Annotated in this window: 61 protein-coding genes and 1 tRNA gene (1 of these 62 cut by a window edge); 44 read left to right on the top strand and 18 right to left on the bottom strand. The window is 67.8% G+C overall.

The window, feature by feature from the left end; genetic code table 11:
• The 5 genes in view from eno to H7J06_RS30035 are tightly spaced (at most 40 nt apart) and all read left to right on the top strand, a layout consistent with a single transcriptional unit that may run on beyond the window.
• On the top strand, positions 1 to 623 hold the 3' end of the coding sequence (gene eno / locus H7J06_RS30055) for a phosphopyruvate hydratase (protein WP_264043338.1). The gene continues 667 nt to the left of window position 1, outside the view; the window shows 623 of its 1,290 coding nt (coding positions 668-1,290); the start codon falls outside the window, past its left edge; the stop codon is at positions 621 to 623.
• 18 nt (positions 624 to 641) lie between these two features.
• Positions 642 to 1,358, top strand: a complete 717-nt coding sequence (locus H7J06_RS30050) for an FtsB family cell division protein (protein ID WP_264043336.1) — start codon at positions 642 to 644, stop codon at positions 1,356 to 1,358.
• Entirely contained in the window at positions 1,351 to 1,845 is a 495-nt protein-coding gene (locus H7J06_RS30045) for a DUF501 domain-containing protein (RefSeq protein ID WP_264043333.1), read from the top strand. Before H7J06_RS30050 ends, H7J06_RS30045 begins: the two co-directional genes overlap by 8 nt.
• Entirely contained in the window at positions 1,842 to 2,783 is a 942-nt protein-coding gene (locus H7J06_RS30040) for a Ppx/GppA phosphatase family protein (RefSeq protein ID WP_264043331.1), read from the top strand. Before H7J06_RS30045 ends, H7J06_RS30040 begins: the two co-directional genes overlap by 4 nt.
• Positions 2,784 to 2,823: 40 nt before the next feature.
• Complete coding sequence (locus H7J06_RS30035; protein ID WP_264043329.1) at positions 2,824 to 3,108, top strand: hypothetical protein; 285 nt, start codon at positions 2,824 to 2,826, stop codon at positions 3,106 to 3,108.
• A 178-nt stretch (positions 3,109 to 3,286) separates the two neighbouring features.
• On the opposite strand, the gene H7J06_RS30030 is transcribed toward H7J06_RS30035, so the two are convergent.
• Entirely contained in the window at positions 3,287 to 5,158 is a 1,872-nt protein-coding gene (locus H7J06_RS30030; RefSeq protein WP_264043327.1) for a propionyl-CoA synthetase, read from the bottom strand.
• Positions 5,159 to 5,200: 42 nt separating this feature from the next.
• Between H7J06_RS30030 and H7J06_RS30025 the strand changes: the two genes are divergently transcribed.
• The 3 genes from H7J06_RS30025 (at position 5,201) to H7J06_RS30015 (ending at position 7,717) form a co-directional block, all read left to right on the top strand.
• Complete coding sequence (locus tag H7J06_RS30025; protein ID WP_264043325.1) at positions 5,201 to 6,073, top strand: alpha/beta fold hydrolase; 873 nt, start codon at positions 5,201 to 5,203, stop codon at positions 6,071 to 6,073.
• Between the two features lie 40 nt (positions 6,074 to 6,113).
• Entirely contained in the window at positions 6,114 to 6,962 is an 849-nt protein-coding gene (locus tag H7J06_RS30020) for a class I SAM-dependent methyltransferase (RefSeq protein WP_264043324.1), read from the top strand.
• Between the two features lie 146 nt (positions 6,963 to 7,108).
• Positions 7,109 to 7,717 (top strand): TetR/AcrR family transcriptional regulator, encoded by a 609-nt coding sequence (locus tag H7J06_RS30015; protein WP_264043322.1) that lies wholly within the window; start codon positions 7,109 to 7,111, stop codon positions 7,715 to 7,717.
• 7 nt (positions 7,718 to 7,724) lie between these two features.
• Here H7J06_RS30015 and H7J06_RS30010 read toward each other — a convergent pair whose 3' ends face one another.
• Positions 7,725 to 8,405 carry a response regulator gene (locus tag H7J06_RS30010; RefSeq protein ID WP_264043320.1) on the bottom strand — a complete coding sequence of 227 codons (681 nt, stop codon included), beginning with the start codon at positions 8,403 to 8,405 and terminating at the stop codon, positions 7,725 to 7,727.
• A complete protein-coding gene (locus tag H7J06_RS30005; protein WP_372515436.1) occupies positions 8,402 to 10,927 on the bottom strand; it encodes a sensor histidine kinase in 2,526 nt (841 codons plus the stop codon). The genes H7J06_RS30010 and H7J06_RS30005 overlap by 4 nt, the downstream gene beginning before the upstream one ends.
• A gap of 183 nt (positions 10,928 to 11,110) precedes the next feature.
• On the opposite strand from H7J06_RS30005, the gene H7J06_RS30000 reads away from it, so the two are divergent.
• Positions 11,111 to 12,334: a hypothetical protein gene (locus H7J06_RS30000; protein WP_264043315.1), complete on the top strand. Its 1,224-nt coding sequence runs from the start codon at positions 11,111 to 11,113 to the stop codon at positions 12,332 to 12,334.
• 13 nt (positions 12,335 to 12,347) lie between these two features.
• Here H7J06_RS30000 and H7J06_RS29995 read toward each other — a convergent pair whose 3' ends face one another.
• The gene (locus H7J06_RS29995) at positions 12,348 to 13,352 is read right to left on the bottom strand and encodes a LacI family DNA-binding transcriptional regulator (protein WP_264043313.1); all 1,005 of its coding nucleotides are present in this window, start codon (positions 13,350 to 13,352) and stop codon (positions 12,348 to 12,350) included.
• 107 nt (positions 13,353 to 13,459) lie between these two features.
• Between H7J06_RS29995 and H7J06_RS29990 the strand changes: the two genes are divergently transcribed.
• From H7J06_RS29990 to H7J06_RS29970, 5 genes are all read left to right on the top strand, one after another.
• The gene (locus tag H7J06_RS29990; protein WP_264043311.1) at positions 13,460 to 13,669 is read left to right on the top strand and encodes a hypothetical protein; all 210 of its coding nucleotides are present in this window, start codon (positions 13,460 to 13,462) and stop codon (positions 13,667 to 13,669) included.
• Between the two features lies 1 nt (position 13,670).
• Positions 13,671 to 15,158 carry a sodium:solute symporter family protein gene (locus H7J06_RS29985; protein WP_264043309.1) on the top strand — a complete coding sequence of 496 codons (1,488 nt, stop codon included), beginning with the start codon at positions 13,671 to 13,673 and terminating at the stop codon, positions 15,156 to 15,158.
• Positions 15,155 to 16,264 (top strand): histone deacetylase-like amidohydrolase, encoded by a 1,110-nt coding sequence (locus tag H7J06_RS29980; protein WP_264043307.1) that lies wholly within the window; start codon positions 15,155 to 15,157, stop codon positions 16,262 to 16,264. The genes H7J06_RS29985 and H7J06_RS29980 overlap by 4 nt, the downstream gene beginning before the upstream one ends.
• 164 nt (positions 16,265 to 16,428) lie before the next feature.
• Positions 16,429 to 17,133, top strand: a complete 705-nt coding sequence (locus H7J06_RS29975) for a hypothetical protein (protein WP_264043306.1) — start codon at positions 16,429 to 16,431, stop codon at positions 17,131 to 17,133.
• Complete coding sequence (locus tag H7J06_RS29970) at positions 17,130 to 18,401, top strand: MFS transporter (protein WP_264043304.1); 1,272 nt, start codon at positions 17,130 to 17,132, stop codon at positions 18,399 to 18,401. The genes H7J06_RS29975 and H7J06_RS29970 overlap by 4 nt, the downstream gene beginning before the upstream one ends.
• On the opposite strand, the gene H7J06_RS29965 is transcribed toward H7J06_RS29970, so the two are convergent.
• The 5 genes from H7J06_RS29965 to H7J06_RS29945 are packed head-to-tail and all read right to left on the bottom strand — an operon-like array spanning position 18,398 to position 25,466.
• Positions 18,398 to 19,906: an NAD-dependent succinate-semialdehyde dehydrogenase gene (locus tag H7J06_RS29965; RefSeq protein WP_264043302.1), complete on the bottom strand. Its 1,509-nt coding sequence runs from the start codon at positions 19,904 to 19,906 to the stop codon at positions 18,398 to 18,400. The two genes, H7J06_RS29970 and H7J06_RS29965, sit on opposite strands and share 4 nt — an antisense overlap.
• Positions 19,903 to 22,812, bottom strand: coding sequence for an FAD-binding and (Fe-S)-binding domain-containing protein (locus H7J06_RS29960; protein ID WP_264043300.1), 2,910 nt, complete (start codon positions 22,810 to 22,812; stop codon positions 19,903 to 19,905). The genes H7J06_RS29965 and H7J06_RS29960 overlap by 4 nt, the downstream gene beginning before the upstream one ends.
• Before the next feature lie 43 nt (positions 22,813 to 22,855).
• A complete protein-coding gene (locus H7J06_RS29955) occupies positions 22,856 to 24,175 on the bottom strand; it encodes an aspartate aminotransferase family protein (protein ID WP_372515446.1) in 1,320 nt (439 codons plus the stop codon).
• Between the two features lie 38 nt (positions 24,176 to 24,213).
• Positions 24,214 to 25,290 carry a phosphotransferase gene (locus H7J06_RS29950; protein ID WP_264043296.1) on the bottom strand — a complete coding sequence of 359 codons (1,077 nt, stop codon included), beginning with the start codon at positions 25,288 to 25,290 and terminating at the stop codon, positions 24,214 to 24,216.
• A complete protein-coding gene (locus H7J06_RS29945; RefSeq protein WP_264043294.1) occupies positions 25,287 to 25,466 on the bottom strand; it encodes a hypothetical protein in 180 nt (59 codons plus the stop codon). The genes H7J06_RS29950 and H7J06_RS29945 overlap by 4 nt, the downstream gene beginning before the upstream one ends.
• A 78-nt stretch (positions 25,467 to 25,544) precedes the next feature.
• On the opposite strand from H7J06_RS29945, the gene H7J06_RS29940 reads away from it, so the two are divergent.
• The 10 genes from H7J06_RS29940 (at position 25,545) to H7J06_RS29895 (ending at position 35,513) form a co-directional block, all read left to right on the top strand.
• Positions 25,545 to 26,222, top strand: coding sequence for a GntR family transcriptional regulator (locus tag H7J06_RS29940; protein ID WP_264043293.1), 678 nt, complete (start codon positions 25,545 to 25,547; stop codon positions 26,220 to 26,222).
• Between the two features lie 273 nt (positions 26,223 to 26,495).
• Positions 26,496 to 27,929, top strand: a complete 1,434-nt coding sequence (locus H7J06_RS29935; protein ID WP_264043290.1) for a gamma-aminobutyraldehyde dehydrogenase — start codon at positions 26,496 to 26,498, stop codon at positions 27,927 to 27,929.
• A gap of 27 nt (positions 27,930 to 27,956) precedes the next feature.
• Entirely contained in the window at positions 27,957 to 28,301 is a 345-nt protein-coding gene (locus H7J06_RS29930) for a RedY/HapK family protein (RefSeq protein WP_264043289.1), read from the top strand.
• On the top strand, positions 28,298 to 30,034 hold the full coding sequence (locus H7J06_RS29925; RefSeq protein ID WP_264043287.1) for a phytoene desaturase family protein: 1,737 nt from the start codon (positions 28,298 to 28,300) through the stop codon (positions 30,032 to 30,034). The genes H7J06_RS29930 and H7J06_RS29925 overlap by 4 nt, the downstream gene beginning before the upstream one ends.
• Positions 30,035 to 30,063: 29 nt before the next feature.
• The gene (locus tag H7J06_RS29920; protein ID WP_264043285.1) at positions 30,064 to 31,548 is read left to right on the top strand and encodes an APC family permease; all 1,485 of its coding nucleotides are present in this window, start codon (positions 30,064 to 30,066) and stop codon (positions 31,546 to 31,548) included.
• A 77-nt stretch (positions 31,549 to 31,625) separates the two neighbouring features.
• Positions 31,626 to 32,588 carry a D-2-hydroxyacid dehydrogenase family protein gene (locus H7J06_RS29915; RefSeq protein ID WP_264043283.1) on the top strand — a complete coding sequence of 321 codons (963 nt, stop codon included), beginning with the start codon at positions 31,626 to 31,628 and terminating at the stop codon, positions 32,586 to 32,588.
• A gap of 289 nt (positions 32,589 to 32,877) precedes the next feature.
• Positions 32,878 to 33,351, top strand: a complete 474-nt coding sequence (locus H7J06_RS29910; protein ID WP_264043281.1) for an SseB family protein — start codon at positions 32,878 to 32,880, stop codon at positions 33,349 to 33,351.
• Entirely contained in the window at positions 33,348 to 33,632 is a 285-nt protein-coding gene (locus H7J06_RS29905) for a hypothetical protein (protein WP_264043279.1), read from the top strand. The genes H7J06_RS29910 and H7J06_RS29905 overlap by 4 nt, the downstream gene beginning before the upstream one ends.
• Positions 33,633 to 33,634: 2 nt before the next feature.
• A complete protein-coding gene (locus H7J06_RS29900) occupies positions 33,635 to 34,702 on the top strand; it encodes a WXG100 family type VII secretion target (protein WP_264043277.1) in 1,068 nt (355 codons plus the stop codon).
• A 109-nt stretch (positions 34,703 to 34,811) separates the two neighbouring features.
• Positions 34,812 to 35,513 (top strand): hypothetical protein, encoded by a 702-nt coding sequence (locus H7J06_RS29895; protein WP_264043275.1) that lies wholly within the window; start codon positions 34,812 to 34,814, stop codon positions 35,511 to 35,513.
• Positions 35,514 to 36,109: 596 nt separating this feature from the next.
• Here the strand turns inward: H7J06_RS29895 and H7J06_RS29890 are convergent.
• Positions 36,110 to 36,961: a helix-turn-helix domain-containing protein gene (locus H7J06_RS29890; protein ID WP_264043273.1), complete on the bottom strand. Its 852-nt coding sequence runs from the start codon at positions 36,959 to 36,961 to the stop codon at positions 36,110 to 36,112.
• A gap of 120 nt (positions 36,962 to 37,081) precedes the next feature.
• Between H7J06_RS29890 and H7J06_RS29885 the strand changes: the two genes are divergently transcribed.
• Positions 37,082 to 37,513 carry a limonene-1,2-epoxide hydrolase family protein gene (locus H7J06_RS29885; RefSeq protein ID WP_264043271.1) on the top strand — a complete coding sequence of 144 codons (432 nt, stop codon included), beginning with the start codon at positions 37,082 to 37,084 and terminating at the stop codon, positions 37,511 to 37,513.
• Between the two features lie 287 nt (positions 37,514 to 37,800).
• Here the strand turns inward: H7J06_RS29885 and H7J06_RS29880 are convergent, their stop codons facing one another.
• The gene (locus H7J06_RS29880; protein WP_264043269.1) at positions 37,801 to 38,388 is read right to left on the bottom strand and encodes a hypothetical protein; all 588 of its coding nucleotides are present in this window, start codon (positions 38,386 to 38,388) and stop codon (positions 37,801 to 37,803) included.
• Between the two features lie 321 nt (positions 38,389 to 38,709).
• On the opposite strand from H7J06_RS29880, the gene H7J06_RS29875 reads away from it, so the two are divergent.
• A tRNA-Leu gene (locus H7J06_RS29875) sits at positions 38,710 to 38,783 on the top strand.
• A 109-nt stretch (positions 38,784 to 38,892) separates the two neighbouring features.
• Here H7J06_RS29875 and H7J06_RS29870 read toward each other — a convergent pair.
• Positions 38,893 to 39,216: a hypothetical protein gene (locus H7J06_RS29870; protein WP_264043267.1), complete on the bottom strand. Its 324-nt coding sequence runs from the start codon at positions 39,214 to 39,216 to the stop codon at positions 38,893 to 38,895.
• Positions 39,217 to 39,341: 125 nt separating this feature from the next.
• Positions 39,342 to 40,142, bottom strand: coding sequence for an aldo/keto reductase (locus H7J06_RS29865; RefSeq protein WP_264043860.1), 801 nt, complete (start codon positions 40,140 to 40,142; stop codon positions 39,342 to 39,344).
• A gap of 431 nt (positions 40,143 to 40,573) precedes the next feature.
• On the opposite strand from H7J06_RS29865, the gene H7J06_RS29860 reads away from it, so the two are divergent.
• From H7J06_RS29860 to H7J06_RS29845, 4 genes are all read left to right on the top strand, one after another.
• Complete coding sequence (locus H7J06_RS29860; protein WP_264043265.1) at positions 40,574 to 41,809, top strand: condensation domain-containing protein; 1,236 nt, start codon at positions 40,574 to 40,576, stop codon at positions 41,807 to 41,809.
• Positions 41,810 to 41,917: 108 nt separating this feature from the next.
• Positions 41,918 to 43,438: an alpha/beta hydrolase gene (locus H7J06_RS29855; protein ID WP_264043263.1), complete on the top strand. Its 1,521-nt coding sequence runs from the start codon at positions 41,918 to 41,920 to the stop codon at positions 43,436 to 43,438.
• Positions 43,439 to 43,486: 48 nt separating this feature from the next.
• Positions 43,487 to 44,848 (top strand): MFS transporter, encoded by a 1,362-nt coding sequence (locus H7J06_RS29850; RefSeq protein ID WP_264043261.1) that lies wholly within the window; start codon positions 43,487 to 43,489, stop codon positions 44,846 to 44,848.
• 137 nt (positions 44,849 to 44,985) lie between these two features.
• Positions 44,986 to 45,207: a hypothetical protein gene (locus tag H7J06_RS29845; RefSeq protein WP_264043859.1), complete on the top strand. Its 222-nt coding sequence runs from the start codon at positions 44,986 to 44,988 to the stop codon at positions 45,205 to 45,207.
• A gap of 106 nt (positions 45,208 to 45,313) precedes the next feature.
• Here H7J06_RS29845 and H7J06_RS29840 read toward each other — a convergent pair whose 3' ends face one another.
• From H7J06_RS29840 to H7J06_RS29830, 3 genes are all read right to left on the bottom strand, one after another.
• Positions 45,314 to 45,682 (bottom strand): ANTAR domain-containing protein, encoded by a 369-nt coding sequence (locus H7J06_RS29840; protein WP_264043260.1) that lies wholly within the window; start codon positions 45,680 to 45,682, stop codon positions 45,314 to 45,316.
• 157 nt (positions 45,683 to 45,839) lie between these two features.
• On the bottom strand, positions 45,840 to 46,313 hold the full coding sequence (locus H7J06_RS29835) for a hypothetical protein (protein ID WP_264043258.1): 474 nt from the start codon (positions 46,311 to 46,313) through the stop codon (positions 45,840 to 45,842).
• Entirely contained in the window at positions 46,310 to 46,882 is a 573-nt protein-coding gene (locus H7J06_RS29830; RefSeq protein WP_264043256.1) for an RNA polymerase sigma factor, read from the bottom strand. Before H7J06_RS29830 ends, H7J06_RS29835 begins: the two co-directional genes overlap by 4 nt.
• Positions 46,883 to 47,142: 260 nt before the next feature.
• On the opposite strand from H7J06_RS29830, the gene H7J06_RS32520 reads away from it, so the two are divergent.
• The 12 genes from H7J06_RS32520 (at position 47,143) to H7J06_RS29770 (ending at position 51,983) form a co-directional block, all read left to right on the top strand.
• Positions 47,143 to 47,568, top strand: a complete 426-nt coding sequence (locus H7J06_RS32520) for a CsbD family protein (RefSeq protein ID WP_308205844.1) — start codon at positions 47,143 to 47,145, stop codon at positions 47,566 to 47,568.
• Between the two features lie 57 nt (positions 47,569 to 47,625).
• Entirely contained in the window at positions 47,626 to 47,796 is a 171-nt protein-coding gene (locus H7J06_RS29820) for a CsbD family protein (protein ID WP_264043253.1), read from the top strand.
• Between the two features lie 187 nt (positions 47,797 to 47,983).
• Positions 47,984 to 48,457 (top strand): Asp23/Gls24 family envelope stress response protein, encoded by a 474-nt coding sequence (locus tag H7J06_RS29815; protein ID WP_264043249.1) that lies wholly within the window; start codon positions 47,984 to 47,986, stop codon positions 48,455 to 48,457.
• Between the two features lie 11 nt (positions 48,458 to 48,468).
• Positions 48,469 to 48,768, top strand: a complete 300-nt coding sequence (locus H7J06_RS29810; protein ID WP_264043857.1) for an Asp23/Gls24 family envelope stress response protein — start codon at positions 48,469 to 48,471, stop codon at positions 48,766 to 48,768.
• On the top strand, positions 48,765 to 49,004 hold the full coding sequence (locus H7J06_RS29805; RefSeq protein ID WP_264043247.1) for a hypothetical protein: 240 nt from the start codon (positions 48,765 to 48,767) through the stop codon (positions 49,002 to 49,004). The genes H7J06_RS29810 and H7J06_RS29805 overlap by 4 nt, the downstream gene beginning before the upstream one ends.
• 54 nt (positions 49,005 to 49,058) lie before the next feature.
• Positions 49,059 to 49,238, top strand: a complete 180-nt coding sequence (locus H7J06_RS29800; RefSeq protein ID WP_264043245.1) for a hypothetical protein — start codon at positions 49,059 to 49,061, stop codon at positions 49,236 to 49,238.
• A complete protein-coding gene (locus H7J06_RS29795; RefSeq protein WP_264043243.1) occupies positions 49,231 to 49,611 on the top strand; it encodes an Asp23/Gls24 family envelope stress response protein in 381 nt (126 codons plus the stop codon). Before H7J06_RS29800 ends, H7J06_RS29795 begins: the two co-directional genes overlap by 8 nt.
• A complete protein-coding gene (locus tag H7J06_RS29790; RefSeq protein WP_264043241.1) occupies positions 49,608 to 50,174 on the top strand; it encodes a DUF6286 domain-containing protein in 567 nt (188 codons plus the stop codon). Before H7J06_RS29795 ends, H7J06_RS29790 begins: the two co-directional genes overlap by 4 nt.
• 1 nt (position 50,175) lies before the next feature.
• Positions 50,176 to 50,736, top strand: coding sequence for an alkaline shock response membrane anchor protein AmaP (locus H7J06_RS29785; RefSeq protein WP_264043238.1), 561 nt, complete (start codon positions 50,176 to 50,178; stop codon positions 50,734 to 50,736).
• Between the two features lie 34 nt (positions 50,737 to 50,770).
• Positions 50,771 to 51,019 carry a hypothetical protein gene (locus tag H7J06_RS29780; RefSeq protein WP_264043236.1) on the top strand — a complete coding sequence of 83 codons (249 nt, stop codon included), beginning with the start codon at positions 50,771 to 50,773 and terminating at the stop codon, positions 51,017 to 51,019.
• Positions 51,020 to 51,054: 35 nt separating this feature from the next.
• On the top strand, positions 51,055 to 51,501 hold the full coding sequence (locus tag H7J06_RS29775) for a PAS domain-containing protein (protein ID WP_264043234.1): 447 nt from the start codon (positions 51,055 to 51,057) through the stop codon (positions 51,499 to 51,501).
• Between the two features lie 62 nt (positions 51,502 to 51,563).
• Positions 51,564 to 51,983, top strand: a complete 420-nt coding sequence (locus H7J06_RS29770; protein ID WP_264043233.1) for an ATP-binding protein — start codon at positions 51,564 to 51,566, stop codon at positions 51,981 to 51,983.
• Between the two features lie 74 nt (positions 51,984 to 52,057).
• Here the strand turns inward: H7J06_RS29770 and mbp1 are convergent, their stop codons facing one another.
• Entirely contained in the window at positions 52,058 to 52,288 is a 231-nt protein-coding gene (gene mbp1 / locus H7J06_RS29765) for a microaggregate-binding protein 1 (RefSeq protein ID WP_264043231.1), read from the bottom strand.
• A 316-nt stretch (positions 52,289 to 52,604) separates the two neighbouring features.
• Here mbp1 and H7J06_RS29760 point away from each other — a divergent pair, with 316 nt between their 5' ends.
• Positions 52,605 to 53,012, top strand: coding sequence for a J domain-containing protein (locus H7J06_RS29760; RefSeq protein ID WP_264043229.1), 408 nt, complete (start codon positions 52,605 to 52,607; stop codon positions 53,010 to 53,012).
• A gap of 4 nt (positions 53,013 to 53,016) precedes the next feature.
• Entirely contained in the window at positions 53,017 to 54,291 is a 1,275-nt protein-coding gene (locus H7J06_RS29755; RefSeq protein WP_264043227.1) for an SLC13 family permease, read from the top strand.
• Here H7J06_RS29755 and H7J06_RS29750 read toward each other — a convergent pair.
• Positions 54,284 to 54,487 (bottom strand): hypothetical protein (locus H7J06_RS29750; protein ID WP_264043225.1); only part of this gene is annotated, 204 nt, incomplete at its 5' end. The genes H7J06_RS29755 and H7J06_RS29750 overlap by 8 nt on opposite strands.

Genomic DNA, 54,487 nt, shown 5'->3' with positions numbered 1-54,487 from the left:
CGGCCATCGAGGGTGCCGGCTTCACGCTGGGGTCCGACGTGGCGCTGGCGCTCGACGTCGCCGCGACCGAGTTCTACACCGAGGGCACGGGCTACGCCTTCGAAAAGCAGAACCGCACCGCCGCGCAGATGACGGAGTTCTACGCCGGACTCCTGGACGCGTACCCGCTGGTGTCGATCGAGGATCCGCTCTCGGAGGACGACTGGGAGGGCTGGGTGTCGTTGACCACCGCCATCGGCGACCGCATCCAGATCGTCGGCGACGACCTCTTCGTCACCAATCCGGAGCGCCTCGAGGAGGGCATCGAGAAGGGTGCGGCCAACGCACTCTTGGTCAAGGTCAACCAGATCGGCACGCTGACCGAGACGTTGGACGCGGTGTCCCTGGCGCACAGCAGCGGCTACCGCACCATGATGAGCCACCGGTCCGGCGAGACCGAGGACACCACGATCGCCGACCTGGCCGTGGCCGTGGGCAGCGGGCAGATCAAGACCGGTGCGCCCGCCCGCAGTGAGCGCGTCGCCAAGTACAACCAGCTGCTGCGCATCGAAGAGGAACTCGGCGACGCCGCACGGTACGCCGGCGACCTCGCGTTCCCGCGTTTCTCGGTCGACACCAAGTAGTTTCGGTCTGACTCGGTCATGCCCGACGCCAAGCGGCCCGACCCCAGGCGACGCGCCCCAGCGTCGCGACCGGGGAAGGGTGGCGGGCGACCGCGTGGGGCGTCCCCGATCCGGCGCGAGCCGCGTGCCATCGAGGCGCGTCCCGCTCCGGAGGCGGCCGACGAGGTCGCCGACCTCGACGTCGACGAGCCGACCGGTGTCATCGAACCGATCCGCAAGGCCATCGCCGAGGCGGCCGAGCAGCAGTCCGAGCAGCGGCTGGGGTCGGCTGCCCGGCGCGCGGCAATCCTCGCGGTCGTGGTGTGCGTGTTGACGCTGACGATCGCCGGGCCGGTGCGCACGTACTTCGCCCAGCGCACCGAGATGAAGCAGCTCGTCGAAGCCGAGGCGCAATTGCGTTCGCAGATCGCCGATCTCCAGCAACAGAAGCTCAAGTTGGGTGATCCGGTGTACATCGCGGCGCAGGCACGCGAGCGGCTGGGCTTCGTGATGCCCGGCGACATCCCGTATCAGGTTCAGCTGCCGCCGGGGGCCGAGCCGGTCGAGGCGCCGGGCGTGGATCCGGCCAAGCCGCCGAGCAATCAGCCGTGGTACACCTCGCTGTGGCACACGATTGCCGATGCGCCACACGGCGTTTCGCAGATTCCGGTGGCTCCCGACGCGCCCGGGCCCGGGGCGCCCCCCGCCGACGTGCCGCCACCGCCCGCTCCGGCCCCGCCGGGTCCCGGTGGTTGACGCGGAAGATCTCGACGCCGTCGCGCAGCAGTTGGGCCGCGAACCGCGAGGTGTCCTGGAGATCGCCTACCGCTGTCCCAACGGTCAACCCGCCGTGGTGAAGACGGCACCGAAACTGCCTGACGGAACGCCCTTTCCGACGCTGTACTACCTGACGCATCCGGCGCTCACCGCGGCGGCCAGCCGGCTGGAGTCCTCGGGCATGATGCGCGAGATGACCGAGCGGCTGGCCGACGATCCGGAGTTGGCCGCCGCGTATCGCCGCGCCCACGAGTCCTTCTTGGCCGAACGTGACGCCGTCGAGTCTCTGGGTACGACGTTCTCCGGTGGCGGGATGCCGGACCGCGTCAAGTGTCTGCACGTCGTCATCGCGCACTCGCTCGCCAAGGGCCCTGGGGTCAACCCCTTCGGCGACGAGGCGCTGGCCGTCTTGGCCGCCGAGCCCGCGATGGCGGGAATCCTGGACCGAGAGGTGTGGAGCACGTGACGAGGGTGGCGGCAATCGACTGCGGCACCAACTCCATTCGGCTGTTGATCGCCGACGTGACCGACGGGCGCGTGGCCGACGTGCACCGCGAGATGCGCATCGTGCGGCTCGGCGAGGGCGTCGACGCGACGGGCAGCTTCGCCGAGCCGGCGTTGGCGCGGACCCGCGCGGCACTGACCGACTACGCCGCGCTGCTCGTGGAGCATTCGGTGCCGACGGTGCGGATGGTCGCCACCTCGGCGACCCGTGACGCGGCCAACCGCGACGAGTTCTTCGCGATGACCGCCGAGGTGCTGGGTGCCGCGGTGCCGGGCGCGGTGGCCGAGGTGATCACGGGGACCGAGGAAGCCGAGCTGTCGTTCCGCGGCGCCGTCGGTGAACTCGATTCCGAGGGAGCGCCGTTCGTGGTCGTCGACCTCGGCGGTGGGTCGACCGAAGTGGTGGTGGGCACCCCGGCCGGCGTCGACGCCAGCTATTCGGCGAACATCGGCTGCGTGCGGTTGACGGAGCGCTGCCTGACGTCCGACCCGCCGACCGCGACCGAGATCGCCGACGCCCGCGCCGTCGTCCGCGACGCGCTCGACGCCGCCTTCGAGGCGGTGCCCGTCGAGCGGGCCAAGACCTGGGTGGGGGTCGCCGGCACGATGACCACGCTGTCTGCGCTCGCGATGAATCTGGCCACCTACGATTCCGAGGCCATTCACCTGTCGCGGGTGAGCTTCGGGGATCTGTTGACGGTGTGCGAGGCGTTGCTGGGCATGACGCGTCGCCAACGCGCCGCGTTGGGCCCCATGCACGAGGGCCGGGTGGACGTCATCGGCGGCGGCGCGATCGTCGTCGAGGAACTGGCCCGCGCGCTCGGCGGCCGGGCCGGCATCGACGAGCTGGTGGTCAGCGAGCACGACATTCTCGACGGCATCGCGTTGTCGATTGCCTGAGGGAGTTTTGAACGGATCGGCCCGGGGTAGTAACCGATTCGTGACCGATCAAAAGACCTCTTACAGCGACGATCCGAGCGCCGAGATCCTGGCCACCGGCGGATTGGTCACCATGCTCGGTGCCGTCCTCGCCGCCGTGATCGCCGTCGTCACCCTCGGTGGCGGCAACCTGATGATGGCGGGCGTGCTCGGCACGGTCGCGCTGGTCAGCTTCGCGGTGAGCTTGGTGCTCTTCAGCGCCGACAGCAAGCGCTCCGAGGGCGCCCCGCTGCCGTTCCCGAGCTGGCTCAGGGCCGAGCCGGAAACGGCAGCAGAGATCGCCTAGCGCCGGACGTTGCAGTTGGGCGGGTTACCGCAGTGATGGCCGCCGTCGCACGCATTGCAATGGCAGTTGCATCCACCGGCTTTTTGGTCGGGAACACTCATGGCTGTTCACCTCTGTCGACTCGGTCGATCTATCACCTATGACGATTCGACAATAGTTCGAATCACGCTGATGGGGATCAAGACTTCAGGATGGGTGTCAGTGCGTCGAGCACGCTGGCGTCCTCGATGGTCGACGGCACCGGTTCGTCCCGGCCGTCGGCGATGCCCCGCATGGTCTTGCGCAGGATCTTCCCGGAGCGCGTCTTCGGCAGGGCCGCCACGACGTCGACCCTCTTGAGTGCTGCGACCGCGCCGATGTTCTCGCGGACCGCCAGAATCAGTTCCTCGACCAGACCGTCGGCCGACGCACCCGACTTGAGCACGACGAAACCGCGTGGCACCTGACCCTTGAGCTCGTCGGCCGCCCCGATCACCGCGCACTCCGCGACGGCCGGATGCGTCGCGAGGACGGCTTCGATGGAACCGGTCGACAGTCGATGCCCCGCGACGTTGATGACGTCGTCGGTGCGGCCCATCACGAACAGGTAGCCGTCCTCGTCGAGGTAGCCGCCGTCCCCTGACAGGTAGTAGCCGGGAAACGCCGACAGGTAGGAGGCGACGTAGCGGTCGTCGTCGCCCCACAGCGTCGGCAGCGTGCCGGGCGGCAGCGGCAGCTTCACGCAAATCGAACCCTCTTCGCCCGGTTCGCATTCCGAGCCGTCGGGACGCAGGACATGAACGTCGTAGCCGGGCATCGGCACCGTCGCCGAGCCGGGTTTGACCGTCATCGCCTCGACGCCCATCGGCGCGGCGGCGATGGACCATCCCGTCTCGGTCTGCCACCAGTGGTCGACGACCGGGATGCCCAGCTTGTCGGCGGCCCAGTGGTACGTGCTGGGATCCAGCCGCTCGCCGGCCTGGAACAGGTACTGCAACTTGGAGAGGTCGTGGCCCGCGAGCTGGGTGGCGTCCGGGTCGACCTTCTTGATCGCCCTGATGGCCGTCGGCGCCGAGAACAGCGCCCTCACACCGTGTTCGGCGGCCACCCGCCAGAACGCACCCGCGTCGGGGGTGCCCACCGGCTTGCCTTCGTAGAGCACGGTGGTCGCGCCCAGCAGGAGCGGTCCGTACACGATGTAGGAGTGGCCGACGACCCAGCCGACGTCCGAGGCGGCCCAGAACACGTCGCCGGGTGCGGTGTCGTAGATGTGCTTCATGGTCCACAGCAGCGCAACGGCGTGGCCGCCGTTGTCGCGGACGATGCCCTTGGGCTTGCCGGTGGTGCCGGAGGTGTAGAGCACGTAGAGCGGGTCGGTCGCGGCGACGGGCACGGGGTCGACGGGTTCCGCGTCGGCCATGGCCTCGGTCCACGACACGTCGCGGCCCGGCGTCAGATGGCAGGGGTGCTGCTCGCGTTGCAGGACGACGCAGGCCGGGGTGTCGTGCTCGGCGAGGTGCAGCGCGCCGTCGACGATCATCTTGTAGTCGACGATGCGGGTGGGCTCGATGCCGCACGACGCCGTCACCAGCACCGCCGGCCGGGCGTCGTCGATGCGGGCGGCGAGTTCGTGGGCCGCGAAGCCGCCGAACACCACCGAGTGCACCGCCCCGAGGCGGGCCGACGCCAGCATCGCGATGAGGGCCTCGGGCACCATCGGCATGTAGATGACGACGCGGTCGCCCTTCTCGACGCCCAGGCCGCGCAGCCCGCCGGCGAAACGCGCGGTCTCGTCGAGCAGCTCGCGATAGGTGTAGGTGCGCTTGGTGCCGGTCAGCGGTGAGTCGTAGATCAGCGCGGCCTGGTCTCCGCGGCCGCCGTCGACGTGCCGGTCGAGCGCGTTGGCGCAGGTGTTGAGCTCACCGTCCGGGAACCACCGGTAGAACGGGGGATGGGAGTCGTCGAGGATGCGTCGCGGCGTGCGGGTCCACGTGACGGCGTCGGCCGCCTGCGCCCAGAATGCGCATGGGTCGTCGATACTTGCGTCGAACATTTCGCGGTAGCCCGGCATACCGGGAGCGTACTGGCTTCACGGGTCCCATAACCTGGACTTATGACTAGTCTTGTTCCGCCGATCGACGGCGTTCGCAGATCGTTCGTGCAGGCGCGTGGCGTGCGGTTCCACGTCACGGAGTCGGGCCCGCAGGACGGCCGCCCGGTGCTCGCTCTACACGGGTGGCCGCAGCATCACTGGGTGTACCGGGATCTGCTCGCCGACCCGCCGCCCGGGTTGCGCATCATCGCGCCCGATCTGCCCGGGTACGGCTGGTCCGGACCGGCGTCGCACCGCTGGGCCAAGGACGACGTCGCCGACGACGTGCTGGCGCTGATGGACGCTCTTGGGCTGGACCGGGTGTTGCTGGTCGGCCACGACTGGGGCGGTTTCGTGGGCTATCGCATGGTGCTGGCCGCGCCGGAGCGCTTCGACGGCTACCTGGTGATGAACATGGCGCACCCCTGGCAGACGCCGAGGACGATATTGCCGCACTTCTGGCGGTTCCTGGCCTACCAACCGTTCGTCGCGTCGATCGGGAAGTTCCTGCAGCAGCGCACGCCGTACCTCGAACGCGTCATCTTCGCGTTCGGCCCGAAGGCGCACCGGGTGGACCCCGCGGCCGCTCGAATCTACGCCGAGCGCTTCCGCGACCCGGTGGTGGCGCGCACCGCCACCGACACCTACCGCACCTTCTTGCTGCGGGAATTGCCAACGGCGGCAAGGAATCCCGAGGATCGTCGGGCGACGGTTCCCATTCGGGCGCTGTTCGGCATGGCCGACTTCGCCGTGCACCATTCGCTGGCCGCCCCCGAGACGGCCAACGCCGACGACTACACCTTCGAGCCCGTCGAGTCCGGGCACTTCGTCGTCGACGAGCGCCCGGACCTGGTGCGCGCGCGGCTGATCGCCCTCGCCGAGGAGACCTCCTAGGCTCCCCGCTTGCGGACTGCTCGCGAGGGAGGATGGGGGCATGACCGACGACTGGCGCACCGTCAACCTCGCCAACTGGGAGTCTCGGGTGCCGATGCACACCGGCCCGGGTGGGTACGACCTCGCGAGCTTCGAGGACCCCGAGTACCTCTCGGGTGTGGTGAGCTACGACCTTCCCCGGCTGGGGCGGCTCGACGGACTCGACGTCGTGCACCTGCAATGCCACATCGGCACCGACACGGTGTCCCTGGCTCGGCTGGGCGCGAAATCGGTGACCGGCCTTGACTTCTCGCCGTCGGCGGTGAAGGCGGGTCGAGCCCTGGCCGCCCGGGCCGGTGCCGAGGTGACCTTCGTCGAATCCGACGTCGCCACCGCCGTGGACGCACTCGGGGTGGAGTGCGCCGACCTGGTCTACACGGGTATCGGCGCGCTGTGCTGGTTGCCCGACATCCGCGAATGGGCGGGCGTGGTCGCGGAGCTGCTGCGGCCCGGCGGCCGCCTGTTCGTCCGGGAGGGCCACCCGATCCTGTGGGCGATGAGCGATTCCCGTCCGGACGGACTGCTCGTCGTCGAGTACCCCTACTTCGAGACGCCGGGGACGCGTTTCGTCTACGAGGACTCCTATGCGGGAACGGGCGTCGTCTCGTCGCCGGAGTCGATCTCGTTCAACCACGGGCTGGGGGAGATCTTCACGGCGCTGCTCGACGCCGGTTTCCGAATCACCGGATTCGAGGAGCACCGGGAGGTGGCGTGGCGGTTCTTCGACGACGCGATGGTCGAGAGTCCGGACTTCGAGGGCGAGTTCCTCTTGGCCGAGGGTGGCGAGCGCCTGCCGCTGACCTACACCCTGCAGGCGGTCAAGGAGCCAGACCGCCGACCTAGTTCGTAGTCGGGCGGATCCAGTCCCCTCCTCTGGACCCGCCCGTCGGGGCAAATATAAACGCTCCTGTTCATAATTCGCAATCGCTGGAATCGGCCCGTCGGACGCCTACACTCAGGACGCACACAGCAAACCCCTCCATTGGTGGCCATGGCATGAGTATCAGCAAACGGCTCAGACCCGGCCGGCATCAGCTGAGCCGTGACGAGGTACGAAGTCACCAGCGCGAGCGAATCTTCACCGCGCTGGAGGCCGAGATGTCGGTCAACGGCTACGGCGACACGAGCGTCGCCGACATCGTCAAGAGCGCCGGGGTGTCGCGGCAGACCTTCTACGAATTGTTCGACTCCAAGCGCGCGTGTTTCATCGCGAGTTACGAAAGACGGCAGGGCGCGGTGATCGACACGATCTTCGAGACGACCCCGACGGAAGCCCCGCTGATTCAGTTCGCCTCGCTGCTCAAGGCCTACCTGGCGGTCATGTCCCGGCAGCCGGAGATCTCGCTGCTGTACCTCAGTGGCATCAGCGCCGCGGGTCCGGAGGCCGCGGCAATCCGCGTGAAGAAGCAGCAGGAGTTCGTCCAGGGAGTCGCGGCCGTGTTCGACGCACGGACCGATCGGGATCTGTTCGCGTGCCGGACCCTGGTGGCGGCGATCTCGGCGCTGGTGATCAACGCCTTGGTCGACGAGGATCCCGGGGCGGCGCTGCAGAACCTGCACGGGCCGCTGGTCGACGTCGCCGCGCGGCTGCTGAACGTCGACTGAGCGGTCGTCACTGCGCGAAGCGGTAGCCCATGCCGGTCTCGGTGATCAAGTGGCGCGGGTGGGACGGGTCGTCCTCCAGCTTGCGGCGCAGTTGGGCGAGGTACACCCGCAAGTAGTGGGTCTCCTTGGCGTAGGCCGGCCCCCACACCTCCTTGAGCAGCTCCTCGCGGCCGACGAGCTTGCCGCGGTTGCGCACCAGCATCTCCAGCATGCCCCACTCGGTGGGAGTGAGGTGAACCTCGACGCCGTGCCTGGTCACCATCTTGGCGGCGAGATCGACTGTGAAGGAATCGGTTTCGACCACGGGCTGATCGGTGTCCACCGAGGCCGCGGTGCGCCGGACCGCCGCACGCAGGCGGGCGAGGAACTCGTCCATGCCGAAGGGCTTGGTCACGTAGTCGTCGGCGCCCGCGTCGAGGGCCTCCACCTTGTCCGAGGAGTCGGTGCGGGCCGAGAGGACGATGACGGGAGCGGTCAGCCAGCCCCGAAGGCCTTCGAGCACCTCGATGCCGGAGATGTCGGGCAGCCCGAGGTCCAGGACGACGACGTCCGGCTTGTGTTCCGCGGCGAGCTTCAGTGCCTGCGCCCCGGTCTCGGCCGTGTGCACCTCGTAACCGCGCACCGAGAGGTTGATGCGCAGGGCGCGAAGGATCTGCGGCTCGTCGTCGATCACCAGGACCCGGGTCATGCCGCGGCCAGGTCGATCTCGACGGTGAGTCCGCCGCCCGGGGTGTCGGTCGCGGAGATGGTGCCGCCCATGGCGTCGACGAAACCCCTTGCCACCGAGAGGCCCAACCCGACGCCGGTGGTGTTGTCGTGGTCGCCGAGCCGCTGGAAGGGGGCGAAGAGTTCGTCGACGAGGTCGCGCCGCACTCCCGGTCCCTCGTCGACGACGTTGACGAGGACCCGGTCGCCGACCCGGCCGGCGTTGACGCGCACGATGCCGTCGGGGGCGTAGCGCATCGCGTTGTCGACGACGTTGACCAAAACGCGTTCCAGCAGGCCGGCGTCGGCCATCACGGCGGTGTTGCCGACTTCGACCTTGATGCGGTCCAATCCGGCGGTGGCCCTGGGTATTCCGAGGATGGCGCGGTGCACGATCTCGTCGAGGTAGACGCACTGCAGCGTGGGTCGCACCACGCCCGCCGCCAGGCGTGACGAGTCGAGCAGGTTGCCCACCAGTGAGGTCAGCTGGTCGACGGACTCCTCGACGGTGGCCAGCAGCTCCGCGGTGTCCTCGGGGGAGAACCCGACGTCGTCGGCGCGCAGGCTCGACACCGCTGCCTTGGCTCCCGCCAACGGGGTCCTGAGGTCGTGGCTGACCGCCGAGAGCAGCGAGCGGCGCAGTTCGTCGGCTCGGGCGATCGCCTCCGCCTGCCCGGCCTCGGCGATCAGTTCGCGCTGGCGCACCAACCCCGCGGCCTGGGTGGCGACGGCGGTCAGCACGCGTCGGTCGCGGGCGGCGAGCTGCCGCCCGCTCATCAACATCCAGAACTCGTCGTCGCCGACTTCGATCGCGGTGTCGGCGGATTCCACGTCGACGCACGGGTCGGTGCCGACGCAGGCGATGATTTCCGGCTGGCCGTCGCGTTCACGCAGAATGCTCACCGCGCGTTGGGAATAGGTCTCGCGGACCCGCTCGAGGAGCGCGTCGAGGTCCGCTCCGCGGAGCACCGATCCGGCGAACAGCGCCAGCAGCTCGGCCTCCTGGGACGCGCGGCGGGCCTCGCGGGCCCGCTTGGCGGCGTTGTCCACCAGCGCGGCGACGGCCACCGCGACGAGGATCAGCACCACGACGGTCACGGCGCTGTCCGGTTGGGCGATGGTGAAGCTGTAGCGGGGGGCGACGAGGAAGTAGTTGAGCAACAGACCCGACAGCAGTGCCGAGACGGTGGCGGGACCGACACCGCCGAGCAGGGCCACCACCACGACGCCGACGAAGAACAGCACGCTCTCCCCGGCGATGCCGAGGACCCGGTCGAGCAGCAGCGCGATCACCGCGCACAGCGCCGACGGCACGATCACCGCGGCCACCCACGACGCCAGCCGGCGCTTGCGGGGTGAGGGCTCCCACGTCGGCCCGCTCTTGGCCTGCTCGTGGGTGACCATGTGGATGTCGATCTTCCCGGATCGCTGCACGGTCTCCGCGCCGATGCCCTCGTCGACGATGCGGGCCCACCGGGAGCGTCGCGACGTGCCGAGGACCAGCTGGGTGGCGTTCATCTCGCGGGCGAAGTCCAGCAGCGACGCCGACACGTCGTCGCCGGCGACGGTGTGCAGCGTCGCACCGAGGCTGGCGGCGAGCTCGCGGATCTTGCCCATCTGCGGCGCCGAGACGCCGGACAGGCCGTCGCCGCGCACCACGTGCACGACCATCAGTTCGGCGCTGGACCGCGACGCGATGCGAGAAGCCCTGCGCACCAACGTCTCCGACTCCTCGCCGCCGGTGACGGCGACGGCGACCCGTTCGCGGGCCTCCCAGGTGTCGCTGATCTCGTGGTCGGCGCGGTACTTCGCCAGTGCCGCGTCGACCTGGTCGGCGAGCCACAACAGTGCCAGCTCGCGCAGAGCGGTCAGGTTGCCCTGGCGGAAGTAGTTGCTCAGCGCGGCGTCGACGCGTTCCGGCGCGTAGACGTTGCCGTGGGACAGCCTGCGCCGCAACGCCTCCGGGGTGATGTCGACGAGCTCGATCTGGTTGGCCCTCCGCACCACCTCGTCGGGGACGGTTTCCTTCTGCTCGATGCCGGTGATCTGCGCGACGACGTCGTTGAGGCTCTCCAGGTGCTGCACGTTGACGGTGGAGACCACCGTGATGCCCGCGTCGAGCAGCTCGCCGACGTCCTGCCACCGCTTCGCGTTCTTCGATCCGGGGGTGTTGGTGTGGGCCAGCTCGTCGACCAGCACCACCTCGGGACGACGCTCGAGCACCGCCTCGACGTTCAGCTCGGCGAAGTCGGTTCCGCGGTAGGTGACGAAGTGCGGTGGCACCAGTTCGATGCCGTCGAGCAGTTCGGCGGTTCGCTTGCGGCCGTGGGTCTCCACGACCGCGGCGACGACGTCGGTGCCGCGTTCGAGTCTGCGGTGCGCCTCGCCCAGCATGGCGAAGGTCTTGCCGACGCCCGGCGCCGCGCCCAGGTAGATCCGCAGCTCACCCCGCTTGGGGCGGTGCGTGGGCGCGGGCGCGTCAGGACTCACCTGCCCATCATCCACCTACCCGCTGCCCGTCCAGCGCACGGTTGACGGCCAGGACGAGCGCCGACGATTCGGTCGGACGCGACCGCCGAAGCGCCTGTCGGTCGTGCCGGGGGGTGTTCGTGGTCGATCGGCCAACCCGAGTGCCCACCGAGGGTTACTGTCACAGTCGTCAATATCGCTCGGGGGTTTGGAGTAAGCATGGACGTTTCCGTTCGACCGTGGTTCACCACGGGGGTCGCGCTCGTCGGGGCCGGCGCGATCGCGCTGACGCCCATCAGTCCGATGGCGCCGGTGCGACCGGTGGCGGACGTGGCGCAGGTGTCCGCGGCGGTGGCGCGAGACGTCCACCTCACCGCGCTCGACTGGCCGTACATCCTCTCGCTGCCAATCGTGCGTCAGAACATCCTCAACACCATCGAGAACTGGGCGGTCTATCTCGGCGGATTCGCCAAGGCGGGCGTTGGCCTCACGCAGTCGCTGCTGGCCATCCCGGGCGTGACCGTGGAGGCGATCCAGCAGGTCTTGGCGCTCGACTTCGTCGGTGCCTTCGACACCGTGACGACCGCGATCCGCGACTCGGTGATCGCCGTCGGGCAGCCCCTGCTGGACTCCATCATCTGGCGCAACCAACGAGCCGCCTTGGTACAGGCCGCACTGAGCCAGGCGGTGCCGCTGGCCTACCTCAGCGTGGCCAACGGCTTCCTGACTGCGGCCAACGGAGTGACGACGGCGGCGATCGTCGGCGTGCAGGACTTCGTCGCCGCCGTGCTGACCCTGAATCTCTCCAACATCGTCAACGCCGCCCTGGACGGGACGAGGAACTTCGTCGTGTCCCTGGGCGCCGGAGCCGGAGCCATCGTCGACGGCATCGAGGCCGCGCAGTTCGGCATCGCGACGGCGCTCGCGACCACGCCGCCGCCCCCGCCGGCGTTCGCCGTGTCGGACGTCTCGACGATGAGCACGTTCTCCGCCGACAACACCCTGACGCTGTCGCGGTCCGCGCGTAGCGCGGGTGCCGAGGTAGTCGCGCCTGCGGTGACGCCGGACGTTCCCGATGTCCCGGCCGCCGAACCGGTGGTGGTCAAGGACGAGACCCCCGTGGTCGACACCCCGGTCGACGTCGTACCCGAGAAGACGCCCGTGGCTCCCAGCCCGGATCCGACTCCGGTCAAGGACGTCGACCCGACGCCCGATCCGGTCACCCCGGCGAAGACCCCACCCGTCACGTCGGTCAAGGACACGGTCAAGGAGACGGGCGCGTCGGTCAAGGACACGGTGAAGGACACCGTCAAGGAACCGGAGAAGGTCACGGCCGGCGCTTCCGCCCCCGGCAACGACAAGCCCGCCGGGCCGAAGAAGGACGACGACGGTGCCGGCGCCGGTGCGAAGGCGGCGTCGGGTGGCGACGGCGGGGAGTCGTAACGGGCTGCGGTGACTAGGTGTCGGTGGTCCGCTCGCCGGCCGGGCGGACGCTGACGTCTTCGAACCGGTTCAGGTAGGCGCACGGCTCACCGGCGGTCACCGACGCGAGCAGGGTGATCGCCGCGCGGCCGAACGTCCACGGGGCCAGGTCGACGACCGTCACGAGTGGATTGGTCAGTTCCGTCGTCGGGTCGCTGCTCAACGACGCCAGCCCGAACGCGGGGCCGACGTGGCGCCCAAGGGATTCCAGGATGGCCTGGGATCGTCCGGCGAATCCCTGTGGCGCGCACACCAAGGCGTCGACGTCCGCCGGTGTCACCGCCGACCGGACGGCGGCGCTCAACTCCTCGGTAGTGGCGCCCAGCGGGCAGTCGAACGCCGACGGCTCGACGTCGTGTTCCCCGCACCAGTCCAGGTAGCTCTGCCGCACGTCGTCGGCCCACGACGAGTAGAACTGCTGATCGGATCCCACGAAGGCGGGTCTGCGAAAACCGCTGTCGCACAGGTGGTTGAGGACGGTGCGGGCGAGGTCGGCGTGCGGGGCTTCGATCACGGCGGCCACCGCGTCGGCGAGGGCTGCTGGCGGTCGCCCGGCGGTCACCATGGGGATGCCGGCCTCGACCAACCGCTCGAGCATGGGGTCGCCGGGCAGGGGGTCGACGGCGATGACGCCGTCGACCTGGAAGTGTCGCGGGCCGACGTCGGCGTCCCGTGCGAAGAGGGTCAGATCGGCGTCGTGCTCGGCTGAACCGTGAGCGGCGCCGAACGCAAACTCCATGTAGAAGTTGAAGTTTCGCGCGATGGGCGGGATGTAGATGCCGAACGCGCCGACGCTGCGTCCGCGGAGCTGGCGGGCGGCGCGGTTGGTGACGTAGCCGAGCTCGCGAGCCGCGGCGGCCACCCGGGCCGCAGTCGGAGGGGATACCCGGCCACCGCCGTGCAGCGCGTCGGACACCGTCGTCTTGGACAGGCCGACGTGCTGGGCGATCTCCACGATCGTCACCCGTCGCGCCGCCATTGCGCCATCGTAGCCAGCGGGCGATTCGCCGTCGGCCCCTTGACAACGCGCGGCTGTGGCGCGAGTCTCAGTCATGCCGGAACGTTCCGGCACGAATGGAGACGCTGATGGCCCAGCCGGCCCCACGCCCACCGAGGACCCGCGCCGCACGCATCGTGCTCGCGATCGCGGTCCTCAACTTCGTGATCCTGCTGTTCCCACCGCTGACGTGGATCGTCGGTCAGGGTGGAGTCTGGTTCTTTCTGATCACCGGCGTCATCGGGGTGCTATCGCTTCTGGTGATGTACCGAGTCGACGCCTCCGCCGGGGAGGACTGACGTGGACGTCCTCATCGGTTACGGCGGCGTCGCGGTCTTCCTGGTCGTGTTGTTCGTGGTGCTGCAGCGCACCAAGGGCAGCGCCGACTTCAGCGAATATGCCACCGCCGGAAGGTCTTTCGGCCCGGTTTTCTCTGCCATGGCCTTCGTCAACACCTGGTTGCCCGGCACCATCTTCATTGCCTTTGCCGGCTACGCCGCCAGCGCGGGTGCCATCGGCTTCTACTTCGTCGCGTACTCGATCCTCGCCGTCGTGCTGATGTTCCTCCTGGCCAGGCCGGTGCACGAATGGGGACGCAGCTTCGACCTGCGCACCCAGGCCGACCTGCTGGGTCTGCGCTACGGGTGCACCAAGGTGCGGGTGATCGCCGCCGTCATCGGCACCATCGCGTCGTTCCCGTGGGTCGTGCTCGGCATGCAGTCCCTGACGCTGGTGTTCGAATACCTGTCCTTTGGAACGGTTCCCGCGGCGTGGGCCGCGCTGATCGGCATCGGCGTCCTGGTCGTCCGGCAGTGGTGGACCGTGCGCCTCGGCGCCCGCGGGCTGGTCATCGGCGACTTCGTCCAGGGCGTCGTCGCCTACTTCTTCGGCACGGTGCTGATCCTCGGTCTGCTCACCTGGCTGCTCACCAACGGGCACGGCTTCGGTGAGGTGGATCCCGCGTTCTTCACCCTGCCCGGGCCGGGCAGCGTCGACGGGCCGTTTTACCTGTTCTCCCTGATCGCCACCGGGGCGCTCGGCGGCTGGTGCTGGCCGGACATCTTCGTGCGGCTGTTCGCCTCCAACAGCACCCAGTCCATCAAGCGGGCCGCGGTGATGGCCACCCCGCTGCTGGTGATCTTCGGCTCGTCACTGTGCCTGTTGGCCATGGCCGCATCCACGCTGCCCGGTGTCGCCGACGCGCCCGACGAGGTGTGGTTCCTGACCGCCTCGGTGGGCGGGCCGATCGTCTTGACGGTGGCGGGGGTGTGCGTGCTCGCGGCGACGATGGGGAACGTGGGGGCCAACCTGCAGGCCCTTGGCGCTCAGATCGCCAACGACGTCGTGGGCGTGGCCCGGGGCACCCGGGTCGAGGATCCCCGCTGGGGCAAGGTCGCCGTCGGGGTGCTGACGCTGCTGGCGGGTGCCGTCGCGGTCGCGACGACAGATGTGTTGTCCTCGGGCATGGTGGCCCTGGCGCAGGTGTCCTATCAGGGCATCGTGCAGCTGGCGCCGACGGTGTTCCTCGGCATCTTCTGGCGGCGGGGCAACGCCACCGCGGCGTGCGCGGCGATGGTGCTCGGCTTCGCGACCGCCTGTGTGCTGCAGGTGTTGTTCCCCATCGCGATCCCGGTGCTCGGCGGCATGACCTCCGGGGTGGCCGCACTGACGGTCAACGTCGTCGTCTACGTCGCGGTGTCCTACCTCAAGCCCGCCGGCGCGGACGAACGACGCCGCGTGGACGAGCTCTTCGACTCATTGCACACACCAGAACGGATCACACGATGACGGCAACACGGCGCACCGGCTACGTCTGGCACGAGCGATACGCCTGGCACGACACCGGCACGCACGTCGGCGTCTTCCCGGCGGGCGGCTTCAACCAGCCGCACATGACGTTCGAGAGCGCCGAGTCGAAGTCGAGAATGGCTGGGCTGATCGAAGTTTCGGGCATGATCGACGAACTCGTCCGGGTGAAGCCTCGGTTGGCGTCGCGGGACGACCTGCTCCGCGTGCACGACGCCGCCCACGTCGACCGCATCGAACGCGAGAGCGCCGACCGCGGCGGTGACGGCGGCGACGGCTTCACCCCCTTCGGGCGCGGGTCTTACGACATCGCCCGGCTGGCTGCCGGTGGCACCATGGCCGCCGCCGAAGCCGTGCTGAGCGGCGCCGTCGACAACGCGTATGCCCTGGTGCGCCCACCGGGCCACCACGCCCGCCGCGACATGGGCATGGGCTACTGCCTCTTCTCGAACGTCTGTGTCGCAATCGAATACGTGCGGGCGACGTTCGGGGTTCGGCGGGTCGCGATCGTCGACTACGACGTGCACCACGGCAACGGCGCCGAGTCGATCTACGCCGACGACGCCGACGTCCTCACCATCTCGCTGCATCAGGACCGGCTGTTCCCGCAGGACACCGGCAGCGTCACCGAGACCGGCGCGCAAGGCACCAACCTCAACGTGCCGCTGCCAGCCGGGTCCGGCAACGGCGCCTACCGCGCGGCCATCGAACGCGTTGCGGTCCCGGCCGTCACCGCCTTCCGACCCGAGATCGTCTTCGTCTCCAGCGGTTTCGACCCCAGCCCCGTCGACCCGCTGGGCTGCATGACCGTCACCTCCGGGGGCTTCAAGGACATGGCCGCCATGCTGGTGGACCTGGCCGAGGACGTCTGCGGCGGGAGGATCGTCTTCTCCCACGAAGGCGGGTATTCGCCTGTGCACGTGCCGTTTTGCGGGCTCGCGGTCCTCGAGGCCTTGTCCGGGCACGAGACGGGGGTGCCGGATCCGTTCGGGCAGAGCTTCGACGTCTCACCGGCCCACGTGCTGCAGCCGTGGCAGGACGCGGTCATCGCGCAGGCGGCGCTGATCGCCGACGCATTGCGGTTGTAGCCGCGGGACCGGCGAATGCATTGAGAGACAATGCATTCAGCTAGTTGCCAGGTTCGAAATCTTCAGTTTCGATTCAGGTTCATCGGTCAACATCACCCGCAGCAATACACCGCCGTGGTGTTTGCCGCCCGGACCACCGGGTCTCTTCTTGAGAGAGAAGCGCAATGACCCTGGTGACACTCGACGTCGTCTTCGTCCTCCCGCGACGGTTGCGTCAATTGGCCGTCACGTGCAGCAACCAGCTGGCCGACGCCATGGAGGCGCACGGCGGCGCGTGCTTCCGCCTCGGTGCGGACTTCCCCGGGCAGTCCGACGGGCCGTGTGAGCCGCACGTGTCGATCTTCATGGTGGCCGTCGAGGACCACGAGGTGCCCGAGGTCGGCGCGGCGCTGGCCGAGGCGGCACAAACGTGCGGACCGGTGCCGGCCACGGCGACGGAGTACCGGCACAACCACGAGGGCGCTCCCGAGGTGTTCTTCGACCCCACCGACGGGTTTCGGGGCGTTCAGCGGGCCGTGGTCGCCGCGGTGGAACCGCTGCGCCGCGGCCGGCTCAGGGAGCGCGGGCCAGGCGGGGAACCACTGGCGGCGATCGTCGACGACCCCCATCCCGACGACCCGGCGCGGGTGCGTCAACTCCGGCGCTACGGCTTCGACGACGTCTCCGACGACGAGGACGACCGGTTCCGCCCGCACGTCACCCTCACCTGGCCGCGCGACGAGACCAGCCGCACCGACCTGTTCGTCCTGCCCGCGGTCGACGAATTCAGTGGCGAGCTGGGCGATCTGGCCCTCTACGGGATGAGCCCGAACGGAACCTGCACCACCCGGTACGGCTCGTGGACCCTAACCGGACGGGCCCTCCGATGACGACGGACAGCCCGGAGCTCAAGCGGTCCCTCTGGGCGCTGGACGGGGTCAACTTCTTCCTCGCCGACGTGCAGGCCGGCCTCGGGCCGTTCCTCGGCGTTTACCTCATCAACAAGGAAACGTGGAACCCCGCCAACATCGGGCTGATCCTCACCCTCGGCGGGGCGGTCGGGCTGCTGCTCAACGCGCCGGCGGGGGCGCTGATCGACGCCACCCGGCACAAGCGTGCACTGCTGGCCGCCGCGGCCGCCCTCACGTCGTTCGGCACCTTCATCGTCACGCTCAAGCCGACCTTCGCGATCGTCACCGCCGCGCAATTGATCACCGGCGTCGCGGGTGTGGTGCTTGGCCCGGTGATCGCCGCCATCGCACTGGGCATGGTCGGCCCCAAGCGCTACGCCGCCCAGACCGGGCGCATGCAGGCGTTCAACCACGCGGGCAACGTGATGGGCTCTGCGGTCGCCGGTCTCGCGGGGTATCTCATCAGCCTGAAGATGGGATTCTGGCTGGCCAGTCTCTTCGGCATCTTCGTAGTGGTGACCACCTTGATGATCAAGGGGAACTTGATCAACGACGACCTCGCCCGCGGCCTGAAGCCGAAGGACGACGACGGCGACGACGACAAGCCCTCGGGGCTTCGGATGCTGCTGCGCAACCGCCCGCTGTTGCTGCTGGCGGCCGTGGTCGGATTGTGGCAGTTGGCCAACGGCGCGATGCTGCCCATCACCGGGCAGAAGCTGGCCGTCGGCAACACCGGCGACGGTGCGCTATACCAGGCGGCGCTCATCATCGTGGCGCAGGTCGTGATGATTCCGATGGCGCTCCTGGTCTCCAAGCGGGGAGACCAGTGGGGCCGAAAACCGTTGATGGTGGCGGCATTCGTGGTGCTGCCCGTCCGCGGCCTCCTGTTCGTCCTGGCGTCCAACCCCGGCGAGGTCATCGCCGTCCAGGCCCTCGACGGCATCGGCGCCGGCCTGCAGGGTGCGCTGTTCGCCATCATGGTGGCCGATCTGACCCGGGGGAGCGGCCGCTTCAACGTCGCGTTCGGCGCCGCGACGATGGTGCAGGGCATCGGGGGAACCCTCAGCCCGGCGCTGGCCGGCGCGATCGACCAGGCCGCGGGATACACCACCGCCATGCTCGCGTTGACCGCCATCGCGGTCGTCGCCTTGGTGCTGCTGGTCTTCACCGTTCCCGAGACCCGCTCGTCGGTCGACGAGCCGCCAAAGCCCGCCGACGCCGAGCCCTCGCCGAGCCCGGTCGGTTAGGCGGGGTCTCGGCGGCCCTGGCGCCGGGGCACCGCAAGGTACTTGTACTCCAGGAATTCGTCGATGCCGACCTTGCCGCCTTCGCGTCCCAGACCGGACTGCTTCACCCCGCCGAACGGTGCGGCCGGGTTGGACACCACGCCGGTGTTCACCCCCACCATGCCGACTTCGAGTCGCTCACTGAGGTCGAAGGCACGGTCGACGTCCTGGGTGAACACGTATCCCACCAAACCCCAGTCGGTGTCGTTGGCGCGGTCGATCACCTCGTCTTCGTCGTCGAAGGGAATGACGGGAGCCACGGGTCCGAACACCTCGGTGGTCATCAACTCGGATTCGGCGGACACGTCCGCCAGGACGGTGGGCGGGTAGAAGTAGCCCGGTCCCTCCGGCAGCCGCCCGCCCGTCAGCGCCGTCGCGCCACGCGCCAACGCGTCGTCGACCAGTCGCTGCACCTTCGCGCGCGCCGCCGAGTCGATCAACGGCCCCACCTCGGTGCCGTCGTCGAGTCCGTCGCCCACCGTCAACGCGGCCATCCGCGCCGCGAGCCGTTCGGAGAACGTCGCCGCGAGGTCACGGTGGACGTACATGCGGTTGGCTGCGGTGCACGCCTCACCCATGTTGCGCATCTTGGCCGCCATGGCACCGTCGACGGCGACGTCGACGTCGGCGTCCGCGCAGACGACGAACGGGGCGTTGCCGCCCAGTTCCATCGAGGAGCGCATCACCGTCTCCGCGGCTTGGCGCAGCAGAAGCTTGCCCACGCCGGTGGAGCCGGTGAAACTCACCTTGCGGGCCGTGCCGCTGGTCATCCAGCGCTGCACCACGGTGCTCGCATCGGTGGTGTTCACGACGTTGAGCACTCCCGCGGGCAAGCCGCTCTCCTGCAGAATCGCGGCCAGCGCAAGCGAACTCAGCGGCGTCTGGGGCGCAGGCTTGAGCACCATGGTGCAACCGGCGGCGACCGCGGGCGCAATCTTGCGTGTCCCCATGGCCAGGGGAAAGTTCCAGGGGGTGATGAGCACGCACGGGCCGACCGGTTCACGGGTCACGATGATTCGGTTGGCTCCGTCGCCGGTCGTGGTGTGGTCACCGGAGACCCGTACTGCCTCCTCGGAGAACCACCGCAGGAACTCGGCGGCGTAGGCCACTTCACCCATGGCCTCGGCGAGCGGCTTGCCCATCTCCAACGTCATGACCTCGGCCAGCCACTCCTGCCGGGCCATCACCAAATCGTATGCGTTACGCAATATTTCGCTGCGGTACCGCGGTGCGGTCCGCGCCCATGACGTCTTCGCCCGCACCGCCGCCGCGAGCGCGGCGTCTCCGTCGGCCGGGCTGGCGTCGGCGACGGCTGTGAGCACCTCACCCGTGGCCGGGTTCTCGACGTCGAAGACCCTTCCGCCGGCGGCCTCCCGCCACTGCCCGTCGATCAGCAGCCCGGTGGGAATCGAGGCGATCGCGGGGCGGGGCGCGGTCGGGTCGAGATTGGTCGTCGGCGCGGTCATCGGGGAGACTCCTGTCGGTTGAGGGGGTCGAGCAGTTGCGCGAGGTGCACGGATGCACTCGGTGTCGGATCGTCCTTGAGTTGCCGGGCCTGCATGTGGCAGCTGAACCCGTCGGTGAGCACGACGGCGTCCGGGTCGGCCCTCAACGCCGGTGCGAGCGCTTGTTCGGCAACGGCCATGCTGACGTCATGGTGCTGCCGCTCGAAACCGAAGTTGCCGGCGACGCCGCAGCATCCGGTGGCCTCGCGAACGTCGTCGATTCCGACGGCTCTGAGCGCCTGAAGCTGTGTGGTGGCACCGAATACGGCGTACTCGTGACAATGGGTTTGCACGGTGACCGACGAGGGGAGCGTCGCACTCGGGGTCCAGCCGCCGGCGCGTTGTGCGCTGACGTGTTCGGCGAAGCTACGGACGCGTCGCGCCACCCGGTGCGCGGCGGGCGAGTCGACGAGCTCGGGCAGGTCCTTGCGCAGTGCTGCCGCGCAACTCGGCTCGGTGACGACGATCGGACGGTCGGTCCCGTCGTCGAGCGCAGCGGCGCTGCGAGACAAGCGCTTTCGTGCCTGCCGTAGTTGCCCGGTGGATATCCAGGTCAACCCGCAACAGACGTCGGTGCGCACCTCCGCGCACTGCCCGGCGTCCTCGACGACCCGGAGCGCCGCCCCGGCGACCTCGGGCCGGAAGCCCTTGGTGAAGGAGTCCACGACGAGCACCACGTCGCGAACCCCGGCGCGGCGGGGTGAGAGTTCTTGGCGCAGTTGGCGTGTGGACGCGAACCTTGGCAGCGACCGCTCGGTGGTCAAGCCGCCCAGGCGCAGTCCCGCCGACCGCAACGGACTGGCCAAGGCGGCGTTGACGAGCGGCGCCACCCGTGCGGTCACGGTGAGCCAGCGGGGGAGCCACCCCAGCGAATAGTGCGCCACCGGGCGGATCCGCCCGCGGTAGTAGTGGTCGAAGAACTCGGCCTTGTAGGTGGCCATGTCCACACCGGTCGGGCAGTCCGACGAACACGCCTTGCACGACAGGCACAAGTCCAGTGCCTCCCGCACGTCCTCGGATGCCCACCCCTCCTCGACGCTGCGTGCCCCGCGAACCATGTCCTGCAGCACGCGGGCGCGGCCGCGGGTGGAGTCCTTCTCGTCGCCGGTGGCCCGGAAGCTGGGGCACATCACCCCGCTGCCGTGGGAGCGGCACCGTCCCACGCCGATACAGCGCTGGACGGCGTCGGCGAACCCTCCGCTTCCCGAACCGGTTTCGTCGTGAAGTACGAACGTCGTCCGCCATGGCAGCGCCGGGACGTCGGCCAGTGCGAGTTGCTCGGTCACCGGCTCGGGATCGACGATCATGCCGGGGTTGAGGACGTTGGTGGGGTCGAAGAGACGCTTGAACCTCGCGAAGGCCTCCATGACGGCCGGGGAGTACATCTCGGGCAGGAGCTGCGAGCGGGCCCTGCCGTCGCCGTGTTCTCCGGACAGGGTGCCGCCGTGCTGGACCACCAGGCGTGCGGCGGCGGTGAGGAACGCCGACATCACTTGCCGGCCCTCGGCGGTCCGCTGGTCGAACGTTATTCGGATGTGCATGCAGCCTGCCCCGAAGTGGCCGTACATCACGCCGACGAGGTGATACCGCTCGAGAAGGAGCCGAAAGTCGGCAAGGTAGTCGGCCAGGTCCTCTGGGGCGACGGCGGAGTCCTCCCAGCCCGGCCACGAGGTGACGCTCGACCCGTCGGGTAACTCAAGCCGCGACGACAGGCCGGCCCCGTCCTCTCGGACGCGCCACAACTTCCTGCGCTCGACGGGGTCGCGGACCTCGCGGCAGTCGAGCGCCCGCCCGTTGGTTCGAAGCTCGCCTTGGAGCCTCCTTGCTTGCGCTTCGACGGCGACGTCGTCCTCCCCGTCGAGGTCGACGTAGAGCCACGCGCGCCCGGCGGGCAGCTCGGACACCGAGTCCGGACCGCGCCGAGCCCTCATGGTCGCCACGATCTGTTCGTCGATGCCCTCGATCGCGGCGGGCGAGTACTTCAGGATCGTCGTCACGTCCCGCGCGGCGTCCACGACGTCGTCGTAGGCCACGATCAGCAGCAGGGCCGACGACGGCACGTCCACCAGGCGCATGGTGGCACCCACCACGATCGCGCAGGTTCCCTCGCTGCCGACGAGGGCGCGGGCAACGTCGAAGCCGTTCTCCGGCAGGAGATTCGCCAAGTGGAAGCCGGACACCTGCCGCGGAATGCGGCCCAGTTCGAGACGGAACTGGGCCATGTAACCGGCGGCGAGGGCTTTGAGATCGGCGGTCAGCTGACTGGCCCGCTCGACCGCGGCCACGTCGTCGGAGTCGGTGGCTTGCAGCGCGGTGCGGGTGGCGGTGAGCCGGGTGCCGTCGGCGAGAACCACGTCGAGGGACACCACGTGGTCGCCGGTGCGGCCGTACCGGACGGAGTGGTTGCCGCACGCGTCGTTGCCGATCGCTCCTCCGACGGTGGCGCGGTTCCTGCTCGAGGGATCGGGCGCGAAGGTCAGCAGGTTGCCCGTGCGGTGCTGGACGGCCTCGGCGAGATCGGCCAGGACGACCCCCGGCTCGACCACCGTGGTCCGGTTGGCGGCGTCGACGGACACGATGGCATTCATGTAGCGCGACGTGTCGATCACCACTCCGCGACCAATCGCGTTGCCCGCCATCGACGTTCCGCCACCTCGCGCGACGACGGGGACTCCCGCGCGGTGGCACGTGGCCACGAGGCGGCTGACGTCACCGGCGTCGCGAGGAAACGCGACGGCCAGCGGCGCGACGCGGTAATTCGAGGCGTCGTAGCTGTATTCGGCCAGGCGCCTACTGCTGACGTCGACCTCGACCCCACTGGTGCCCAGCAGTTCGACGACGTCGACGCCGCGGCCTACCGTCGTCATCGACGCCGCCCGGACGCGGGGGGCCGGGCTCGGCGAAAACTGCTCAATGAAGTTCCTCGGCGAGGACGACGGCCAGATTCTCCAACATCCGGTCCGCGTCGGCGATCGAGAAGGGCAGCGGCGGGCGAATCTTGAGGACGCTGCCCCGAGGTCCCGATGCGGAGATCAACACACGGCGACGGCGCATGTGGTTGACCACGCGCAGCGTCGCCTCCCCGTCCGGGGTGTTGGACTCACGGTCGGTCACGATGTCCACGCCGACGAACAATCCCGCACCGCGCACCTCGGCGATCTGGTCGTAGCCGGCGGCGAGCGTGGCGATCTCGGACTTGACGTAGTCGCCGACCTGCCCGGCGTTGGCGATCAGGCCCTCGTCGTTGATCACGTCCAGTACCGCCTGGGCGGCGGCGATGGATACCGAATTGCCGCCGAAGGTGTTGAAGTAGCGGATGTTGCGACCGAACTCCTCGAGCAGTTCGGGCCGGAAGGCGGCGGCGGCGATGGGAATGCCGTTGCCCATCGGCTTGCCGGTCGTCACGATGTCGGGTATCACGCCGTGGCGCTGAAAGCCCCACCAGTGCCGGCCGGTGCGCCCGAAGCCTGGCTGAACTTCGTCGGCGACGAACAAGCCGCCGGCGGCGTGGACTTCGTCGACGACCGGTTGGAGGAACCCCGCGGGGTCGGCGTAGATGCCGTCGGAGGAGAAGATCGTGTCGGCGATGAACGCCGCGACTCCGAAGCCGTGACGTTCCAGATCGGAGATGGCCTCTCGAATCTCACGGCGCATGACGTCGGCCACGGCGCCGTCTCCGCCATGCCGCAGGCGGTCGGGGGCGCTGATCGTGCGTACGTGCGGCCCCAGCGGGACGCCCACGCCCAGGGACGGCGAGAAGGACGACACGTCGGCGGTGAGTCCGTGGTAGGCGCCGGAGGTGACGATGACGCCCTGCCTTCCGGTGTAATACCGGGCCACACGCATGGCCAAGTCGTTGGCCTCGGAACCCGTGCACGTGAACATGACGTGCCCGAGTTCGGCAGGCATGGTGCCCAGAAACTGCTCGCTGTAGCTGAGGATCGACTGCTGGATGTACCGGGTGTTGGTGTTCAGCGTCGAGAGTTGTCTGTGTACGGCCTCCACGACGTAGGGATGGCAGTGACCGACGCTCGTGACGTTGTTGTACACGTCGAGGTAGTCGTTGCCGTCGGCGTCGTAGAGCAGAGTGCCTGCGCCGCGCACGATTTCGACGGGATCGTCGTAGAAGAGTCGGTATCCGGGCCCGAGGAGCCTCTCCCGGTCGCCGACCTGCTGGCGTGCCCGGGGCGACAGTTGATCGACGCGTGACGGGTCGAAGCCGTTCACCATCGGTTCGGACGCCTTGGGTGTGTAGGCCTTGGTCACGGTCATTCCCCTTCCGTGGGACGGGTGGTTGCCAACATGGCTTCGACTGTGGGGGTGGCCACCGACAGGGCGGAGCGCAGCCTGATCCAGTCTCGTCCCGAGTGCGACAGTCCGTATTCTCGGGAGCGTACATCCGTGGCTGCGCGCCACCCAAAGATCAACGCGCGCAGCAGGAGTCGCGCCGGTCCCGTGATGGCCAAGAGGGACGCGTCACCGTCGGTCAGCGGTCGCACCTGCCGGTACCCGCGCACGATGTCGAGAGTACTGGCCCACGGTCGTCGTCCGTCGACGCCGATTTGGTTGGCCACCGCGACGCTGACTTCGAACACCGTGGGGCTTCGCACCACGTCGCCGAAGTCGATGATTCCCGTGACGAACTCGGCGGAGGCCGGGTCGACGACGACGTTGAAGGGACTGAAGTCGCCGTGGATCATCTGGGTGTCGAGGTCGTCGATCCGGGGGGCGACGAGTGCGTCGAACTGGTCGAAGATCCGGGTGGCCATGGTGACGTCGTCGGGGTGGGTGACCCACTCCAGCAGGGGTCTCATGTGGGAGAAGTTCTTGAGATCCCAGATCAACAGCCGGGAATCGGCCGGATGCGTGAAGTCCCCGAGGGCTCGGTCGAGCCGGGCCAACGTCGCACCTAGACAGGCGAACTGGGCAGGCGTCGGCTCCGCGGTCGCGAGTAGGGAGCCCTCGAGGTAGCTCAGTACGCGCAGGATGCGGTCGTTGCCGTCTGGGTCGACGACGGTGGACTCGACCTGGCCGTTCACCCCGCGAATCAACCGCTGGGTCGGAAGCGACTCGGCCGTGCTCTCCAGGTGCAGCATGACGGCGGACTGCAAGTTCACGATGCGCGCGCTCTCCGACGCGGGTGCGATCTTGACGAGAAACTGACCGCCCGTGGTGCTGAGGCGGAAGGTGTCGTCCTTTTCGGTGGGAATGCGGGTCAGCTGACCGGTCAGGTCATAGAGCCGGCGGAGTTCGGCTGCGACCGTCCGTTCGGGGAACGGCTGACCACCCGGTTCCAGGGCGCTCTGTCGAGCGATCTGCGCCAGGACGCCCGAATGGGTGCTCACGGCGTCGACTCCTGCATCGGTTCCCGTCGGGTGGCGCACTGGTGCACTGCCGTGCGGCTGTCGGCGGCGTTCGGCATCAGGGGGCTTGTTCCTTTGCGATCGCGAGTCACGCCGCCGAGCTGGTCGTCGATCGAGGCGTGCCGGGTCGGTACCCGGTCGAGCAAACTGTAGAACATTAGGGCACTATCGTCCAGGCCACACCCGCATCTCGAGTCGTGGACCTGTCCGTTGTTGAACAGTTGTACGCTAGCTCCATGTCCGTGGCAGATCGCATCCAAATCGTGGGGCGCAGCAGCGCGCAGCAGATCGCCGACGGGCTGATGGACATGATTCTCGAAGGAGAGCTCAAGCCGGGCGAGCGCATCAGGGAACTCGTCATCGCCGAGCAGTTGGGGATCTCGCGCAACACGGTGCGTGAAGCCGTGCGACTACTGCAGGGCACGGGCCTGGTTCGGTATGTCTTCAACCGCGGCCTGGCAGTGTGGAACCCGTCGGACGAGGAAGTACTCGACATCTATCGCGCACGGCTCCACCTCGAGACGGCCGCCGCTGCGTCGGTGGGGTACGACACCGATCTGACGTCGTTGAACGCGGCGATGGAGGCCCTCAAGGTGGCCATGCTGACCGAGGATCCGCGCACGATCGTGGAGAAGGATCTGGACATTCACCGGGCGATCGTCGGATTGATGAACAGCCCGCGGCTGAACAAGTTCTACGACGAACTGCTCGGCGATCTCCGCTACTTCCTGCTCATCCTCTCCCTGGATCACCACGAGTACGAGAGCGGCTCCAGCCTGGAGGAAGAGCATCAGCGGATCGTCGCCGCCTTCGCCTCCCGCGATCCCGAGCTGGCGCGCCGGACGATCTCCGACATCATCACCGAGAACCGCGACGAGGTTCGCAAGATCCTCGCCATTCGCACCGCTGGCTGACGGAGATTCGGCTCCACCCGCTGAGTTCGACGCGTCGACGCGTCCTGCCGTGCGACCGGCGGCGGTGCCGTGCGACCGCCGTAGGACTCGTCGCCTGACGCCGCCCGCCGGCACCCTCGTGCACCGACTGCGACGCAGAAGTATCTGCGACGGTTTCGCGTTGTCGTCTTGCGCACACCCTCCGCCTGTGTTTAAGTCCAACATGTCAACTGTTCAACACTTGGACATGAACGGCCCCGATGGCCGACGGCACGAAATCTGGAGAAATCTCACATGGCAGACGGCCATCTCATGTACGTCGCAGGCGAGCGCGTTCCCGCCGCGAGTGGCGCGACCGAACCGGTCGTCAACCCCGCCAACGACGAACAGATCGCGACGGTCCCCCTCGGCGACGCCACCGACGTCGACCGCGCCGTCGCCGCGGCGGAGAAGGCGTTCGACGACTGGGCCGCCACCACCCCCGGCGCCCGCGCCGCATTGCTGCTGAAGCTTGCCGACCGGCTCGAGGCCCACGCCGAGGAGTTCGCGCAGCTGGAGTCCCAGAACGTCGGCAAGCCCATCGCGGTGGCCCGCGACGAGGTGCCCTTCGGCGTCGACAACATGCGCTTCTTCGCCGGCGCCGCCCGCGTGCTGGAGGGCCGCGCCGCCGGGGAGTACTCGCCCACCCACACCAGCATCATTCGACGGGATCCACTCGGCGTCGTCGGTAGCGTCGCGCCCTGGAACTTCCCGCTCGTCATGGCGATCTGGAAGATCTGCCCGGCGCTGATGACCGGAAACACCCTGGTGCTCAAGCCCAGTGAGCAGACCCCGCTGTCCACGCTCCGGCTGGCCGAACTCGCGGCCGATCTCTTCCCACCCGGAGTGTTCAACGTCGTCACCGGTCACGGTGACACCGTCGGTGCCGCGTTGACGTCCCACCCACGGGTGCGGATGAGCTCGTTGACCGGAGACACCAACACCGGCAAGGTCGTCGCCCGCGCCGGCGCCGACAACCTCAAGCGTCTGCACCTCGAATTGGGGGGCAAGGCGCCGGTTTTGGTGTTCGACGATTGCGACGCCGAACTGGCGATCACCAAGATCTGCGAAGGCGGCTACGGGAACTCCGGCCAAGACTGCATGGCAGCCTCGCGGGTGTACGTCGCCGACGGCATCTACGACGAGTTCGTCACCGAACTCACCCGCGCCGTCTCGAAGGTCGCCATGGGCGACCCGACACTCGAATCCACCGAGATGGGCCCGGTGATCTCCGAACGCCAGCGCGACCGCATTGCGGGCTTCGTCGAGCGAGCGGTCTCCACCGGGCCGACCTCACTCGCCGTCGGCGGGCTCGGCGACGGACCCGGGTTTTGGTACAAGCCGTCGCTGGTCGTCGACGCCGCCCAAGACTCCGAAATCGTCCAGAAGGAAGTCTTCGGACCCGTCGTCACCACCACCCGATTCACCGACGAGGCACAGGCCTTCGCATGGGCCAACGACGTCGAATATGGTTTGGCCGCCTCGGTTTTCACCAGAGACGTCGGCCGCGCGATGCGCGCCGCCCGCAAGCTTCAATTCGGCACGGTCTGGATCAACGACCACCTGCCGATCGTGTCGGAGATGCCGCACGGTGGCTTCAAGCAGTCCGGCCACGGCAACGACATGTCGATCTACTCCGTCGAGGAGTACACCGAGATCAAGCACATCATGATCAACCTCGAGTCCTGACCGCACAACCACTTTGGAGCACCAGCGATGACGTCACCCAGCCGCTCGGTAGTAGCGGTCAACCTGTTCTCGATGCTGCCCGGCGTCGACCCGGCCGACTTCGAACGCTTCTCCGCCGACGTCGACCGGCCGACCTGCCTGGCCCACCGCGACGTCGTTCGGCGTTTCGACGCGTTCCGGGTCGACCACGCGCCCGACGGAGCCCCCGCGGACATCCTGGAAGTCATGGAGGTCACCGACTGGGCGGCGTGGGAGGAGCTGCGCGACACCCACCCCACGATGAAGCCCGTCACCGACGGCTTCGACGAACTCGTCGACCCGGCCACCGTTCGTACCTACTTCACCCACCTCATCCCTGGAGAACGTCAATGACCAAGCCCCTCAACACCTATGACGCGATCGTCATCGGTGCCGGCCACAACGGCCTGATCACCGCCGGATACCTCGCCCGTGCCGGCAAGAAGGTTCTCGTCGTCGAAGCCCGCGACGTCGTGGGCGGCGCGTGCACCAGCGAGGAACTGATCCCCGGTGCCACCTGGTCGTCGTGTGCGTTCATCGCCAGCCTGCTACGCCCCGAGATCATCGCCGACCTCGAGCTGGAACGGTACGGCCTGGAGATGTACCAGACCGAGGCCAACGAGGTCAGCATCTTTCCCGACGGCAGCCACTTGTTCGTGTGGAAGGACATGGACAAGACGCTCAAGGAGATCGAGAAGTTCTCCAAGAGTGACGCCGCCGCGTTCCTGGACTTTGGCCTGCGGGTGAAGAAGTTCGCCTCCATCCTGACGCCGTTCCTGTTGTCCCCGGCACCGAGCCGCTCTCAGGTGTTGGCCGCGTTCGAGGCCGCCGGCGCCGAAGACTTGTTCAACGAAATGGTGCTGCTGTCCACCAAGGACCTGCTGGACCGCTACTTCGAAAACGAGCACATCAAGGGGCTCTTCACCTTCTTCGGGATGATCTCGGTCTGGGGTGGCCCGTCGACTCCGGGCACCGGCTACGTGTACGGGCACCACTCCGTCGGCGAGTTCAAGGGCACGCTTGGGCAGTGGGGCTTCGTCAAGGGCGGAATGGGTGGCATCACCCAGGCGATGGCTCGCAGCGCCGAGGCCCACGGCGCAGAAATCCGGCTGAGCTCACCGGTCAAGCAGGTCGTCGTCGAGAGAGGACGAGCGTCCGGGGTCGAGCTGGCCAACGGCGAGATCATCTCGGCGCGCACGGTCATCTCCAACGCCGACCCGCAACGCTCCATGTTGCAGCTGCTGCCGGCAGGCACCGTCGACGCCAAACTGGTGGCGAAGCTCGAAGACTACGACGCCCGCGGCTCGATGGCCCGCATCCATCTCCTGATCGACGAGCTGCCCGACTACGTCGGCTTCCCTGCAGGCGAATTCGGTCCGCAGCACCAGGCTCAGGCGATCATGGGTGCCTCCATCGAGAACTTCGAGCGTGCGTGGGAGGCGGAGCGACGCGGCGAGATCCCCGACGACTTCGTCATCGAAGCGGTCATCCAGTCCACCCACGACGACACGTTGGCGCCCAAGGGCAAGCACACGATGACCCTTGGCGTCCAACAGCTTCCGTTCGAGTTGGCCGGTACCGACTGGGACACCATCCGCGACGAGTGGGCCGATCGCGTGCTGGAGGTGCTGTTCCGCTACGCCCCGAACCTGCGCGGGCACATCCTCGAGCGGGTCATCATCACCCCCAAGGACCTCGAGCGTGACTACGGCCTGACCGGCGGCAACATCTTCCACGGCGCCATGTTCTTCGACCAGCTCTTCAACAACCGGCCCACTCCGGAGTTGGCCGACTACCGCACCACCGTCGACGACTACTACCTGTGCGGCTCGGGCACACACCCCGGAGGCGGCGTGATGGGCGCCAACGGTCACAACGCCGCCCAGGTCGTCATCGCCGACCTCAACGGCACGGCCGCACCCACCGCTGCGCGCGTCGACTTCGCACCCAAAGCCGGTGTCGTGGACCGGGCGATGGAAACCGTGATGGGCACCAAAGCCGGCAAGAAGCTCGGCTACACCGTCGCGACCAGCCCAGCGCTGCGCAAGGTCGTCAAGTTCGCCGCCCGAAGCAAGTCCACCCGCTGAACTCCCACCGCCAACGCAAAGGACCCGCCATGCTGCATCAGGACGAACCGCAAAAGCTGGCAACCGCCAAGGACTCACCCGACGGGTCGGCGGGACTGGCGCGCAACCAGATCGGCGTGCTCGGCATCGTCTTCTTCGTCGTCGCCGCGGCCGCACCCTTGACCGTGGTGGTGGCACTGTTCCCGGTGATCATCGGCGCAGGCAACGGGATCGGCATAGCCGGCGCCTTCGTCGTCGTCGCGCTGGTGCTGACCGTCTTCTCGGTCGGCTACGTCGCGATGAGTAGGCACATCACCAACGCCGGGGCCTTCTACGCCTTCATCACCCGAGGCCTCGGCCGACCACTCGGGCTGGGGTCCGCCTCCCTGGCGATCTTCGCCTACAACGCGATCCAGCTCGGCGTCATCGGCGGGTTCGGCTACTACGCCGCGGAATTCGCCTCCAAGCACACCGGCGTCGACGTTCCGTGGTGGGTGTTCTCCTTCATCGCAATGGGCGCGTCGTTGTTCCTCGGTGTTCGGCAGATCCATGCCGGAGCCCGCGTGCTGGCGGTCCTGCTCACCTTGGAGACCGCGATCATCCTGGTCCTCAACGTCGGGATCCTGTTCAACTCGCCGACACCGGTCAGCGACTACTCGTTCGAGCCCTTCGCTCCGTCTGCGGTGTTCGCCGGCGCGATCGGTGTCGCGCTGATGTTCGCCCACGCCTCGTTCATCGGCTTCGAAGGCACGGCCATCTACGGTGAAGAAGCCAAGGACCCCAAGCGCACCATCCCCAGAGCCACCTACACCTCGGTGATCTTCATGGGTGTCTTCTACGCCGTCACCGCCTTCTTGATCGTCAACTCCGTGGGCGTCGAGAACATCGCCGGGCTGACCGCATCCGAAGGGGGCAACCTCGTCTTCACGGTGAGCGACAGGGTGCTCGGTCCCATTGGCACCGAGGCGTTCCAATTGTTCGTCATCAGCAGCCTTTTCGCCGCCATCCTGACCTTCCACAACAACGTCGCCCGGTATCTGTACTCACTCGGTCGCCAGGGTCTCGTCTGGTCGCGACTTGGCACCACCCACCCGACCCGCCAGTCACCTGCCATTGCCTGCTACGTCCAGATCGGCATGGTGGCCACGGTGGTCGCGATCTTCGCGATCCTCGGCCTGGACCCCTACACCACGCTGTTCACCTGGTGGACCGGCGTCGGCGCCGCCGGCATCATCCTGTTGCAGACCATCGCGAGCATCGCCATCTTCGTCTTCTTCCGGCGGTCCAAGGTCGACAAACGCCCGTGGAACACGTTCATCGCCCCGCTGCTCGGTGTCGCCGGACTGATGCCGTTCCTCTGGTACGCGGTGACGGGGATGGACGTTCTCCTCGGTGGCGGCGGCTGGTTGCAGTTCACCTTCACCGTCATGCTGTTCGCCTCGCTCGCCATCGGCGTCATCGGCGCGTACGTCATCAAAGCCCGTTCGCCCCAACGCTATGAGCAACTCAGTTCGACACTAGGCGACCGTATCTGACGGAACGGTCACCACGAGCCCAGTCGGCTGGCGGGGTCGTGCTCGCGAGGGGTGCCGGGCGGGCATATCGTCGCGTGATGAGCACCCCCGACACGACGCGGATCCAGATCGCCGTCCTCGACGACTACCAGAACGTTGCGCTGAGCTCGGCCGACTGGTCACCGGTCACCGCACGAGCGGACGTGACCACGTTCTCCGACCACCTCTCCGACGATGACGAGTTGGTCGCGCGGCTCGCGCCGTTCGACGTGGTCTTCGTGATGCGCGAGCGAACTCCGTTGCCGCGCACCGTCCTTCAGCGGCTGCCCCGGCTGCGGATGATCGCGTCGACCGGGCCGGGCAACGCGTCGATCGACATGGCGGCGGCCGAGGAGTTCGGCATCGACGTCAGCGGCACCGGCGGCAGCGTCGCGTCGACGGTGGAACTCACCTGGGCGCTGATCCTGGCGGCGTCGCGGCACCTGGTCGCCGAGAGCCGGTCGATCGCCGACGGCGGGTGGCAGACCACCGTCGGGCTCGAGCTGGACCGCCGGGTGCTTGGCGTGCTGGGCCTCGGGCGGATCGGGACGCGGGTGGCCCGCATCGGGGCGGCCTTCGGCATGGACGTCGTGGCGTGGAGCCAGAACCTGACCGCCGAGGCCGCGGCCGAGGCGGGGGTGCGCCACCTGCCGCGGGCGGAGTTCTTCGCGACCGCCGACGTGCTGACCGTGCACCTCAAGCTAAGCGAGCGGTCCCGCGGCCTGATCGGCGCCGCGGAGCTGGCCGCGATGAAACCGACTGCGCTGCTGGTCAACACGTCCCGCGGGCCGATCGTCGACGAGGCCGCGTTGGTCGACGCCCTGCAGTCGGGCGCCATCGCCGGCGCCGGTCTCGACGTCTTCGACACCGAGCCGTTGCCCGTCGGCCATCCGCTGCGCACGATGGTCAACGTGACTGCCACACCGCACATCGGCTACGTGGCCGACCGGGCCTACGGGATCTTCTTCCGCGACGGGGTGGCGGCGATCTCGGAGTGGCTCGACGGGCGCGGCGCCGGGTGAATGGAGGGTCGTAGGTCGTCGGAGGTCCCCGACGAGTGGAGGCTGGCAAGGTGCGCGTCACGGTCGCTGCGCGGGTGGGCTCCTCATGACTGATGCGACGTCCGTGCTCTGCCTCCGCTTACCACTAGCGGTATGGATGGCGCAGCCTCGATGCCGGAGTCATGCGCGATTCAGTGACATAGGGGTAGTCCCGCCGCTGCTAGCCTCGTAACAGGGAACAGCACTGCGATTGCCAAATGAACCAGTCACCATCAAGTCTCAGGAAGGGACCAGGGGGATTCGTAGCGGTATGGGCGCGCGACCGGAAGTTCCGTCGGGAGGCGACTTTTCGCCGGCCGTCGACAGCACACATGGGCGAAGTCCGAACCCAGACGGGGCGGAGCCCGTCTTGCGTGACACTCGTCTAGGGGGTTCGCCAGTCGGGGACTACGCCACCGCATCGAACGGAACGGCTACTGCTCCCGTCGGAAACACGACGCCTCGACCAATCCCCGGCGATTTTCCGCCGGTCGTGTACTTGCCTTGTACAGAGACAGTTGACGACCCGAAAGACGCGCGGGTCGACATGCGTGAAACGCGAGATGGCCGGACCGCACTTCTGGCCTACTCGGCCTTGGATCGCCTACATCAATGCTGTGGTGACAATCAGGCGTGGATTCTGATGCCGACCGCCAATTTGTCTCAGCTGCAGGCAGCCCGACCATTCCAACTCTTGATGCTCGACGTCGAAATTCCGGTTGAGAAGCGGCGGAGGCACAGTTGACGCTGTACATCAATCACGAAGCCCTCAACAAGATCTCCACCTCGTTGTCGGACGCTGGTAGCTCGCTTGAAAGCGCGGGCGGCTCGGTCCCCACGTCAGTTGATGGCGGGACTGGCACACCCGCAATTCTCGGGATACTGGCGAAGCTCGTGGACAACACGGGTCAACTGGTGGTCGCCGTAAACGCCGTGGGTGCTGCGATAGCGTCGGCGAACAACAGCTACCTTGGCCGGGATGAGCAGGCGGCCGAGATGCTCGAGAATGCCATGGAAACAAAATAGAAATGCCAATCGACACGAGAATCGAGGGCAATCCAGACGCCGTCGCAGACGCAGCGGGCTGGCTTCGGTCAACCCTTGCCAGCAAGATCGAGCACACGGTCGACGACATTCACAGTGCGAAGACGACTGCAGGGGCTGACTGGCATGGAGAAGCTTCCGATGCCTTCGTGAGCCGAATGACGAGTGGAGCCACCAAGGCGGATGGGTTGCAATCGGCTGTCGTCAGTAGTGCGCAAGCAATCGATCATTTCGCAGATGAACTGCGGCGGGCGCAGGAAGAGATGCAGTCGGTTCGGGACAATGCGGCAAGCGCAGGACTGTCGGTAGATGGCTTCGTAATCAACGACCCCGATACTTCCGAGAAGATTCCGGCATACGCAACTGCCCTCAATGCTGCGGACGCCGCCCGCGCCGTTGAAAAGCTCGCTGCCGACACTCTCAAGAATGTTTGGGCCGACCTGTCCGGCAAGTGGTTCTTCGTGGTCGCGGACCTCATCAACGGCGCGGCCGGAACCCTGATGGCTGCGCACTCGTCCACTTTGCTCAAACAGTCCAAGTTCTTGGCGGACGAGTCCGAGAAATTTCTCAATCTGGCCAAGGCAGCTCCCGAGGGTAGCGCCGCGGCATTGGTTTACCGCGATTTCGATGCCTCGAGAGCGCTTGCGAACAGCGCCGACGACGCCGCGAAGGCAGCCGCAAGCGCCGAATCGACTGCCGGTCGCTTGGGTCTCAAACTTGGCGGAGCACTCGCAATCGGTGGTGTCGTATATGACATCGCGAACGGCAAGGACGTCGACCAGGCGATCGTTTCCGGAGGAGTTGGGTTCGGCGCCTCGGTACTCGCGGGCGCTGCGATTGGTACCGCGATACCCGTACCGGTCGTCGGAACCGCCGTTGGAGCGCTCGGTGGTGCAGTCGTCGGAATCTTCGCATCCGGTGCAGTGGACTCCTTGTACCAGAACGGTATTGGCGCTGTCGGTGACGCGATCGGCGATGGCGCAGCAGCAGTCGCGGATACCGGTAAAGCTCTAGGCGGCTTGGCAGAAGACGCGTGGAATGCCATCTTCTAGTTCTTCAGAGATTCCTGGCGAGTGGAAGCGATCCACCCGCGACGCGCGATTCACGGTTGCCACCGCGGCAATTCTCGCGATCGCCGTAGCGTCCCTGCTGTTCGGTGCGGTGTTGGCAGCGGCCGGCAATCTTTCGGCTCTCCTTTATTCGGGGCTGTTCGCCGTGATCATGTTGCTGGTTGCCGCGCTCGGTGTGGCCATTCGCACGCAGCAGCGTGATCTAGTGAGATCGATTGGAACGGTGCGGGCGGATGGTTCGCCGGCGACCGAAATCTCCTACTCCCGTCGACAGTTCTCATTGCTGGTGGCCCTGATGACGGCACTTACAGGCGCATGCGTGATCGGTGCGATCCACCTCTTTCTCGGTCAGGGGATGTCTGTCGCCTCGGGGTTGCTTGCCGGATTCGGACTCCTTGGTGCGACGTTTCCCGTGTCCGCGCTCCTCGGACGGATTCGTCGCGGTGCGCTGATGCTGTCGGAACAGGGCGTTTGGCAACGAGGTTGGAGCTTCGAGTCGTCGCTGACGTGGGCCGACATCGCGGGAGTTAAGGCCGCGTTCAACGGTCACGCCGTCATATTGCTGATCGGGTATGCGAACGCCGAATGGTCGCCGCGGTACACGACGCGCCTGTGGCGGATCGACCGCCTTCCGCCGGTGCCGATGATCGAAGTCGACTGCCGACGGTTCGACGTCGACTCCCACGTGCTCTACGACTACCTCACGTGCTACGCGGAGAATGCCGACCTACGCTCCGAGTTGGGGACCGCTGCAGCAATCGCACGGGCGGAACGATCGGGTGCGGCGCCCTGAGCAGTGGTTCGATTGTGATTACTTCCCTCTCAGATGAGTCGCCGTGCCAGACCTTCCGAGCACCCGGAGAATGGGGCGGAGTGAAGCCCCCGACTAGGCGCGCCACGCGGAAGCAACCCACCGACGGACTCCGCACACTGTGCCGACGGCTGGTGGCGGCTGTGGTGCAGCGTTTGCACCGGCAGTCCGGACCCCAGGCGGTCCAGTTGGTGACGATCCCGTCGGTCACCTTCACAACATTCGCTGCGCCTCCTGCGAAAGTGCCGAGTTGATCGTGGCGCTTACGGGAAAGACGTTGGACGAGTGAGACCCTCGCGATCCTCGCACAGGTTGCGGGTCCACCTAGCTTAAGTGTGCCGCTTTCGAATTTCGTCCGGCGACAAGGGACAGCTTCTTACTGGTGTGATGGCGGAAACTGGGGTGGCGAATTCTCGAGAAGGCACGCCACCGCGTCGCCGACGATCCGTGCCAGCCGCTCGCGGTACGCAAATGGCGTCCAGCGCAGACGTTGGCCCGCTCGACCCTTAGCCTCTGCCGTCATGCTGAGCCGAAGACGACAACGGCCCCTTTGTCACTGCGCGGGTACGGCCACGAGTCTATTGAGCGGTGCTCTCGGTCCAGGAGTTGAGGAATTTCAGAGCCTGATGGGTGGGACTGTGTGGGGGTGCGGTCATGGTCATGAGGCGTTGGTCGTGGTCGGTGTCGCTGAGGAAGGTGTTCCACTCCAGGGTCAGTTCGCCGGCGATGGGGTGGCGCAGGACGGTGGTTCCGCTGCTGGAGTCGACGACTTCGTGGGCGGGCCACCAGGTGCGGAAGACCGTGTCGCGGGTGCGGAGTTCGTCGACCAGCGCGAGTAGGCGTGCGTCGTCGGGGGTGCGGGCGGCGGATCTGCGCAGTGAGGCTACACAATTGCGGGCGACGGTGTCCCAGTCGGCGTAGAGCGCACGGACGTCGGGGTGGGTGAACACCAGGTGCACGTAGTTGCGCTGCTCGGGCGGTATGCGGCTGAAGTCGACGTAGATGGCGGCGGCCAGCGGGTTCCACGCGAGGATGTCGAATCGATGGTCGAAGACGAAGGCGGGAATCTCGGTCATCGCGTCCAGTAGCCGCTGAAGTTGGGGCCGCGTGCGGTGCTGTTCTGACGTCCGTCGGCGAGGGACCGGTTTGCCGGCGAGTTCGTAGAGGTAGGCGCGTTGTTCAGCGTCGAGGCGCAACACGTCGCTCAGGGTCTTCAGGACCGCGAGTGAGGGGGCGATGCGACCTTGTTCGAGTCGGGCGTAGTAGTCGTGGCTGATGGCGGCGAGGTTGGCGACCTCTTCGCGACGCAGCCCGGGAACGCGCCGCCGGGCCCCGAGCAGGGACAGCCCTACCTCGGTGGGGTCCAGTCCGTCGCGCCGAGCCCGCAGGAAGTCCCCGAGGGAACCGGCGGGGTCCGGGCGACTGGTCATCGATCCATTGTTCCAGCAGGCCGACGATCGGAGGGAGGGACTGATTCATCCCCGGTTGCGCTGAACCGGGGACGAAACCGACCGTTCCGCGACGCAGGTCGGTGCGGCACCGTGGACGTCATGACCACATCGGATGCGACCCCCCAGACCACCGCGACCGCCGACCCCAGTGCCGTGGTGCGGCAATTCCTCGAGCGTTGGAGCAGCTCGAAGGCCGCCGTGCTGGCGTCCTTCGAGGAGTTCTTCACCCCGGAGACGGTGTGGGAGAACGTCGGCATGGCGACGACCGTGGGCATCGACGAGGCCAGAGCCTTGGCGGAGAGCTTCCCGCCGGGCTTCGAGACGATGACCGTGGACTTCAAGTTCATCGAGTCGCGGGGCCGCTTCGTGTTCACCGAGCGCGTCGATGACTTCTACAGTGCCACCGGTCAATTGGTATTGTCCGGGCGCGTTGCGGGCGTCGCCGAGGTCGTCGACGGGCGCATCGTGGAGATGCGCGAATACTTCATCATCACCGAGGGTCCCGCGGCGCCGAGCCCCCCGGCGACCTGACGAGACGGATGACGTCAGCGTGAGAGGCCGCGAGCCTCGAGCGACGTCGGCGGCAATCATCGTGCTTCTATCATGCAAGATGTCAGTGTCACGCCCGAGCAGCAAGGCGTCGCGACGGCAATTAATCAAGCAAAACGGTCCGGTCGCGGGAGCCATCGAAAACGTCGGATCGTCGCATGTTGGGGCCGGGCGGGACTTTGCGAAGCAGCCGGGCCGTTAGGTCGTCAACGGCGTCGTCGGGCTCCCTCAAGGTGTCCCCGCTCATCCGCCTTGGGGCCGCCTGCGCGTCAGGAGCCCAAGCGTGGCCGGCGGGCGCGCTCGTGAGTGCCGGCGGCGTAGCGCTTCAATGTCGCACGGGTTTCGGCGGCGATGGTCTCCCCTTTGCCGACGTGGAAGCCGAGCATGCTGGCCACGACCGCAGGTGGTGCTTGAAGGAGCATTTCGCGCAGTGCGCGGGATCGACCGGGCATGTTCGGAATGCCCAGGGCGGTCAGTCGTAGCCGGATCGAGGTCGGGTGCAGGGGCTGGCATGCGCGGCGGCCGGGGAACAGGTTGTGTCGTGAGCGCAGGTGAGTGCGCACGATGTCGTCGAACGGGGACGGAATGGGAGCTGGTGGGTCCCCGAGTCGAATGAGAACGCGCCCTTTTGTTTTGGTGAGAATGTCGACGGTAAGGCGGACGATCCGGCTGAGGGGTTGTGCGTAGAGCAGGATCAATGTGCCGATGACGCGTTCGGTGAGGTCCATGTCCAGTCCGGCGGCGATGCGCTGCAGAACTTTCACCCGATTGTGCAAGCTGATCGGACGAGGTGGCATCTGCCGGGTCAGAGGCAGGGTCAAGCGCCGCAGATGGTGGGTGCGGATGGCCCAGACCAAGAATGGCCGCAGGGTTTCCTCTGATGAGTACGCCGCGGTGGCGAAGTAGGCGTCGACATCGCCCGAGTGCGAAGCCTCCGTCGGCTGCCAGCAGCCTGCAACAACGTCCTTTCCGTCAGCCGAAACAACCCCGATGTCGTGATCGCATCAGATGCGATTGCCACGGTCCGGCTTGGAGTGCAAGAGGTGTGTGCTCACCTCTCGCGACCGCTTGTCGGAGCGCGGATCGGTGACGTCCCATTGGGTAGCAACGACGGTCGGGTGTCGCGTGATGCGTCAGAGCGGGACTAAGACGGCCTGAACTATCCTCCTAGCTGCAACGCCCCCATAGCCCAATTGGCAGAGGCAGCGGACTTAAAATCCGCCAAGTGTCGGTTCGAGTCCGACTGGGGGCACGCTTCGCAGCCTTTGTCGTCCGTCGCCATCGTGAGCAGCTGGCGTGCCCGGCACTATCTGAAGGCGTCGGTGACGTCTGGAGCCAGCTGCGCTCGCGGGACCCGTCGATCAGCCGAGCTCGACGCGCAGGCCGTCATGTCGCTGCTCCAATTCGCTGCTCACGCCCGTGAAGAGGTCGTCGGCGTCGACGTCGACGCCGCGCAACTTCACGACCAGCCCGCCAGTGCGGCGCCGCACCGTGATTGCACCGCTCGGCAGCAGCGGGTACTCCCGCCCGGCATCCGCGTCTTCGGATGACACGGCGTCGGGCAGCTCATACCCGTGCTCGTCGCGGAGTCTGTCGGCGATCGCCGTGACGACCTCGTCCTCGAGCGCATCGATGTCCACGGTGTCGGCGATGATCAGATTCAGCCGCGCCACGTCAACGCCCACCCAGCCTCGTTGTCATGAGGACCGACTTCCCCGCGGCTGACGGCCCAAACGTGGCGTTCCTGCAACCCGCGGTCGTGAACCCCGACCGCACGACTCCGACTCCCAGGCCGCCGGGGAAGGTCGGTTCACAGCACTTCGAGCGGCCGCGGACGGGTAGGCGGCGGAAACGCGTGGTCGAGGTCTTTAAGGTCGACGTCGGTCAGCTCGATGTCTCGGGCCGCGGCGTTTTGCCGTACGTGGGAGGGTGTTCCGGCGCGGGGGATGGCGATGACCCCGTCATGGTGAAGAACCCATGCGAGCGCGATCTGCGCCGGGGTGGCATCGGGTCGCCGCGCGATCGGTTGCAGCGCCGGATGTTCGAGTAACCGGCCCTGCTCGATTGGCGAGTAGGCCATGGTCGGTATCCCGTGTTGGGACAGCCACGGTAGCAGCGCGTACTCCGGGCCGCGGCGCGCCAGGTTGTAGAGGATCTGATTCGTCTGGACCTCAGCACCACCCGGGACGCCTGACAGTTCGATCATGTCGTCTGTGTCGAGATTGCTTACGCCCCAATGGCGGATCATCCCGTGTTGCTTCAATTCGGCGAAGCCTTCGATGGTCTCGGCGAGCGGGATGCGACCCCGCCAGTGCAGAAGGTAGAGATCGATGTGGTCGACGCCGAGCGTGTCCAGGCTCGCCTCGCACGCGCGCACGGTGCCTTCCCGCGTTGCGTGATGGGGAAGCACCTTGTCGACCAGAAACACTTCACCGCGCCGTCCGGCAATCGTTTCACCGACCAAGGCTTCCGCCGCGCCGTCGCCGTACATCTCGGCCGTGTCGATGACCGTCATCCCCAAGTCGATCCCGAGTCGGATCGAGGCGACCTCCTCAGCCCACCGCCCCGGACTTTCGGCAAGATGCCATGTCCCCTGGCCGAGGGCGGCCATCTTCTCGCCGGAATGCAACGGTACAGACCGAACTGGGTTCATTCTCCACCAGCCTTTTCGGACGCCCGGCTGAACCACACCACCGCTCAACCGGATTGACCTCATTCTGCCCGCGGCGTCACCCGTCGCACCTCGACCCGATGGTGCACAACTGCGCGACCCAAGTGGATCTGCGGGGTCCAAGCGCCAGCCGGTCGGCGATCGAGCAGATCGGTGAAGCCGCGGATTCGTCCCGTGCCGTATCGCCGAGCCTATGCCTTATACCGCGCGACGCGTGCGCCCAATTTAGGGGCGCTGTGACGCCGCTCACCGCAGTAATAACCGGCAGTCGCGGGGTCGTTTTCCGTTCTATGACGACGAACTACCGACACCAGGGAATCTCACGGCCCGAGGTCACCGACCGCACAGCACACGCATCGCAGGGGACCGCGGTGTCGATCCGCCCCATCGGGGCGCTGGAGCGCCAGTTCTATCGCTACGCCGAATCCAATCCGGTCCACTTCTCCATCGTCGCGGAGTTCGACGTCGCCCTCGACGAGGATCAGCTGCGGGCGGCGCTCGACGCGGTGCAGGGTCGTCATCCGCTGTTGAGGGCCTCCGTCGACGACCACCCGTCGACCCGTCTCGGCTTCTATCAGCCACCGCACGTGGGGCAGATTCCACTCGACGTCCATCACCGCGTCGACGCCGGGTGGACGTCGGCGGCGGCCGACGACCTCGCCCGGCCGTTCGACCGGTCGACGGCCCCGTTGATGCGCGCAACTCTGGTCTTGGCACCGGATTCGTCGGCGTTGCTCCTGACCCTGGACCACACCATCGCCGACGGAATCTCCTCGGTCAACATCGTCGACGACCTTCTGACCGTGCTCAACGGCGGGCAACTGACACCCCTGCCAGTGCCGCCGGCCCAGGAGGACATGATCGCCCAAACACTCGCGCCGCCCGCAGAGTTCCCGCCTCGAGACGCTCCCGCCCCCGACCCCCGCATGGGCGTGTCGACCTCGGTGCGGCCCTACGACGGTGCGCCGCCGAACCTCCACGCCGTGACGATGCAACTCGCCGACACCGCTCGGCTCGTCGAACGGTGCCGCACCGAGCAGACCACGGTCCACGCGGCGGTGGTGACCGCCGCCTCGCACGTACGGGCTGCGCTGCACGGCCAGGACTACGTACGGGTGTTGAGCCCCATCAACTTTCGTGCCCTCATCAAGGCCGGCGGTGACTGTGCCGCCTACTTCACGTGCACCTGCACGGGTATGGCTCCCGCGGATCGCTCGTTCTGGGACCAGGCTCGAGCGCTCACCGCAGAGCTCACGGTTGCCAGGTCCGCGCCGGGAATCCAGATGACCTCCGCGGCGATCCAGCAGTTCGTTCCCGTCGACGCCGACCTCGCCACGGCGCAGGAGTTCTTCACCAAGACCGCGCCATGGGATCTTCTGGTCAGCAACCTCGGCGTTCAAGACCTCGACGGTGCCGGGCCGATCCGCCCGACCGCTCTGTGGGGCCCGATCGTCCGCTCCCACATCGAGGGCGATGCCGGAACCGGTGTCGTGACGTATGAAGGCAGGCTGCGGATGATCTCCTGCGGGTACACGCATGCGCCGGAATACCTGGACGGCGTGCTGGCACTGCTGATCGAGGTGTCGAAGGACGACCGTTTGCGATGAGCGACGGGCGGCGGTCGAGTCCTAGCTCGCCGCCGCCTGGGCCAGCGCGAACCGACACGCCTTGGGCAAGCACTGCGAAAAACCCGACGGGCGTGTCAATATGTCGCCATGTCGAGGTGGGGGAGCCTTCAGAAGTTCGTCGTGTCCGGAGCCGTCTGCGCGGTGGCGCTGGCGCTGACCACCGCGCCGCCGGCCGGGGCCGATCCGGATCCGGCGCCGGGGTTGACCTGGGCCGCCTGTGGCGACGGGGTGGACACCAGCGAGGTGCCCACGGCACGGTGCGCCACCGTGTCGGTGCCCGTCGACTGGAGTGACGGGGCGAATCCGCAAGCAGCGCAGGCACAGCTGGCGGTCATGCGGATCCCGGCCACCGGCCAGAAGCTCGGCACCATCATCTCCAACCCCGGTGGACCGGGCGTCTCGGCGATCGACATCATGACCCGGTTCGGGCCGAAGCTGGCGAAGACCGAGATTGGACGCCGCTTCGATCTGGTGGCCTTCGACCCGCGTGGAGTCGGACTGTCCACCCCGGAGATGCGGTGTGAGACCGACGCCGAGGTCGACGAAGACCGCACCGATCCGCAGGTGGACTACAGCCCGGCCGGCGTCGCACACATCGAAGACGTGGAACGCGAGCGCGCTCAGCGGTGTGCGGATCGGGTGGGGGAGCCCTTTCTGGCCGGACTGAGCACCGAGAACACAGCACGCGACATGGATGCGGTGCGGGCCGCACTGGGGGAGGAACAGCTCAACTTCTTCGGCTACTCCTACGGAACGCGGCTGGGAACCGCCTACGCCGAGCAGTTTCCGGATCGGGTGCGGGCGATGATGCTCGACGGCGTGGTGGATCAGTTCACCGACCCCCTGGTCGGGTACGTCGACCAAGCGGCGGGATTCCAGCAGGCATTCGACGCCTACGCCGTGGACTGTGCGTCGCAGCCGAGCTGCCCGCTCGGCACCGATCCGGCACGGGCCGTCGACCGCTTTCACCAGCTGGTCGACCCGTTGGTCGACAAGCCGGCGCGCACTGCCGACCCGCGAGGGCTGAGCCATCCCGACGCCATCACCGGCGTCGAGGAGGCGCTGTACAGCTCCGAGGATTGGCCACAGCTGACCGACGGACTCACCGCGCTGGCCCGTGGTTCCGACGCCGACGACCTGCTGGAGCTCGCGGATGCGTACCTGGAACGCGACGAGGACGGGCACTACGCCGACGGGGAGGACGTGTTCAACGGCGTGCACTGCGCCGACGACGTCTACCCGAGCGACCCGGCGGTATGGGCGGAGAACGACCGCCGCGTGCGAGAAGTCGCGCCCTACAGTAGTTTTGGCGAATTCACCGGATATGCGCCCCGGCCCCTGTGCGTGTTCTGGCCGGTGCGACCAGCCTCCGAGCCACATCCGGTGACCTCGCCCGGGCCGGGCAAGATCGTCGTCGTGTCGACTACCGGGGATCCCGCCACGCCATATCAGACTGGCGTCGACGTGGCCGGCCAACTCGGGGCACCGCTGATCACCTTCGTCGGCAATCAGCACACGGTGGCGTTCAGTGGGAATCGTTGCATCGACGCGCCATTGGAGGCGTTCTTCGTCGACCGCGTTCAGCCACCGGCAGACCTGCACTGCTGACACCACCGGAGAGCGTCCGTCGGTCGACGGGTGCAAGGATGTCCACCCATGACCACTCGAGAACCGGATCTGGTCGACGGTGTGCCCCGGGGGCGGATCGTCGTGGCGTCGATGGTGGGCACCACCATCGAGTTCTACGACTTCTACGCCTACGCCACCGCCGCAGTCGTCGTCTTCCCGCACCTGTTCTTCCCCAAGGGCGACCCGACGACGGCGCTGCTCGCGTCGCTGGCCACCTTTGGCCTGGCCTTCGTCGCACGTCCTCTCGGGTCGATCTTGTTCGGGCACTTCGGCGATCGGATCGGCCGCAAGACGACCTTGGTGGCCTCGCTGCTCGTCATGGGGATCGCGACGTTCCTCATCGGTGTCCTGCCCACCTACCACCAGGTAGGCCTGCTCGCGCCGGCGTTGCTCGCGGTGATGCGATTCAGCCAAGGCCTTGCGCTGGGTGGGGAGTGGAGTGGCGCAGCCCTTCTCGCGACGGAGACCGCCAAACCCGGCAAGCGTGCGTGGGCCGCGATGTGGCCACAGCTCGGCGCCCCGTTTGGATTCCTGCTCGCCAACGGGGTGTTCCTGGTCCTGGTGCTGTGGCTCGGCTTCAACACCGCCAGCCCGGACCTGGACGGCGCGTTCCTCACGTGGGGCTGGCGCGTTCCCTTCCTGCTCAGTGCGGTCATGGTGGCCATCGGCCTCTACGTGCGCCTGCGCCTGACGGAGACCCCGGTGTTCGCCCGTGCGATCGAACGCGGCGAACGGGTGCGTGCACCACTCACCGAGGTGTTCCGCAACCACTGGCGTCAGCTTCTGATCGGCACGTTCGTCATGCTGGCGACCTACACCTTGTTCTACGTCGTCACCACCTGGGCACTGAGCTTCGGCACCGGCAAGAAGACCGCCACCGGCGGTGGATTGGGCATCCCGTACCTGGAATTCCTTCAGCTGCAGCTGATCTCGGTGCTGTTCTTCGCCGCGATGCTGCCCGTCACCGGCTTGCTGGCCGACAGATTCGGGCGCCGGGTGACGCTGCTGGTGATCACCGTCGCCATCATGATCTACGGCACCACCTTCGGATTGCTGCTCGACCCGGCGTCGGCGACGACGACGTCCACGCTGGCCTTCCTGATCATCGGCATGACGTTGATGGGGCTGACGTTCGGACCGATGAGCGCGGTGCTGCCCGAGCTTTTTCCGACGAACGTGCGGTACACCGGCTCCGGAATCGCCTACAACGTGGCGAGCATCCTCGGCGCCGCGATCGCACCGTTCGTCGCCACGTGGCTGGCCACCTCCTACGGCGTGGCGTGGGTGGGTGTCTACCTGCTGTGCGCCGCGGTGCTGACCGGGATCGCGTTGTTGGTCATGCGGGAGACGCGGGACACCTCCCTCGACGACGTTGAGGAATTCGTCTGACGCGAGGCCACCCACGGCAAATCACGTAGTCACTCTTGCGAGTAAGCGAGTGGTCGACCAGCTTCTCGAAACACGGCCGAGACATCGCCTGGCTGCGCTAATCTCTCGGCCTCGTGAAGAAATCATCGGTCGCGGCAATACTGTTTGCCGCCAGTTACGTCCTCTGTCCGGTCGCAAACGCTCAGCAGAACGGCGACTGCGATCCCAACTACTCCGGTGCCTGCGTCCCGATCGCCAGCGACGTCGATTGCGCGGGTGGTAGCGGCAACGGTCCGGCTTACGTGTCCGGTCCCGTCACGGTCGTCGGCAAGGACATCTACGGCCTCGACCGTGACGGCAACGGCACCGGCTGCGAATAGCTTTGGACGCCCTTGGTGGCTCTGGTCGGAACCACCAAGGGCTTGAGAAAGTTACATCCCGGGATGCAGCTCCTCCGCTTGTGTTGCTACCCAACTGGCCGGGCGGTTACGCATCCGTGGGGGATTGTCCGTTGCGACGCCGGTCCGCCAGGTCCACCACCCGCTGGTGAGCCGTCAGCAACACCCGGTCGTGATCCAGCCGATTCTCGAGCGGCTTGCGCTTGCCGAGCTCCGCGATGTCCTTGACCACCTGTTCGGCGAGCAGCCGGAGCTTGACGTTGTGCTGCTGAGACTGCCAGCGGAGGAGGTCGAACGCCGCGTGCTCGTCGAGGCCGTAGATGAACATCAGCATGCCCTTGGCTTGTTCGATGTGGGCACGCTGCTCGGCGATGTCACGCACCGCTTCGGAGATCCGCTCCTCGTCATCCGACTGCAGTGGTCCGGACGGCCGGTGGCCGTCGGTCGCGGTACTCATTGGTCCTCCCGTACGAGCAACTCCTACTGGATGCCCCGTCGGGATGAGCCCATGCGGTATACGTCATCGCCGAGGTCTGGGGCAACGAGTTCCATGTTCCGCCGGGATGCGGATCGTTTCAAGCGCCGCCCTTCGGCGACGTCTCACGCGGCGCGTTTCAGGCGCCGAGCGGGTCTCCGGTGACGACGTCGGTGACGGTGACGTCGACGGGATGTTGGCCGAGGACGTCGCCGAGGAGGTCGGCGACGACGTCGAGCGTCGTGACGCGGATGTGGTCGGCCAGCTGCCGCAGGTCGGTCCCATAGCTGCCGGTGAGCTCGATGTTCACCCTGCGCAAGGTCTTGGTCTGGTCGTCCATCTCGAACGTGATGCGGGTGGGAGCGCACAGGTAGCGCTGGCGCAGCTCGATCGCGAGGGTGCTGCGCAACACGTGGTCGCTGACGAAGATCCGGCCGGGGCCGGCCATGCCGGGTGGAGTCTGGGCCGCCAACGGATGGCCGCCGGGGCGGGTGGTCGTGCGGATCGAGGAGATGACGCGTCCCGCGATCGCGTCCCACCCCGGCTCGGGTGCGGCCCGGAGGAATTCGATCGCGCGAAACAGCGGGTCCGGCGGCGGGGATGACGGGTTCATTGCCACCTTTCCAGCCGGGCTCTCAGTGTCGCGGTCGCGCGGAAGTGATGTCCGCGGGCCGCGTCGGGACTCGTGTCCAGAGCCGTCCCGATCTCGGGGAACGTCATGGACTCTATTTCCCGTAGTACCCACGATGCGCGCTGACGATACGGAAGTTCGGCCAGGGCCGCCTCCAACGCCGCCAGGAAGGCCGTGTTCGACGCCGCGGTGAACGGGTCGGCGCTGCGCTGCGGAGCCGGGATGGCCTCCATCAGCTGGTCGTCGATGGGTTGCGCACGCTTGACGCGGTAGTTGTCGGTGATTTTGTGGGAGCAGATCGAGAACAACCACGTCTTCAACGACGACCTGCCCTGAAAGGTCTCGAGCTGACGCCAGGCGGCGATGAAGGTGGCCTGCACGACGTCGGCGGCGTCGGCCTCGTTGGCGACCAACCGCCGCGCGTACCGGTGCAGCGGGGGACCGTAACGGTGCACCACGACCTCGAACGCCTCGCGGTCGCCGAGCGCGGCGGCATGGAGCAGGGCGTCGTCACCCGCATCGGCGATCCGCCCGCCACTGGCTGTCGTCACGCACGCTCCCAGTACCTCCGCACCCGATCTTGGAAGTGTCGGGATGGGCGACAGCAAATCCTAGTGCCACGCGTGCCCGCCGCGGTGCGGGTCGGCACTTCCGATCCGCCAGGCCGATCGTCGCGGCCGGTGTGAGCGGCTTCACGTCGCGACGGCGTTCGGTTTCGTCGAACCCCACCGACTCAACTCCTGACATCTCGTAACGGGTTGGCCCTCACCGACATTCGGCGAGAGGACGACTCCCAGGAAGGACGACGCTCATGGCAGATTTCACGGACAAGGCTCAGGAGGCCGTCGGACGGGCCAAGGAGGCCGCCGGCGATCTCACCGGTGACGACGAGCTCAAGGCCGACGGCGCCGCGGACACCGCCGAGGCCAAGGTCAAGCAGGGCGTCGACGCGGTCGCCGAGAAGGCCGACGACGTCAAGCAGGCCGTCGGAGAAGCCGTTGACGGCGCCAAGCAGCAGCTGTCCGGGCTGGCCGACGACACCACCGACGCGGCTCGTCAGCTCCACCTCGACGAGGCGGCCTCGACGCTGGGCGACACACGCGTGATCGTCGGCGCGGTCGCCGCCGCAGTGCTGCTCGCCGTCGTGGTGCGCCGCCGCCGCGCCTCCAACGGTCGCCGCGCGGCCGTCAAGCGGGTGGCGAAGACGGGGATCGGGCGCGCACTGACGCGCTGCTGAGGACTCCTTCGAGGACCACTCGAAGGCAATGAAGGACACAACGAAGGGAATCAACTCATGGGCATCGTGGACAAGGCCAAGAACGCGGCCGAGGACGCCATCGGCAAGGCCAAGGAGGCCATCGGTGACGCCACCAACAACGACGACCTGGCCGCCGAGGGCAAGAAGGACCAGGGTGTGTCCGGCGTGAAGAAGGTCGGCGAGAACATCAAGGACACCTTCAAGTAACCGGCCAGGGGGCCGCGCTCAGCCGCAACTGCGGTCGGGCGCGGCCCTCGTCGCCGGACCACCACCAACGCGTGTGAGTCAGTTCACCGAAATTGGACGTTCGGTTCGGGGCCTCTGCACCGACTACACCTCGTAAGACTTCACCACAGTACGAAGATCACGACATTCGACAAGGAGTTCGATCACGATGACCAGCACCCAGCCCGTCACCACCGCCACGGCCACCTCCGGCAAGGACGTCACCGCCGTCACCAGCTCGACCCTGGTGAGCTCGCAGGGCAAGACCACGATCGCCGACACCGTCGTGTCGAAGATCGCCGGGATCGCCGCCCGCGAGGTCAGCGGCGTCTACGCCCTCGGCGGCGGAGCGTCCCGCGTCGTCGGCGCGCTGCGCGAGCGCATCCCCGGCGCCAACGTCAACCACTCCCAGGGCGTATCGGTCGAGGTCGGCGAGAAGCAGGCCGCCGTGGACCTCGACATCGTCGCCGAGTACGGCGTCTCCATCGCCGATCTGGCCACCGGCCTGCGCCGCAACGTCATCACCGCCATCGAGCGGATGACGGGCCTCGAGGTCACCGAAGTCAACGTCACCGTGCACGACATTCACCTCGCCGGTGACGACGACGCCGACGCCGACGACGCCGTCACCCGGGTGCAGTGACCGGCGCGGAGATGACGTCGACGAGCGAGCCAGATCAGGCCGATCTCATCGCCGCCGCCGTCACCGCGGTGCCGGGGGTGGTCGGGTTGCACGCCGGGATGTTCGGTGAAGTGGCGACCTACCTCCCCGGTCACCGGGTGTCGGGCATCCGCACCAACCCCGACAACGTCACCGAAGTTCACGTGACGCTGCGGTACGGCACCCCGGTGCGCGACACCGCGGCCCGCGTCCGCGACGCCGCGGCGGCCGTCACCGGTGGCGTCGTCGACGTCACGGTGGAGGACGTCGTCACCGAGACGTCCGCGTCGTGACCGTGGCGCGGTGGGACCGCTACCCCGATCGGGCCAGCGCCCGCCGCGCCGCAGCTCGGGAGTTTCATCCCGACCGGGGTGGCAGCCCGGAGGCCTTCGCGTCCGCACTCGAGGCCATCGACGCGCATTTCCGTCCGCCGCCGGTGCGGACCACCACACGCCGCAGGCGGCGACGCCTCGCCATCCTTCATCCGCTTCGACTGGTGCGCCGGCGGCGCCGCTTCATCGAGCTCTGACGCACACCCCCGCAGCACGGAAACGCCGTGCCGCAACACTTCTCGGAGGTTCACATGACCACATCCAGTTTGGGCTTGATCGCCGGACTGCTCCTCGGCATTGCCGCGGCCGCAGGCGGTCTGACCGGTTTCGTCGTCGCCCTGATCCTGGGTGTCGCCGGGTACCTGATCGGCGGCCAGCGCGACGGCGAATTCGACTTGTCCGCACTGTTCCCCGGGCGTCGTCGTGGCTGACGACCGTTCCGACGTCGACTCAGCCGACGACCCCGGCGTCCGCGGTGAACTCACCGTGCGCGACAAGGTGGCGCAGCGGCTCGCCGTCCACGCCGCGCGGCTGACCGACGGGGTGCACCAGCACTCCGCGGGCCTGAACAAGATCACCGGCCGCGACCTGCCCCGGGCCACCGTCGCCATCGCCGGTGACCGGGCCCGCGTCCAGGTGAACATCGCCGTCGCGTGGCCGGAGCCCGCGGTCGTCGTCGGCGCCGCCGTGCAACGCAACGTCACCTCCGCCCTGAGGGACTACGCCGCACTGACCGTCGACCGAGTCGACGTCGCCGTCGACGCCGTCCTACCCGCCAGCACCCCATCGAGGACCGTGCAATGACCACCACCCGAGAACCTGCCGCCGTCGCCACCCCAGCGCCGGGGCGGCCACCCGTGGCCGCACCAGCCGCCGGCTACGTCGGGGCACTCCTGGCCCTGCTGATTCTCGCCGCCGGTGCGGTCGCCCTGCGGGACGCCGCCGTCCACTTCGGCTGGCTGACGGGAACGGCATGGACCGACACCGCCGTCTCCGGCCTCGACGGTCTGACCTACCAGGGCTGGATGCTGCCGGCCGCCATCGTGGCCGTCGTCGTCGGCCTGTGGTGGGTGTCCGCGGCGATCCGTCCACGGCGACGCACCGCGCTGGCCGTCCCCGCGACGACGAGCGTCTGGATCGCCAAGTTGGATCTGGCCCGATTGGCCAGCGCCGCAGCCGCTTCCGTGCCTGGCGTCCTCGGTAGTCGGGCTTCGGCAAGCCTGCGCACCGTCACGGTCACCGCCGACGTCACCGCGAGTGATCCCGCTCTGAAGGCGGCCATCACCACCGCCGTCGCCGACACGATCGGCGGCTTCACCACCACCACGCCGCGCATCAAGGTGCGCACACGCACGGGAGCCAACTGACATGACCCGCACGGCCGTCACCTTCGACCGCTTCGCCGCCGGCGTCGCCGGGCTGGCGCTCATCGCGCTCGGCGCCGCGCTGGTGGTGTGGAACACCACCTGGGTGCCCAATCTGCCCGACGCCGTCACGCTGCCCGGGCTGCGCGCGGCCACCACCACCGGATGGTGGCCCTTCGCGCTGGCCGGCGCCGGGATCGTGCTCGTGGTCCTCGCGCTGCGGTGGCTCTTCGCGCACTCCCCGGTCGCCAAGGTCAAGTCGCTGCCGCTGCGTTCCGACGACAGCGGAACGATCACCGTCGACCTCGGCGAGGTCGCCGACGCCGCGGCTCAGGCCCTGCAGCAGTCCCTCGACGTCGAGTCCGCCAGTGGCAAGGCGGTGATCGACCGGGGAACCCGCACCGTCGACCTCACCATCACCACCAGCGCCTCCCCGCGAGCCGACCGCCTCATCCCGGCGATCGACGCGGTCTGCGCCCAGATCTCGGGTGTGCTGTCCGACCCGTCCGTCGCCACCCGCACCACCATCCACACCGGCAAACGCGAGCGTCGCCGGGTTCGGTGACGGCGCCTGCCGTCGAATCAGAAAGGACCGCACCATGCTTGCCCTCTTGAGCACCCCCGTGCGACGTTGGCTGCTGGCGAGCTTGCTGCTCCCGGTGATCGCCAGCGTGCTGACGAAGCTCGGCCACTACCTTCAGCGCCGCAACGGCGGTGCGCCCACCACGATCTCGCGCGGGCTGCTCGGACTCTCCTCGGTCGCGCGCCGGTTCACCAGGAAGAACCGGCCCGACGCCGACCCGGCCCTGGTGGACCCGGGATCGTCGCACACCAAGCAGCTGCCCTGAAAACAACCGCTGGACAAGTCATTCGAGGAGGCGACATGCAGAGCGTCGAGCGCCCATTGCCCGAACACCACCAGCCAACCGTCGACCGGCGGCGGCCACGCACCCACGACGAGTCGCAAATGGACACGTTGCGGCGACTCCCCGCATTGCGGGTGCTGGGCCAACTGCCCGTGCCGGTGGTGGCGGTCACCGAAGAGGGCACCGTCCTGTTCGCGAACGACGCCATGGGCGACATGCTCGGCCTGACCCGCGACGAGTTGCAAGCCAGGAACTTCCAGGACGTCTTCGAGACGCCGCTGGAGTCGGACAGCGCCGTTGCCGAACTGCAGAAACACGCAAACACGCTGGTGAAACTGTCACACGCCGACGGTTCCGCCGTGCGGGCGGTCATGAGCCGCTCCGCCCTTCAGCGGGCCGACGACGACATCGCTCTGGTGACGTTTCAGGACATGACCGAGCACTTGTGGCTGCAGGGACGGTGACCAGTCCGCGGACCCAGGTTAGACATTCGCGGATTTCGGGGTATGCCTCGACCATGACTGCGATGTGCGAACGAACTGAGAGCCCCACGCAGCTGCGCCGAACACGCTCTGCCGACGCCGCACAGGCGTCGCGATTGCGTCGAGAACTCGACGCGTGGCTGCATCAGAGCGCACTGTCGCTGACCGAATCGCGGTGTGCGGACGTGTTACTCGGTGTGAACGAGGCGTTGGCCAACTGCGCCGAGCACGCCTACCACGGGCGCGGGGACGGTGACATCTCGATGCACGCCACCTACGACGACGCGGCGCAACGGGTTCACGTCAAGATCAGTGACCACGGACGGTGGCGGCCGCGTGCGGCGGTGGTCTGCAGCCACCGGGGCCGGGGCCTTGCGCTCATGCGGGCCCTCGCCGATCAGTGCACCGTCGACCGTGGGGCCGCCGGCACCACCGTCCGCCTCGACTACGACGTGTCGAGCTAGGTCCCACACGCAGAGACGGGCGGGCACGACCCCGAAGGGGGTTGGCCCGCCCGTCTCAGCGGAATGAAAGGTGGTTACTCGGCGGCCTTTTGGCGCGCTTCGGCGGTCTTCTCGGCGGCGCGTGCGGCCTCTGCTTCGGCTTCCTTCTTCGCCACGTCGCGTTGAGCCTCGGCCTTGTCCTGCTGTGCCCGGCCCTCTTCGCGCAGGCCGTCCTGGCCGCTGACGATGCCGATGACCTCCTTCGCCTTGCCCTTGACGTCCTCGACGACGCCCTTGACGCCTTCTTCGGGTCCACTGTCACCCATGTGAGCCTCCATCCGTTCGCGTGCGACATTCCGGTTCTCCGAAACCGTCGCGGGAGTACCCAATTCGGTCGGTGTCTGAACATGACGGGTCTTCAGGTTGGATTCAGGTTCACGCCGTAGCGTTCGGCAGCGATCCGGCAGGTGCCGGCCAGCAAATCGACGCGCGGCGTCCGGGGCGATCCCGGACGCCGCCGTGCGTGAAGGACGAAGGGGCGCGCGACCACCACCCCTCGGCCGGAGACGGCGGCGACGTCGGAGACTCACCGACAGACTCGAATGACGAAGTATCCCAACCAATTCCGGCGATCTGAGAGCGATGAACGAACTACCTGCGAAGAAGGCCGTCACGAAGGCCGCGAAGAAGGCTCCGACCAAGAAGTCTCCTGCGAAGAAGGCGCCTGCCAAGAAGTCCCCCGCGAAGAAGGCGTCCGCGAAGAAAGCGCATGCCAAGAAGTCGCCCGCCAAGAAGGCGTCCGCCAAGAAGGCGGCTGCCGAGGGCGCTCCGCGCAACGACACGTCGGCACCGAAGCGGCCCGCATTGGCGGCCCCGCCCACGGATCCGTTGACCGTGCTCGGTCTGCAGCCGCACTTCACCCTCGCGGACCTGCGGCGCGCGTGGCGCGACCATGCCGCCACCCACCATCCCGACATCGGTGGCGACGCGGCGACGTTCAGCCGGGGCAGGCACGCCTACGAGGCGCTGCGGGAAGGCCTCGGCCGGTGACCCGGTGACGGGCGCGTGGGCCGAATCAGCAGCACTGGTGGCGCTGGCGGCGGTGCTGGTGTTCGCGATGGTCCAACCCCGCGGACTTCCCGAGGCGACGTTGGCGGTGCCGGTCGCCGCCGTACTGGTGATCTGCGGCGTGGTCAGTCCCGGTGCCGCGCTCGACCAGGTGAAACTTCTCGGCCCGACCGTCGGATTCCTCGCCGCCATCCTGGTTCTCGCGCACTTGGCCGACGAGGAGGGTGTCTTCCGATGGCTGGGCGCTGCGCTCGCGCGGGCGTCCGGCGACAGTTCGCGTCGGCTGCTGGCGTTGGTGTTCGTCTCGGCGTCGGTCACGACGGCGGTGCTCAGCCTGGACGCGACGGTTGTCCTGCTGACACCGGTGGTGCTGGCGACGGCTCGCCTGGTCCGGGTGCGCGCACGCCCCCACGTCTACGCGTGCGCCCACCTGTCGAATTCGGCGTCGACGTTGTTGCCGGTGTCGAATCTGACCAATCTGCTGGCCTTTTCGGCGTCCGGGCTCACCTTCGTGTCGTTCGCCGCGGTGATGGCGCTGCCGTGGTTGATCGTCGTCGTACTCGAGTACGCGGTGTTCCAGGTCTTCTTCCGCAAGGACCTCGGGGCCGAACCCGATCCGGTGGAGCCGGCCGCCGACGAGTCGACGGGCGACCAGGCGACCCCGGTCTACGCCTTCGTCGTGCTCGGTCTGACCCTGTTCGGTTTCGGCGTGTCCGGGTTCGCCGGGGTCGAGCCGGTCTGGGTGGCAGTGGTGGGTGCGGTGGCGCTGGCCGTGCCCGGCGTGCGCCGCCGCTCGGTGACGGTCTCGACGATCGTGCGCGCCGGATCGCCCCTGTTCTGTCTGTTCGTGTTCGCGCTGGGCGTGGTGGTCGTCGGCGTGAGTGCGCACGGGCTGGGCGCCGCGGTGGCCCGGGTCCTGCCCGCCGAGCCGACGCTGGTGGGCCTGCTGGTGGTGGCCGGGGTGTCGGCGGTGCTGGCGAACGTGGTCAACAACCTGCCCGCCACGTTGCTGATGCTCACCGCGTTGGGCACGGGTGCGCCGCCGGGCCTCGTCCTGGCGATGCTCCTCGGGGTGAACATCGGACCGAACCTGACCTACGTCGGCTCGTTGGCCACCCTGCTGTGGCGGCGGGTGCTCTCGGGTGCCGGGGTGCAACCGCGCCTGCGGGACTTCTCCGTGTTGGGAGTGGCGACCGTGCCGGTGTGCATCGTCGGTGCCGTCGTGGCCCTGTGGGCGGGTCTGGAGTTGGGGCTCACCTAGGCCCCGCGCGTCCCCCGGCAGACGAGCGTCTGCCGGGGAACGAACCGGTTACCGAGCGGGCTGCTCGGCAGGCAGCAGAGGTGTCGAGGGTGCGGCGGGCGCGGCCGGAGCGGGGGCGGCGCCCCCACCCCCACAGAATCTGCATCACGCCGAACGACGCGACGACGACGTGAGCGGCGAGACCCCCGACGAATGG

Origin of the sequence: Mycolicibacterium hodleri (assembly GCF_025822245.1) — a bacterium.
GTDB lineage: Bacteria > Actinomycetota > Actinomycetes > Mycobacteriales > Mycobacteriaceae > Mycobacterium > Mycobacterium hodleri.
The sequence above is the reverse complement of the archived record's forward strand: the minus strand, read 5'-3'. Positions and strand labels throughout refer to the sequence as shown.

What these genes read in the sequence shown, in the direction of transcription:
- H7J06_RS30050 (WP_264043336.1), top strand. Translation starts at nt 642, where the DNA reads ATGCCCGACGCCAAGCGGCCCGACCCCAGGCGACGCGCCCCAGCGTCG.
- H7J06_RS30030 (WP_264043327.1), bottom strand. Translation starts at nt 5,158, where the DNA reads ATGCCGGGCTACCGCGAAATGTTCGACGCAAGTATCGACGACCCATGC.
- H7J06_RS30025 (WP_264043325.1), top strand. Translation starts at nt 5,201, where the DNA reads ATGACTAGTCTTGTTCCGCCGATCGACGGCGTTCGCAGATCGTTCGTG.
- H7J06_RS30020 (WP_264043324.1), top strand. Translation starts at nt 6,114, where the DNA reads ATGACCGACGACTGGCGCACCGTCAACCTCGCCAACTGGGAGTCTCGG.
- H7J06_RS30015 (WP_264043322.1), top strand. Translation starts at nt 7,109, where the DNA reads ATGAGTATCAGCAAACGGCTCAGACCCGGCCGGCATCAGCTGAGCCGT.
- H7J06_RS30010 (WP_264043320.1), bottom strand. Translation starts at nt 8,405, where the DNA reads ATGACCCGGGTCCTGGTGATCGACGACGAGCCGCAGATCCTTCGCGCC.
- H7J06_RS30000 (WP_264043315.1), top strand. Translation starts at nt 11,111, where the DNA reads ATGGACGTTTCCGTTCGACCGTGGTTCACCACGGGGGTCGCGCTCGTC.
- H7J06_RS29995 (WP_264043313.1), bottom strand. Translation starts at nt 13,352, where the DNA reads ATGGCGGCGCGACGGGTGACGATCGTGGAGATCGCCCAGCACGTCGGC.
- H7J06_RS29990 (WP_264043311.1), top strand. Translation starts at nt 13,460, where the DNA reads ATGGCCCAGCCGGCCCCACGCCCACCGAGGACCCGCGCCGCACGCATC.
- H7J06_RS29980 (WP_264043307.1), top strand. Translation starts at nt 15,155, where the DNA reads ATGACGGCAACACGGCGCACCGGCTACGTCTGGCACGAGCGATACGCC.
- H7J06_RS29975 (WP_264043306.1), top strand. Translation starts at nt 16,429, where the DNA reads ATGACCCTGGTGACACTCGACGTCGTCTTCGTCCTCCCGCGACGGTTG.
- H7J06_RS29970 (WP_264043304.1), top strand. Translation starts at nt 17,130, where the DNA reads ATGACGACGGACAGCCCGGAGCTCAAGCGGTCCCTCTGGGCGCTGGAC.
- H7J06_RS29965 (WP_264043302.1), bottom strand. Translation starts at nt 19,906, where the DNA reads ATGACCGCGCCGACGACCAATCTCGACCCGACCGCGCCCCGCCCCGCG.
- H7J06_RS29960 (WP_264043300.1), bottom strand. Translation starts at nt 22,812, where the DNA reads ATGACGACGGTAGGCCGCGGCGTCGACGTCGTCGAACTGCTGGGCACC.
- H7J06_RS29955 (WP_372515446.1), bottom strand. Translation starts at nt 24,175, where the DNA reads ATGGTGAACGGCTTCGACCCGTCACGCGTCGATCAACTGTCGCCCCGG.
- H7J06_RS29945 (WP_264043294.1), bottom strand. Translation starts at nt 25,466, where the DNA reads ATGTTCTACAGTTTGCTCGACCGGGTACCGACCCGGCACGCCTCGATC.
- H7J06_RS29940 (WP_264043293.1), top strand. Translation starts at nt 25,545, where the DNA reads ATGTCCGTGGCAGATCGCATCCAAATCGTGGGGCGCAGCAGCGCGCAG.
- H7J06_RS29935 (WP_264043290.1), top strand. Translation starts at nt 26,496, where the DNA reads ATGGCAGACGGCCATCTCATGTACGTCGCAGGCGAGCGCGTTCCCGCC.
- H7J06_RS29930 (WP_264043289.1), top strand. Translation starts at nt 27,957, where the DNA reads ATGACGTCACCCAGCCGCTCGGTAGTAGCGGTCAACCTGTTCTCGATG.
- H7J06_RS29925 (WP_264043287.1), top strand. Translation starts at nt 28,298, where the DNA reads ATGACCAAGCCCCTCAACACCTATGACGCGATCGTCATCGGTGCCGGC.
- H7J06_RS29920 (WP_264043285.1), top strand. Translation starts at nt 30,064, where the DNA reads ATGCTGCATCAGGACGAACCGCAAAAGCTGGCAACCGCCAAGGACTCA.
- H7J06_RS29915 (WP_264043283.1), top strand. Translation starts at nt 31,626, where the DNA reads ATGAGCACCCCCGACACGACGCGGATCCAGATCGCCGTCCTCGACGAC.
- H7J06_RS29910 (WP_264043281.1), top strand. Translation starts at nt 32,878, where the DNA reads ATGGGCGCGCGACCGGAAGTTCCGTCGGGAGGCGACTTTTCGCCGGCC.
- H7J06_RS29900 (WP_264043277.1), top strand. Translation starts at nt 33,635, where the DNA reads ATGCCAATCGACACGAGAATCGAGGGCAATCCAGACGCCGTCGCAGAC.
- H7J06_RS29890 (WP_264043273.1), bottom strand. Translation starts at nt 36,961, where the DNA reads ATGACCAGTCGCCCGGACCCCGCCGGTTCCCTCGGGGACTTCCTGCGG.
- H7J06_RS29885 (WP_264043271.1), top strand. Translation starts at nt 37,082, where the DNA reads ATGACCACATCGGATGCGACCCCCCAGACCACCGCGACCGCCGACCCC.
- H7J06_RS29865 (WP_264043860.1), bottom strand. Translation starts at nt 40,142, where the DNA reads ATGGCCGCCCTCGGCCAGGGGACATGGCATCTTGCCGAAAGTCCGGGG.
- H7J06_RS29855 (WP_264043263.1), top strand. Translation starts at nt 41,918, where the DNA reads ATGTCGAGGTGGGGGAGCCTTCAGAAGTTCGTCGTGTCCGGAGCCGTC.
- H7J06_RS29850 (WP_264043261.1), top strand. Translation starts at nt 43,487, where the DNA reads ATGACCACTCGAGAACCGGATCTGGTCGACGGTGTGCCCCGGGGGCGG.
- H7J06_RS29840 (WP_264043260.1), bottom strand. Translation starts at nt 45,682, where the DNA reads ATGAGTACCGCGACCGACGGCCACCGGCCGTCCGGACCACTGCAGTCG.
- H7J06_RS29835 (WP_264043258.1), bottom strand. Translation starts at nt 46,313, where the DNA reads ATGAACCCGTCATCCCCGCCGCCGGACCCGCTGTTTCGCGCGATCGAA.
- H7J06_RS32520 (WP_308205844.1), top strand. Translation starts at nt 47,143, where the DNA reads ATGGCAGATTTCACGGACAAGGCTCAGGAGGCCGTCGGACGGGCCAAG.
- H7J06_RS29820 (WP_264043253.1), top strand. Translation starts at nt 47,626, where the DNA reads ATGGGCATCGTGGACAAGGCCAAGAACGCGGCCGAGGACGCCATCGGC.
- H7J06_RS29815 (WP_264043249.1), top strand. Translation starts at nt 47,984, where the DNA reads ATGACCAGCACCCAGCCCGTCACCACCGCCACGGCCACCTCCGGCAAG.
- H7J06_RS29810 (WP_264043857.1), top strand. Translation starts at nt 48,469, where the DNA reads ATGACGTCGACGAGCGAGCCAGATCAGGCCGATCTCATCGCCGCCGCC.
- H7J06_RS29800 (WP_264043245.1), top strand. Translation starts at nt 49,059, where the DNA reads ATGACCACATCCAGTTTGGGCTTGATCGCCGGACTGCTCCTCGGCATT.
- H7J06_RS29790 (WP_264043241.1), top strand. Translation starts at nt 49,608, where the DNA reads ATGACCACCACCCGAGAACCTGCCGCCGTCGCCACCCCAGCGCCGGGG.
- H7J06_RS29785 (WP_264043238.1), top strand. Translation starts at nt 50,176, where the DNA reads ATGACCCGCACGGCCGTCACCTTCGACCGCTTCGCCGCCGGCGTCGCC.
- H7J06_RS29780 (WP_264043236.1), top strand. Translation starts at nt 50,771, where the DNA reads ATGCTTGCCCTCTTGAGCACCCCCGTGCGACGTTGGCTGCTGGCGAGC.
- H7J06_RS29775 (WP_264043234.1), top strand. Translation starts at nt 51,055, where the DNA reads ATGCAGAGCGTCGAGCGCCCATTGCCCGAACACCACCAGCCAACCGTC.
- H7J06_RS29770 (WP_264043233.1), top strand. Translation starts at nt 51,564, where the DNA reads ATGTGCGAACGAACTGAGAGCCCCACGCAGCTGCGCCGAACACGCTCT.
- mbp1 (WP_264043231.1), bottom strand. Translation starts at nt 52,288, where the DNA reads ATGGGTGACAGTGGACCCGAAGAAGGCGTCAAGGGCGTCGTCGAGGAC.
- H7J06_RS29760 (WP_264043229.1), top strand. Translation starts at nt 52,605, where the DNA reads ATGAACGAACTACCTGCGAAGAAGGCCGTCACGAAGGCCGCGAAGAAG.